This is a genomic window from Streptomyces griseicoloratus (genome assembly GCF_014534645.1).
Lineage (GTDB): Bacteria > Actinomycetota > Actinomycetes > Streptomycetales > Streptomycetaceae > Streptomyces > Streptomyces griseicoloratus.
Window position 1 is genome coordinate 169,147 of the sequence record NZ_JACVQF010000190.1, and the last position, 57,193, is coordinate 226,339.

General features: G+C 72.6%; 48 protein-coding genes, 1 tRNA gene and 1 pseudogene (1 of these 50 cut by a window edge). 12 read left to right on the forward strand and 38 right to left on the reverse strand.

Features of this window, described 5'->3' with window-relative positions:
- The 4 genes from H0H10_RS16840 to clpS form a co-directional block, all read right to left on the reverse strand.
- Positions 1-42 carry the 5' portion of a M67 family metallopeptidase gene (locus H0H10_RS16840; RefSeq protein WP_188181782.1) on the reverse strand. Its footprint begins 381 nt before the window's first position, so only the first 42 of its 423 coding nucleotides appear in the window; it begins with the start codon at positions 40-42; its stop codon lies beyond the left edge, outside the window.
- 146 nt (positions 43-188) lie between these two features.
- Entirely contained in the window at positions 189-1,616 is a 1,428-nt protein-coding gene (locus H0H10_RS16845; RefSeq protein ID WP_188181783.1) for an amino acid permease, read from the reverse strand.
- 358 nt (positions 1,617-1,974) lie between these two features.
- Positions 1,975-2,586 (reverse strand): DUF2017 domain-containing protein, encoded by a 612-nt coding sequence (locus H0H10_RS16850; protein ID WP_188181784.1) that lies wholly within the window; start codon positions 2,584-2,586, stop codon positions 1,975-1,977.
- A gap of 12 nt (positions 2,587-2,598) precedes the next feature.
- Entirely contained in the window at positions 2,599-2,916 is a 318-nt protein-coding gene (gene clpS / locus H0H10_RS16855; protein ID WP_188181785.1) for an ATP-dependent Clp protease adapter ClpS, read from the reverse strand.
- Between the two features lie 180 nt (positions 2,917-3,096).
- On the opposite strand from clpS, the gene H0H10_RS16860 reads away from it, so the two are divergent.
- Together H0H10_RS16860 and H0H10_RS16865 are read left to right on the forward strand one after the other, a co-directional pair.
- Complete coding sequence (locus tag H0H10_RS16860) at positions 3,097-4,443, forward strand: nicotinate phosphoribosyltransferase (protein ID WP_188181786.1); 1,347 nt, start codon at positions 3,097-3,099, stop codon at positions 4,441-4,443.
- Positions 4,444-4,591: 148 nt separating this feature from the next.
- Positions 4,592-5,179, forward strand: a complete 588-nt coding sequence (locus tag H0H10_RS16865) for an isochorismatase family protein (RefSeq protein ID WP_188181787.1) — start codon at positions 4,592-4,594, stop codon at positions 5,177-5,179.
- Between the two features lie 20 nt (positions 5,180-5,199).
- On the opposite strand, the gene H0H10_RS16870 is transcribed toward H0H10_RS16865, so the two are convergent.
- Both H0H10_RS16870 and H0H10_RS16875 read right to left on the reverse strand, forming a co-directional pair.
- Positions 5,200-5,541: a hypothetical protein gene (locus tag H0H10_RS16870; RefSeq protein WP_188181788.1), complete on the reverse strand. Its 342-nt coding sequence runs from the start codon at positions 5,539-5,541 to the stop codon at positions 5,200-5,202.
- 121 nt (positions 5,542-5,662) lie between these two features.
- Positions 5,663-8,014 carry an immune inhibitor A domain-containing protein gene (locus H0H10_RS16875; protein ID WP_188181789.1) on the reverse strand — a complete coding sequence of 784 codons (2,352 nt, stop codon included), beginning with the start codon at positions 8,012-8,014 and terminating at the stop codon, positions 5,663-5,665.
- A gap of 406 nt (positions 8,015-8,420) precedes the next feature.
- Between H0H10_RS16875 and H0H10_RS16880 the strand changes: the two genes are divergently transcribed.
- On the forward strand, positions 8,421-8,699 hold the full coding sequence (locus H0H10_RS16880) for a hypothetical protein (protein WP_188181790.1): 279 nt from the start codon (positions 8,421-8,423) through the stop codon (positions 8,697-8,699).
- A gap of 13 nt (positions 8,700-8,712) precedes the next feature.
- Here the strand turns inward: H0H10_RS16880 and H0H10_RS16885 are convergent, their stop codons facing one another.
- The 3 genes and pseudogenes from H0H10_RS16885 to H0H10_RS41500 all read right to left on the reverse strand — a co-directional run.
- A complete protein-coding gene (locus H0H10_RS16885) occupies positions 8,713-9,378 on the reverse strand; it encodes an RDD family protein (protein ID WP_188181791.1) in 666 nt (221 codons plus the stop codon).
- An 86-nt stretch (positions 9,379-9,464) separates the two neighbouring features.
- Positions 9,465-11,183, reverse strand: coding sequence for an RDD family protein (locus tag H0H10_RS16890; RefSeq protein WP_444875693.1), 1,719 nt, complete (start codon positions 11,181-11,183; stop codon positions 9,465-9,467).
- A 12-nt stretch (positions 11,184-11,195) separates the two neighbouring features.
- Positions 11,196-11,540: pseudogene (locus tag H0H10_RS41500) on the reverse strand (hypothetical protein); the annotation flags it as partial.
- Here H0H10_RS41500 and H0H10_RS16895 point away from each other — a divergent pair.
- On the forward strand, positions 11,539-11,952 hold the full coding sequence (locus H0H10_RS16895; protein WP_188181793.1) for an SsgA family sporulation/cell division regulator: 414 nt from the start codon (positions 11,539-11,541) through the stop codon (positions 11,950-11,952). The pseudogene H0H10_RS41500 and the gene H0H10_RS16895 overlap by 2 nt on opposite strands.
- A gap of 13 nt (positions 11,953-11,965) precedes the next feature.
- Here the strand turns inward: H0H10_RS16895 and H0H10_RS16900 are convergent, their stop codons facing one another.
- Entirely contained in the window at positions 11,966-13,381 is a 1,416-nt protein-coding gene (locus H0H10_RS16900) for an FAD-binding oxidoreductase (protein WP_188181794.1), read from the reverse strand.
- A 92-nt stretch (positions 13,382-13,473) separates the two neighbouring features.
- On the opposite strand from H0H10_RS16900, the gene H0H10_RS16905 reads away from it, so the two are divergent.
- On the forward strand, positions 13,474-14,919 hold the full coding sequence (locus H0H10_RS16905; RefSeq protein ID WP_188181795.1) for a tetratricopeptide repeat protein: 1,446 nt from the start codon (positions 13,474-13,476) through the stop codon (positions 14,917-14,919).
- Between the two features lie 18 nt (positions 14,920-14,937).
- Here the strand turns inward: H0H10_RS16905 and hppD are convergent, their stop codons facing one another.
- Positions 14,938-16,083: a 4-hydroxyphenylpyruvate dioxygenase gene (gene hppD, locus H0H10_RS16910; RefSeq protein WP_188181796.1), complete on the reverse strand. Its 1,146-nt coding sequence runs from the start codon at positions 16,081-16,083 to the stop codon at positions 14,938-14,940.
- Positions 16,084-16,206: 123 nt separating this feature from the next.
- Here hppD and H0H10_RS16915 point away from each other — a divergent pair, with 123 nt between their 5' ends.
- Genes H0H10_RS16915 through H0H10_RS16935 form a run of 5 tightly spaced genes read left to right on the forward strand, consistent with a single transcriptional unit; the run spans position 16,207 to position 20,434 of the window.
- Positions 16,207-16,689: an Lrp/AsnC family transcriptional regulator gene (locus H0H10_RS16915; protein ID WP_188181797.1), complete on the forward strand. Its 483-nt coding sequence runs from the start codon at positions 16,207-16,209 to the stop codon at positions 16,687-16,689.
- Positions 16,690-16,718: 29 nt separating this feature from the next.
- Positions 16,719-17,366 carry an ABC transporter permease gene (locus H0H10_RS16920; protein WP_188181798.1) on the forward strand — a complete coding sequence of 216 codons (648 nt, stop codon included), beginning with the start codon at positions 16,719-16,721 and terminating at the stop codon, positions 17,364-17,366.
- A complete protein-coding gene (locus tag H0H10_RS16925; protein WP_188181799.1) occupies positions 17,359-18,621 on the forward strand; it encodes a betaine/proline/choline family ABC transporter ATP-binding protein in 1,263 nt (420 codons plus the stop codon). The genes H0H10_RS16920 and H0H10_RS16925 overlap by 8 nt, the downstream gene beginning before the upstream one ends.
- Entirely contained in the window at positions 18,618-19,472 is an 855-nt protein-coding gene (locus H0H10_RS16930) for an ABC transporter permease (protein WP_188181800.1), read from the forward strand. Before H0H10_RS16925 ends, H0H10_RS16930 begins: the two co-directional genes overlap by 4 nt.
- Complete coding sequence (locus tag H0H10_RS16935; RefSeq protein WP_188181801.1) at positions 19,469-20,434, forward strand: glycine betaine ABC transporter substrate-binding protein; 966 nt, start codon at positions 19,469-19,471, stop codon at positions 20,432-20,434. Before H0H10_RS16930 ends, H0H10_RS16935 begins: the two co-directional genes overlap by 4 nt.
- A 53-nt stretch (positions 20,435-20,487) precedes the next feature.
- Here H0H10_RS16935 and H0H10_RS16940 read toward each other — a convergent pair whose 3' ends face one another.
- The 4 genes from H0H10_RS16940 to H0H10_RS16955 form a co-directional block, all read right to left on the reverse strand.
- Positions 20,488-21,279 carry a S16 family serine protease gene (locus H0H10_RS16940; protein WP_188181802.1) on the reverse strand — a complete coding sequence of 264 codons (792 nt, stop codon included), beginning with the start codon at positions 21,277-21,279 and terminating at the stop codon, positions 20,488-20,490.
- Between the two features lie 125 nt (positions 21,280-21,404).
- Positions 21,405-22,046 carry an IclR family transcriptional regulator gene (locus H0H10_RS16945; RefSeq protein WP_188181803.1) on the reverse strand — a complete coding sequence of 214 codons (642 nt, stop codon included), beginning with the start codon at positions 22,044-22,046 and terminating at the stop codon, positions 21,405-21,407.
- Between the two features lie 300 nt (positions 22,047-22,346).
- Positions 22,347-24,143, reverse strand: coding sequence for a DEAD/DEAH box helicase (locus H0H10_RS16950; RefSeq protein WP_188181804.1), 1,797 nt, complete (start codon positions 24,141-24,143; stop codon positions 22,347-22,349).
- A 244-nt stretch (positions 24,144-24,387) separates the two neighbouring features.
- Positions 24,388-25,890: an MFS transporter gene (locus H0H10_RS16955; protein WP_188181805.1), complete on the reverse strand. Its 1,503-nt coding sequence runs from the start codon at positions 25,888-25,890 to the stop codon at positions 24,388-24,390.
- Positions 25,891-26,086: 196 nt separating this feature from the next.
- Between H0H10_RS16955 and H0H10_RS16960 the strand changes: the two genes are divergently transcribed.
- A tRNA-Cys gene (locus H0H10_RS16960) sits at positions 26,087-26,161 on the forward strand.
- A 172-nt stretch (positions 26,162-26,333) separates the two neighbouring features.
- On the opposite strand, the gene H0H10_RS16965 is transcribed toward H0H10_RS16960, so the two are convergent.
- The 11 genes from H0H10_RS16965 to H0H10_RS17015 all read right to left on the reverse strand — a co-directional run bounded on the left by H0H10_RS16965 (position 26,334) and on the right by H0H10_RS17015 (position 39,366).
- Positions 26,334-27,518 carry an SUKH-4 family immunity protein gene (locus tag H0H10_RS16965; protein ID WP_188181806.1) on the reverse strand — a complete coding sequence of 395 codons (1,185 nt, stop codon included), beginning with the start codon at positions 27,516-27,518 and terminating at the stop codon, positions 26,334-26,336.
- 125 nt (positions 27,519-27,643) lie between these two features.
- Positions 27,644-28,174, reverse strand: a complete 531-nt coding sequence (locus H0H10_RS16970; RefSeq protein WP_188181807.1) for an AAA family ATPase — start codon at positions 28,172-28,174, stop codon at positions 27,644-27,646.
- A 7-nt stretch (positions 28,175-28,181) separates the two neighbouring features.
- Positions 28,182-30,497, reverse strand: a complete 2,316-nt coding sequence (locus H0H10_RS16975; protein WP_188181808.1) for a xanthine dehydrogenase family protein molybdopterin-binding subunit — start codon at positions 30,495-30,497, stop codon at positions 28,182-28,184.
- On the reverse strand, positions 30,494-32,389 hold the full coding sequence (locus H0H10_RS16980; protein WP_188181809.1) for a 2Fe-2S iron-sulfur cluster-binding protein: 1,896 nt from the start codon (positions 32,387-32,389) through the stop codon (positions 30,494-30,496). The genes H0H10_RS16975 and H0H10_RS16980 overlap by 4 nt, the downstream gene beginning before the upstream one ends.
- Positions 32,386-33,279: an FAD binding domain-containing protein gene (locus H0H10_RS16985; RefSeq protein ID WP_188181810.1), complete on the reverse strand. Its 894-nt coding sequence runs from the start codon at positions 33,277-33,279 to the stop codon at positions 32,386-32,388. Before H0H10_RS16985 ends, H0H10_RS16980 begins: the two co-directional genes overlap by 4 nt.
- A gap of 233 nt (positions 33,280-33,512) precedes the next feature.
- The gene (locus H0H10_RS16990; RefSeq protein ID WP_188181811.1) at positions 33,513-35,123 is read right to left on the reverse strand and encodes a beta-N-acetylhexosaminidase; all 1,611 of its coding nucleotides are present in this window, start codon (positions 35,121-35,123) and stop codon (positions 33,513-33,515) included.
- A 4-nt stretch (positions 35,124-35,127) separates the two neighbouring features.
- Entirely contained in the window at positions 35,128-35,973 is an 846-nt protein-coding gene (locus tag H0H10_RS16995) for a carbohydrate ABC transporter permease (protein ID WP_188181812.1), read from the reverse strand.
- Positions 35,970-36,929 carry a carbohydrate ABC transporter permease gene (locus H0H10_RS17000; protein ID WP_188181813.1) on the reverse strand — a complete coding sequence of 320 codons (960 nt, stop codon included), beginning with the start codon at positions 36,927-36,929 and terminating at the stop codon, positions 35,970-35,972. The genes H0H10_RS16995 and H0H10_RS17000 overlap by 4 nt, the downstream gene beginning before the upstream one ends.
- 4 nt (positions 36,930-36,933) lie before the next feature.
- Positions 36,934-38,226, reverse strand: coding sequence for an extracellular solute-binding protein (locus H0H10_RS17005; RefSeq protein ID WP_188181814.1), 1,293 nt, complete (start codon positions 38,224-38,226; stop codon positions 36,934-36,936).
- Positions 38,227-38,464: 238 nt separating this feature from the next.
- Positions 38,465-38,749 (reverse strand): DUF3039 domain-containing protein, encoded by a 285-nt coding sequence (locus tag H0H10_RS17010; RefSeq protein WP_188181815.1) that lies wholly within the window; start codon positions 38,747-38,749, stop codon positions 38,465-38,467.
- Positions 38,750-38,793: 44 nt separating this feature from the next.
- Positions 38,794-39,366 carry a YqgE/AlgH family protein gene (locus H0H10_RS17015; RefSeq protein ID WP_188181816.1) on the reverse strand — a complete coding sequence of 191 codons (573 nt, stop codon included), beginning with the start codon at positions 39,364-39,366 and terminating at the stop codon, positions 38,794-38,796.
- Positions 39,367-39,602: 236 nt separating this feature from the next.
- Between H0H10_RS17015 and murA the strand changes: the two genes are divergently transcribed.
- Positions 39,603-40,949 carry a UDP-N-acetylglucosamine 1-carboxyvinyltransferase gene (murA, locus tag H0H10_RS17020; RefSeq protein ID WP_188181817.1) on the forward strand — a complete coding sequence of 449 codons (1,347 nt, stop codon included), beginning with the start codon at positions 39,603-39,605 and terminating at the stop codon, positions 40,947-40,949.
- 185 nt (positions 40,950-41,134) lie between these two features.
- Here the strand turns inward: murA and H0H10_RS17025 are convergent, their stop codons facing one another.
- The 12 genes from H0H10_RS17025 to H0H10_RS17080 form a co-directional block, all read right to left on the reverse strand.
- Positions 41,135-41,416: an HU family DNA-binding protein gene (locus H0H10_RS17025; RefSeq protein ID WP_043372451.1), complete on the reverse strand. Its 282-nt coding sequence runs from the start codon at positions 41,414-41,416 to the stop codon at positions 41,135-41,137.
- A gap of 353 nt (positions 41,417-41,769) precedes the next feature.
- A complete protein-coding gene (locus H0H10_RS17030; RefSeq protein WP_188181818.1) occupies positions 41,770-43,185 on the reverse strand; it encodes an NAD-dependent malic enzyme in 1,416 nt (471 codons plus the stop codon).
- Between the two features lie 433 nt (positions 43,186-43,618).
- Complete coding sequence (locus tag H0H10_RS17035; RefSeq protein ID WP_188181819.1) at positions 43,619-45,952, reverse strand: HelD family protein; 2,334 nt, start codon at positions 45,950-45,952, stop codon at positions 43,619-43,621.
- A 59-nt stretch (positions 45,953-46,011) separates the two neighbouring features.
- Positions 46,012-46,782: an anti-sigma factor family protein gene (locus tag H0H10_RS17040; RefSeq protein WP_188181820.1), complete on the reverse strand. Its 771-nt coding sequence runs from the start codon at positions 46,780-46,782 to the stop codon at positions 46,012-46,014.
- 68 nt (positions 46,783-46,850) lie between these two features.
- Positions 46,851-47,372: a sigma-70 family RNA polymerase sigma factor gene (locus H0H10_RS17045; protein WP_188181838.1), complete on the reverse strand. Its 522-nt coding sequence runs from the start codon at positions 47,370-47,372 to the stop codon at positions 46,851-46,853.
- Between the two features lie 177 nt (positions 47,373-47,549).
- A complete protein-coding gene (locus H0H10_RS17050) occupies positions 47,550-48,146 on the reverse strand; it encodes a CGNR zinc finger domain-containing protein (protein ID WP_188181821.1) in 597 nt (198 codons plus the stop codon).
- A gap of 582 nt (positions 48,147-48,728) precedes the next feature.
- Positions 48,729-49,880 (reverse strand): uroporphyrinogen-III synthase, encoded by a 1,152-nt coding sequence (locus tag H0H10_RS17055; RefSeq protein ID WP_188181822.1) that lies wholly within the window; start codon positions 49,878-49,880, stop codon positions 48,729-48,731.
- A 95-nt stretch (positions 49,881-49,975) separates the two neighbouring features.
- Positions 49,976-51,334 (reverse strand): nitrate/nitrite transporter, encoded by a 1,359-nt coding sequence (locus H0H10_RS17060; protein WP_188181823.1) that lies wholly within the window; start codon positions 51,332-51,334, stop codon positions 49,976-49,978.
- A 126-nt stretch (positions 51,335-51,460) separates the two neighbouring features.
- Positions 51,461-52,300: a hypothetical protein gene (locus tag H0H10_RS17065; RefSeq protein ID WP_188181839.1), complete on the reverse strand. Its 840-nt coding sequence runs from the start codon at positions 52,298-52,300 to the stop codon at positions 51,461-51,463.
- A 76-nt stretch (positions 52,301-52,376) separates the two neighbouring features.
- Complete coding sequence (locus H0H10_RS17070) at positions 52,377-53,762, reverse strand: acyltransferase family protein (RefSeq protein ID WP_188181824.1); 1,386 nt, start codon at positions 53,760-53,762, stop codon at positions 52,377-52,379.
- Positions 53,759-55,957 (reverse strand): bifunctional polysaccharide deacetylase/glycosyltransferase family 2 protein, encoded by a 2,199-nt coding sequence (locus tag H0H10_RS17075; RefSeq protein WP_188181825.1) that lies wholly within the window; start codon positions 55,955-55,957, stop codon positions 53,759-53,761. Before H0H10_RS17075 ends, H0H10_RS17070 begins: the two co-directional genes overlap by 4 nt.
- A complete protein-coding gene (locus H0H10_RS17080; RefSeq protein WP_188181826.1) occupies positions 55,957-57,063 on the reverse strand; it encodes a hypothetical protein in 1,107 nt (368 codons plus the stop codon). Before H0H10_RS17080 ends, H0H10_RS17075 begins: the two co-directional genes overlap by 1 nt.
- Between the last annotated feature and the right edge of the window lie 130 nt (positions 57,064-57,193).

The following is a 57,193-nucleotide window of genomic DNA, read 5'->3' on the forward strand; positions in this document are numbered from 1 at the left end:
GGCGACGATCTGGTCGTACAGGGCCTGGGTGATGGTCAGCATGCCGGCAAGCATAAGCAGAAGGGCCGTTCCGTACCGATGAGTGGTACGGAACGGCCCACATGCCGGACGTCCTGAGCGGCTGCCGCATCGGGGCGCCACGAGTGCCCCCTGCGGCCGGACGTCCGTCGTGCGCGCGGACGCGCAGGTCAGCCGACCTTCTCGAACTCCGGCTCGCCGTGGCGCTCGGCGATCTGCGGGTTGCGGTTCTTCAGCACGAACCAGCCGATCGCGAGGGCGGCGGCCCAGCCGGCCATGACGTACAGACAGACCCGGGAGTCGGCGTCGTACGCGATCAGGCCGGTGACGAAGAGCAGGAAGGCGATGGCGATGTAGGAGCACACCGCGCCGCCCGGCGCCGGGAAGGAGGAGGCGGGCAGCCGGCCCGCGACGACCTGGCGGCGGTAGAGGACATGGCTGATGAGGATCATCAGCCAGGTCCAGATGCCGGCCGCGGTGGCGACCGAGGTGACGTACCCGAAGGCCTTCTCCGGGACGATGTAGTTCAGGACCACGCCGATGCCCATGAAGACGACGGAGACGCCGATGCCGATCGCCGGCGTCTTGGTCGACGACAGCCGGTTGAAGATCTTGGGGGCCTCGCCGTTGTCCGCGAGGGTGCGCAGCATGCGGCCCGTGGAGTACATGCCGGAGTTGCAGGACGACAGGGCGGCGGTGAGCACGACGAAGTTGACGATGCCGGCGCCGGCCGGGATGCCGATGACCGCGAAGGCCTTCACGAAGGGGCTGACGCCCTCGGCGAACTCGGTCCACTTCACGACGGCCAGGATGACGGTGAGGGCGCCGACGTAGAACAGGGCGATGCGCCAGGGCAGGGTGTTGATCGCCTTGGGGAGGGTCTTCTCCGGGTTCTCCGACTCGCCGGCCGTGACGCCGACCAGCTCGACGGCGAGGTAGGCGAACATGACGCCCTGGAGGGTCATCAGGGAGGAGCCGATGCCCTTGGGGAAGAAGCCGTCGAAGGCCCACAGGTTGGAGACGGCGGCGGTGTCGCCGGCCTGGCTGAAGCCGAGGGTGAGCACGCCGAGGCCGATGACGATCATGCCGATGATGGCGGTGACCTTGACCATCGAGAACCAGAACTCGATCTCGCCGAACAGCTTCACCGAGATCAGGTTGGCCAGGAACAGCACGACCAGGAAGACCAGGGCCGAGACCCACTGCGGGATGTCCGGGAACCAGTAGTGGATGTAGATGGCGGCGGCGGTGAGCTCCGCCATGCCGGTGACCACCCACATCAGCCAGTACGTCCAGCCGGTGAAGTAACCGAAGAAGGGGCCGAGGAACTCGCGCGAGTACTCGGCGAAGGAGCCCGAGACCGGACGGTAGAGCAGGAGCTCGCCGAGCGCCCGCATGATGAAGAAGATGATCACGCCTGCGAGGGCGTACATGAGGATGATGCTGGGACCGGCCTTGGCGATGTTGGCACCGGCGCCCAGGAACAGGCCGACGCCGATGGCACCGCCGATCGCGATCATCTGGACCTGACGGCTGCCGAGCCCTCGCTCGTACCCCTCCTCGGGGGCTTTCTCCGTGTCGACCTGCGCAGAGGTCATGTGTGGTGCGCCTTTCTCCATGCCGACCCGGGCCTTTCGTCGGCCGCGGATCGGGTCTCGATCCCCCCGGATGATGGAGCTGAGCGGGCTCACGTCCCGCTCGTGCCTGGCCGGCGGTCCGCCGACTCGGTGGCGCACCCGGCCGAACATTCGGGTGGTGTTCGCCGGGCGGTCGTGAAGATTTACCACGGCCGCAGCACTGATCACAGGTGCGCACTGTGACACACAGCACAAACAGAACCGGACAAAGGGGATCGAACAGGAGCGAAAAGGGGCAGCACTTTGACGCGATCGTTATCCGGATTTGAGGGTCCGCTGAGCGGACACCCGGTTCCCCCCGGTCAGGGTGTAAGGGGCGTCAGGGCATCAGGGTGGATACCAGCGTCTCCTGGAGACCGCCCAGCCACAGATACGCCATCACCATCGGCTTGCGCGGATCCTCGTCCGGGAGCCGGTAGAGCAGGTCGGTGTCCTCCTCGTCGGTGATCTCCAGCCGGGAGCCGATCGCCAGACGGAGGTCGTTGAGGGCGCCGAGCCACTGCCGGGACTCCTCCGTCGACAGCTTCAGCACCGCCCCGCCCTCGCCGCTCGCCGCGGAGGCCAGGGCGTCCAGGGCGCGGATCACCGCGAGCGCGTTCTCACGCTTGCCGGCCCGCAGGTCGTTCTCGGTGTAGCGGCGGAACTCGGCGGAGTGCGTCCGCTGCTCCTCCGCGTCCTGCGGCGAGCCGGGCGGCTGCGCGGGATCGCCGTAGGCGTCCGGGAACAGGCGGCGCAGCACCGGGTCGGAGGGCGGCTCGCTCGGGCCCTCGGCGAAGAGCTCGGCGAGCGGGTCGGCCTGCGCGTCCTCGGCGGGGCCGGGGCCGATCAGCTCCAGGAGCTGCACGGCCAGCGACCGGATGATGGAGATCTCGACGTCGTCGAGGGCGACGGCCGCACCGCCGCCGGGGAGCGGTTCGAAGTGTCCTGGCATGGAGGCGATTCGCTACTTCCGGTCCTGCTGGAGGGTGGCCCACAGACCGTAGCCGTGCATGGCCTGCACGTCGCGTTCCATCTCCTCGCGACTGCCGCTGGAGACGACCGCCCGGCCCTTGTGGTGGACATCGAGCATGAGCTTGGTGGCCTTGTCCTTGGAGTAGCCGAAGTACGTCTGGAAGACATACGTCACGTAGCTCATGAGGTTGACCGGGTCGTTGTGGACGATCGTGACCCAGGGGACGTCGGGCTCGGGCACGGCGAAGGTCTCCTCCGCCGACTCGGTGCGTTCGATCTCTAGGGGCGCGGGTGACGTCACACCCCCCATGCTGCCACCGGAGGGGGGTCGTCGCACAAACCGGCCCGCCCTCCACGGGAAACGACCCACAAATCGTCACACTGACGAAATCGGGGGTACCATCCCCGTCATGCTGCACACACCGGGGGACAACCCCCGGACCCCCGGCCGACACGGGGGCACCCGGAGAGTCACAGCAAGGAGAATTTGGTGGGCGTAGCGGACCTTGGGCTGCCGGTGGACGTCCCCTCGACGGCGCTCTTCACGGACCAGTACGAGCTGACCATGCTCCGAGCCGCGCTGAAGGCGGGCACGGCCGGGCGGCGGAGCGTGTTCGAGGTCTTCACCAGGCGGCTTCCCGACGGGCGCCGCTACGGCGTCGTGGCGGGCACGGGGCGGGTGCTCGACGCGGTGGAGAACTTCCGCTTCGACGCGGGCGTCCTGCGCTTCCTGCGCGAGCGGAACATCGTCGACGAGGACACCCTGGACTGGCTCGCCGGCTACCGCTTCAGCGGTGACATCTGGGGCTACCCGGAGGGCGAGGTGTACTTCCCGGGCTCGCCGGTCATGCGGGTCGAGGGGTCCTTCGGCGAGTGCGTGCTGCTGGAGACCGTGATCCTGTCCATCCTCAACCACGACTCGGCGATCGCCGCGGCGGCCTCCCGGATGGCCTCCGCCGCCGGTGAGCGGCCGCTGATCGAGATGGGCGCCCGCCGCACCCACGAACTGGCCGCGGTGGCCGCCGCCCGGGCCGCGTACGTCGGCGGCTTCGCGACCACCTCCGACCTGGCCGCCGGCTTCCGCTACAACATCCCCACCGTCGGCACCTCCGCCCACGCCTTCACCCTGCTGCACGACAGCGAGCGGGACGCCTTCCGCGCCCAGGTGGACTCCCTCGGCCGGGGCACCACGCTGCTCGTGGACACCTACGACGTCGCCGAGGCCGTCCGTACGGCCGTGGAGATCGCCGGGCCCGAACTCGGCGCCGTGCGCATCGACTCCGGCGACCTGCTGCTGGTCGCGCACCGGGTGCGGCAGCAGCTCGACGAGCTGGGCGCCACCGGCACGAAGATCGTCGTGACCTCTGACCTGGACGAGTACGCCATCGCCTCGCTCGCGGCGGCCCCCGTGGACGCCTACGGCGTCGGGACCCAGCTGGTGACCGGCTCCGGCCACCCGACGGCCTCGATGGTCTACAAGCTGGTCGCCCGCGCCGAGAGCGGCGACGCCGAGGCACCGCTGGTGCCGGTCGCCAAGAAGTCCACCGGCGGCAAGACATCGATCGGCGGACGCAAGTGGGCCGCCCGGCGGCTGGACGCGGACGGCTACGCCGAGGCCGAGGTGGTCGGCACCGGTCCCGTGCCCGGCGACCTCGCGGACCGGCAGCTCCTGGTCGAGCTGGTCAAGGGCGGGGAGGTGGTCGCCCGCGAGCCGCTCGACGTCGCCCGGGACCGGCACGCCGCCGCCCGCGCGAACCTTCCGCTGTCCGCCACGCAGCTCTCCCGAGGGGAACCTGTCATTCCGACGGAGTACGTGCACGGGGGGTCGGGTAGCTAAAGCTGGTGCGACGCGATACGGCCCGCGGTGGACCCTCCCGTACCGCCCCGGCAGTCAATAGGCTCGGGGGTTCACCGTCCGGGCCCCCAGCCCTTGCCCCCCGTCCTCTCCCCCGCCCCGTAGCCGACCCAGCCGAAGGACACCGACCATGCGCCGCGCCTTGATCGTCGTAGACGTGCAGAACGACTTCTGCGAGGGGGGCAGCCTCGCGGTGGCCGGCGGTGCCGACGTGGCCGCCGCCATCACCGAGCTGATCGGGCAGGCGCCCGCCGGCTACCGCCACGTCGTGGCCACCCGCGACCACCACATCGCGCCCGGCGGCCACTTCGCCGACAACCCCGACTACGTCCACTCCTGGCCCGCGCACTGCGTCGCCGGCACGGAGGGCGTGGGCTTCCACCCGAACTTCGCCCCCGCCGTCGCCTCCGGCGCCGTCGACGCCGTCTTCGACAAGGGGGCGTACGCGGCGGCCTACAGCGGCTTCGAGGGCGCCGACGAGAACGGCACGAAGCTCGCCGACTGGCTGCGGGCCCGGGAGATCGACGAGGTCGACGTCGTGGGCATCGCCACGGACCACTGCGTGCGGGCCACCGCCCTGGACGCCGCCAAGGAGGGGTTCCGCACCCAGGTCCTGCTCGACCTGACCGCCGGGGTGGCCCCGGAGACCACCGAGCGGGCGCTGGAGGAGCTGCGCCGGGCGGGCGTGGAGCTGTCCGGCAAGCCGGTCGTCCTGTAGGACTGGCTCCCCCGCGCCACTCAGGCCTGGGCCGTGGGACGCCGCAGCAGCGCCCGGATCGGGTGCCACAGCTCCTGCACGAGGTCCGGGCCCGTGCCGCCGCCGGCCGGGGCCGTGCGCCATATCAGGCCGTCGGGGTGGTGCAGGACGGCCGTGATCTCGTCCGGGGTCGGCGGGGCGGCGTTGCCCCGCAGATAGACCGCGCGCAACCCCAGGTTGCGCAGCCTGGTCAGGGCACGCGCCCGGTTCTGCGCGTGGACGAGTACGCGCACGCTGCCCGGAGCGTGGGTGGCGGGGCTGGGCAGGTTCAGCGCCACCACCACCGTGCCGTTCGGCAGCTTGCAGAAACCTCCTGCGGCCATGCGGTCACATCCCCGTGTCAGCCGGTGTCAATAACGAAGCCATAGAACGCACCTAAACACGGATCGGCGGCGACCCGCCAGGGGTCACCGCCGATCACGCTCTGACCAGGTGAAACGCTGTTCACCTCACCGCGGGTCCGACCTCCAGCTCGATCGTCGAGCCGTCGCGGGCCTCCTTGGTGATCTCGATCCGGGTGTTGGTGTCAGTGACCTCGACGCCGCCGGTCGGGTTCGACTCGTCGTAGTAGTCGCTGGTGTGGTCGTTGAAGACCGGCACGCCCCGCGAGGACGGGATACGGGTCGCGACGTCCGCCTTGTGCAGCGTGATGCCGTCCGTGCGGTAGAGGCTGAACGGCGAGTCGTACGCCTGCATGCGGTTGCGCATCAGGGTGCCGTCGGACCACTTCAGCGCGGTGGGGTGCGAGTCGACGGGCAGGACCAGGCCGGTGCCAGGGTGCTGGCTGGTGTTGTTGTCCGCCTGGGAGGTGTCCCACTTCCAGATCAGCAGGCCGTTCTGGTACGGGTAGTGCTCCACCCAGTCCGGACGGGACGCGAAGCCGAAGTTGTACGGGCCGGTCTTCAGCGTCTTGTCGTACGACACGTACTGCCGGTTCTCGGCGATGTAGTACTGCGCGTAGTCCTTGGTGAAGGACGCGCCGACGCGGGAGAAGCCGGTCGCCGTCCAGGCGGCGTCCGCGGACTCGGCGTCGTCGGAGAAGAGCGCCGCGCCGTCGGCCGTCACCGTGATCGCGTCGGCCGCGAAGCCCTTCTGGGCCACGCCGCCGTCCGTCTGGTAGCGGAAGCGCAGGTCGATCTTCTGGCCGGCGTAGGCGTCGAGCGGGTACGCGAGCTTGCCGTAGGACTCCACCGTGCCGGTCAGGGCCGGCTTGTCGCTGCCGTCGCGCGGGATCGGCTGACCGTCGAAGGTGCCGTCCAGGGCGGTCCAGTTGGCGCCGCCGTCGGTGGACACCTCGGCGTAGAGGTAGTCGTAGTTGGCCTCGATGTCGTACCAGCCGTCCAGCGTGAGGGCGGCCGACTTCTTGCCGGTGAGGTCGACGGACCGGGTCAGCGTGTTCTTGAGGTTGTCACCGCTGCCGCTCCACCACTGGGTCTGCCCCTGCGCGGGGGTGACGATCTCGGTGGTGACCGCCTTCTTCGGGAGCTGGACGACCAGGGCCTGCTTGTGCTTGGTGTTGTACTCGGCGAGACCGAGCTTGTGCCAGGAGTCGACCCCGGCCTTGGCCGTGTCGTAGTTCAGCCAGCCGAGCTGGAGCTTGTCCCAGGCGTTCATGTCGCCGGGCAGGTCGCCGATCTCGTTGCGTCCGGTGCCGAGCCACGAGCCGGAGGACATCAGCGTCCAGAAGCCGGTGGAGTTGTCGCCGCCGGCGGTGTCGTAGTGGTCCGGCAGGCCGAGGTCGTGGCCGTACTCGTGGGCGAAGACGCCGAGTCCGCCGTTCTCCGGCTGGATGGTGTAGTCGCCGACCCAGATGCCGGTGGAGCCGATCTGCGCGCCGCCCAGCCTGTTCTGCTCGGGGCCGGTGGCTCCGGCGTCGGTGCCGAAGGCGTACCAGCGGTGGGCCCAGATCGCGTCGGTGCCCTCGGCGCCGCCGCCCGCGGACTCGTCCTCGCCGGCGTGCACGATCTGGAAGTGGTCGATGTAGCCGTCGGGTTCGTTGAAGTCGCCGTCGCCGTCGAAGTCGTAGCGGTCCCACTCGTCGAACTTCGCGACGTCCGCCTGGATCTCGGCGTCCGTGCGGCCGGCCGCCTTCTGGTCGGCGACCCAGGCGTTCAGGCCGTCGCTGACGACGTTCCACACGCTCGGGCAGTTGGTGGAGCCGCAGGCGTTGTTGCCGTAACGGGCCTCGTTGTAGGGGACCTTGACCCAGTCGGAGACCTCGCCGTCGACCGAGTAGCGGCCCGAGGACTGCTTCTCGTAGTACTTCTTGACCGACTCGGTGTCCTTGCCGGTGCCGAAGTAGAGGTCCTCGTAGTGCTTCCGGTCGTAGTCCGCCTGCCAGGCGGTGGAGTTGTCCTTGGTGCGGTCCGGCTCGGCGATCCGGTTGTGCAGCGGACCCGGCTTGCCGCCGTAGCGGCTGTCGATCTGGTCGCCGAACTCGACCAGGATGGTGAAGATCTTGTCGGTCTTCTCCCGGCCCAGTTCGACGTACTTGCTGTCGCCCTTCTTGCTCTTGAGCTGGACGACCTTGGAGCCCTCGCGGTCCTTGACCGTGGCCCGGCCGGATATGACCTGGTTCAGCGCCTCCTGGCGCTGTGCCTCCTGGGTCCTGCTGAGCGGGCCCTCCAGGTCGTGCGAGTCCATGCCCTTGGCCGGGTGCGGGTCGTGCCCCTCGGCCGCGGCCGGGCGGGCGGGCGAGTCCGCCTGGGCGGCGGTGGCGGTGGAGAGCGTGGCGGTGGCGGCGGCCAGGGCGACCGCTGTCGCGGCCGTTCTGAACGTCCGGGATCTACGGGTCACTTGAGTTCCTCCCCCGCGTCCACGCGCGCGGAAGGGAGGGTCAGGGTAGTGACGGGTCCGCGCACACGTGATCAACGCGTGTAGTCAAGTGACGACATTTGACTAGAGGTTTGAGAGAAAAGACAGATCTTGACTTGAGCAGGTCAAGTGCACTATGCGGAGCGGCTGTTCGCTTTGCGGACGCCCGACCCGGCGTCAGACGGGCGCGTGAACCCTCCGGTTCCCGAGGGGGCATGACTCCGTGCGCCCCCCGTGCACCGGCACTGTTGGTTAGCTCACGCTTACTATTTGTTCCACTAGGGCACAGAGCCGATTAGAGTCGACTGGCAGAACGCCCGGAAGCCGGCGGAAAGCCAGGCCGACAGCCCGCCTCACCCCCAGATTGTCTTCCGAGGACACGATTGCCATGCCTCGTCCGACTGCCGCCCAGTTCGCCTACGGTACGTGCACCGTGATCTTGTCGACACTCGCCATGCTGCTGTTGTCACGGACGAGTTCGGGTCCGGGCATCGGTGTCATCGTGGTCGCGGCGCTCGCCCTCGGTCTGCTGGTCGCCATGACGGCCCCGCAGCCCCGGGCCCGCACGGTCACGACGCACCGGCCCGCCGCCACCGCCGAGGAGCCCGCGGCGCCGACCCCGGTCTCCGCGGGAGCGGGCGAGCCGGCGCGCGGACGAGCGGCCTGACCGCTCCGTCCCGTCAACGAGTGCTGACCACCACCGTCTTGGCCGCCTTGTCGTGCAGGCCCTGCTTGTAGGGCTTGTCGAAGAAACTCCAGCCGCCCGCGATGATCGTCCACACGCAGGCGCAGCAGAACGCGAACGGGATCCACAGCACCGCCGCGCGCAGGAGCGAGGTCTGCACGGAGGGCGTCGCGCCGTTGTCCAGGTTGGCCACCCGCATGCCGAGCCACTTCTTGCCGAGGGTCTGCCCGGTCCTGGCCGTCATGAAGGTGTCGTACGCGATGTAGAGCACGGCGGCGATCACGGACTGGCCGAAGGACCGGGCGACCTCCACCTGGTCGCCGTCCACGTCGTACTCCTGGACGTTGAAGGCCCAGCTGAGCAACCAGACCACGATGCCCACGAGGATCATGTCGATGATCCGCGCCAGGGTGCGCCGGCCGCTGTCCGCCAGCGGGGGCATGCCGGCCAGCGGGTCGGTGGGGTAGGGGCCGCCGCCGTAGGGACCGCCGCCGTAAGGGCCGCCGGGCGGGGGCTGGCCGCCGCCGTACGGGGGCGGTGTGTCGTACGGCGAGCCGCCGCCCCCCGCGCCCGGGCCGGCTCCGGGCGGCGGGGGCTGCTTCCTGAACGGGTCCTCTTCGGGCGGCTGCTGACCGGAGCCGGGGGGCGGTTCGCTGCTCATGGCCCGAGTCGACCGCGAACCCTCCGGCAGCGCATCCGGCGAGCGGCCGTCCGGAGTACCACCGGCCCGCCCGTACGGCGGAAGGGTCAGCCCGCGACGAACGTCCGTGCGGCCTTGTCGTGCCAGCACTGGTGCCACGGCTTGTCGAACAGGCACCACAGGACGCCTACGACGCCCACGACCAGGAGGCCGGGGACGCTGTAGACGAGCCAGCGGCGCAGGGCCGCGCCGAAGCCCGGGGGCTCGTGGGCCTCGATGTCCCGCACCTCCAGGCGGAGCAGCCGCTTGCCGAGGGTGCGGCCCCACTTGGCGGTGGGCAGCGCCTCGTAGGCGGCGCCGAAGAGCAGCAGGACGGCCAGGACGATGCCGAGGTACGTGGCCGTCGTGCCGTCGAGCAGCCAGACGGTGACGGTCTCGCCGGACAGCTTGGCCGCGTCGATCTTGTCCTGGACGTGGTCGACGGCCTTGGTGCCGAGGGGCACGGCGGCGACGGCGGTGACGGCCGCGAGGACGACGGTGTCGACCAGACGGGCCGCCAGCCGCTTGCCGAGCGCCGCGGGGCGGGCGGCCGCCTGACGCCGGGCGGCGGCCTGGAACGGGTCCTCGACCGGCGGCTTCCACGGCGCGACGGGCTGGTCGTCCCCGCCGGCGCCGGCCAGCCGGTGCACCTGCTGGGCCCAGGAGGACTGGCCTCCGCCGGGTCCGCTGGTGAGCGGGGCGGAGGGGGCGGGCTGCGGAGCGGCCGACTGGTGGGGGACGGCCGGGCCGGAGGGGGACCCGGGTGCCTGCTGTCCGCCGGGCCCCGCCTGTGCCGCGGCGGCGCGGGCGGCGGCGGCCTTGCCGGCGCCGAAGCCGGGTCCGCCCGCGGCGGGCGGGGTGGGGTCGGTGCTGCCGGGGCGGGACGCGCGCGGGGGGACCGCGCGGAAGGTCATGGTGCCGTCGTCGGAGGCCGGCGCCTCGCGGGACGGGCCGGTCGGACGGCGGAAGACGAAGGTGCCGCCGGGGTCGTCCCCCGCCTCGGCGGAAGCCCCGGCGCGGCCTGCGCCGGCCCCGGCACCGGCCGAACGGCCCCCGGCGGGCGCTGCGTCGGCCGACCCACCGGCCTCGGGCCAGGCCCCGGCCGAGCGGCCGCCGGCATCGGCAGCCCCACCGGCGGCAGACCCCGCGGCTGCGACCCCACCCGCGGCGGACCCTGCGGCGGAAGAACCGCCACCGACGGCACCGGCGTCCGCCGACCCACCGACCTCGGGCCACGCCCCGGCCGAGCGGCCGCCGGCATCGGCGGGCACACCGGCTGCGGCCCCTGCAGCGGAAGAACCGCCGCCGACGGCACCGGCCTCGGCCGACCCACCGGCCTCGGGCCAGGCCCCGGCCGCACGGCCGCCGGCATCGGCAGCCCCACGTGCGGCGGACCCTGCGGCTGCGGAACCGCCACCGGCGGAACCGGTGTGGGCGGAACCGCCGGCGGCGGGACCGGCGTCGGCGGAGTCGTCGGTGGTGGTCGTGGCGTCGGCGGCGCGGGCGTGCGGGACCCTCGGGTCCGCGCCCTGCGCGGCCGGCCAGGAGACGCGCTGGTTCCCGTCGTCGGCGAAGCCCGACTGGCGGGAGGGGTCGGCGCCCCAGGCCGAGGCGGGTTCCGGCCGGCTGCCGTGCTGGGGCGGGACGGCGGGGTCGGGTTCGTCGACCGGGTCCTCGTCGAAGAAGTGCGGGCCGGTCTCCTCGACGGAGGGCGGCGCGGCACGCACGCCCGGGGGCGGAGCGAGCGGCTCTCCGTCCTTGGGCGCCGGACGGCTGGTGCCCGGCACCCAGGAGGCACCGTTCCAGTACCGGACATATCCAGGAATGGACGGGTCCGGGTAATACCCTTCGCGGGGCCTGTCGTCACCGGGGGCCGGAGTTGGGGCGCTCATGTCCGTCGTCCCGTATCTGCTCGGGGGTCGTATGGGGGCCTCCACATCTATCAGACGGGCGCAACCGGTACCGCCGGTCCCGCCGTACCCGCCCCTTTCCGGGCAACGCCGTGCGCGGACCTTCACACCCCGGGAGGCGGAGAAAAAAGTTCCGCGAACCCGCGTAATGCCTCCGGCTCCAGCCGCTCTCACCACGTGCGGGCCCGCTGCGGGCGGCCCGTGCGGATCCGTACGAGAGAGGACACACGCCATGCGTCACACCGTCGTCGAGCGCGAGCTGGAGCTGGAGTTCATCCTGTCGCCCGGGCACAGCGTTCCCGTCCCGGCCCGTCTCGGCTACTTCACCGACGACCCCTACGCCGTCCACATCACCTTCCACATCGACTCCCTGCACCCCGTGCACTGGACGTTCGGCCGAGACCTGCTGGTGGAGGGGGTGTTCCGGCCGTGCGGGCACGGCGACGTGCGGGTGTGGCCGTCGAAGGCGGACGGGCGCAGCGTCGTACTGGTGGCGCTGAGCAGCCCCGACGGGGACGCCCTGCTCCAGGCGCCGGCGGCGCAGGTCTCGGCGTGGCTGGAGCGGACCCTGCGGGCGGTCCCGCCGGGGACGGAGGGCGAGCAGCTGGGCCTTGACGACGGGCTGGCCGAGCTGCTCGCCCGGTGAGGCGCGGGGCGGGTCAGAACAGCTTGCCCGGGTTGAGGATGCCGAGCGGGTCGAAGACCTGTTTGACGGCCCGCTGCATCTCCAGGCCCACGGGCCCGATCTCGCGTGCCAGCCACTCCTTCTTCAGCACGCCCACGCCATGCTCGCCCGTGATCGTGCCGCCCAGTTCCAGGCCGAGGCCCATGATCTCGTCGAAGGACTCGCGGGCGCGCCGGGACTCGTCGGGGTCCGAGGCGTCGAAGCAGACCGTGGGGTGGGTGTTGCCGTCGCCCGCGTGCGCGCAGACCCCGATGGTGAGGCGGTACTTCTCGGCGATGCGCTCGATTCCCTCCAGCATGTCGCCGAGCCGCGAGCGGGGCACGCAGACGTCATCGATCATCGTGGTGCCCTTGACTGCTTCGAGCGCGGTGAGCGACAGGCGCCGGGCCTGGAGGAGCAGTTCGGACTCGGCCGCGTCGTCGGCGGGGACGACCTGGGTGGCGCCGGCGGCCTCGCACAGCGCGCCGACGGCGGCGAGGTCGGCGGCCGGGTCGGTGGTGTCGAAGGCGGCGAGCAGGAGGGCCTCGGTGGTCTCCGGCAGGCCCATGTGGGCGAGGTCGTTGACCGCCTTGACGGTCGTACGGTCCATCAGTTCGAGGAGGGACGGCACGTGTCCGCCCTCCATGATCCGGCACACGGCGTCGCAGGCGGCGGCCGCGGAGGAGAACTCGGCGGCCAGCACCAGCTGCTCGGGCGGCTTGGGGCGCAGGGCCAGGACGGCCCGTACGACGATGCCGAGGGAGCCCTCGGAGCCGACGAACAGGCGGGTGAGGTCGTACCCGGCGACGCCCTTGGCGGTGCGGCGGCCGGTGGTCATCAGGCGGCCGTCGGCCAGGACGACGTCCAGGCCGAGGACGTACTCGGCCGTCACCCCGTACTTCACGCAGCACAGGCCGCCGGAGGCGGTGCCGATGTTGCCGCCGATGGTGCACATCTCCCAGCTGGAGGGGTCGGGAGGGTAGTAGAGGCCGTGCTCGCCCACCGCGCGGGAGAGCGTGGCGTTGACGACGCCCGGTTCGACGACGGCGACGCGGTCGACCGGGTTGATCTCCAGGATGCGGTCCATCTTGGTCAGGGACAGCACGATGCAGCCGTCGGAGGCGTTGGCCGCGCCGGACAGGCCGGTGCGGGCGCCCTGCGGGACGACCGGCACGCGCAGCGCGGTGGCGGTGCGCATGACGTGCTGGACCTCTTCCACGGTGCGCGGCAGGACGACCACCGCGGGGGCGCCGGCCGGGCAGAAGCTCGCCATGTCGTTGGCGTAGGAGGCCGTGACGTCGGGGTCGGTGAGGACGGCCTCGGCGGGCAGGCCGTCGAGCAGCCGGCCGACGAGGTCGCCGGTCGCCGCGGTGTCTTCGTCGCGAGGCGCTTCGATACGGCTCATGATCACAGCGTCGCACCCGGGGCCATCGGTGTGAACCCCGTGGACGGCACCCTTCACCTGCCCGGGTGTGCTCATCATATTGACGCACAGTAAGCGCCATGGAGACTGACACGTCGAGCGCCCCGGAGAGCCCGCGGAAACGGCGCGCCCGCCGCCGTCGCCGGGTCCTGATCGCCTCGGCCGCCGGGTGCGCCGTCCTCGGCGGGGTACTGGTGCTGCTGCCCCGGGAGCGGGCGGAGGCCCCGGCTGCGGCTCCGGCTCCCCCGCGGCCCGCGCCGGGGCCCAAGGCGCACAAGCGGGGCCCGGTCACCGCCGGGGTGCCGGCCGCGCTGCCCGACCTGGTGGCGCTGATCGGCGAACGGGAGGCGCACCTGCGGGGACATCCGCGGGACGCCCCGTCGTGGGCGCTGCTGGGGAGCGCCTACGTGGAGCGTGGCCGGCAGACGGCCGACGCCGCGTACTACCCGAAGGCCGAGAAGGCGCTGCGCACGTCGCTGAAGGTGGGCAGTCCGGGGAACGCCCCGGCGCTGGAGGGGCTGGCGGCGCTGGCGGTCGCGCGGCGGGACTTCGCCGCGGCGAAGCGGTGGGGGGAGAGCGCGCGCGAGGCGGCGCCGAAGCGGTGGACGACGCACGCGGTGCTGGTCGACGCGTACACCGGGCTCGGTGACCGCGAGGCCGTGGGCCGGGCCCTGGACAGGCTGCTGGAGCTGCGTCCGGGCACCCCGGCCGTGCGGGCCCGGGCCGCGGCCGTCTACCGGGACCTGGGCTGGCGGGAGGACGCCGCCGCGCAGATCTCGGACGCGGTGGCGGAGGCCGGGGCGCCGGCGGAGCGGGCCGCGTATCTGGAGCAGGCCGGCCGACTGGCCTTCGAGCGCGGGGACCGGGACGGGGCGCTGCGCAGCTTCCGGGAGGCGCTGCTCGCCGATCCCGGCCAGCGCGCCGCGCAGGCCGGGCTGGGGCGGACACTGGCTGCGCTGGGCCGGACGGATGAGGCGGTGGACGCCTACCGGGCGGCGCTCGCCGGGTCGCCGCGGCCCGAGTACGCACTGGAGCTCGGCGAGCTGTACGAGTCGCTGGACCTCGGCCGGGAGGCGCGGGCGCAGTACGAGCTGCTGCGGGAGCAGGTGCGCAGGGCCGAGGCCGGCGGGGCGGACGAGGAACTGGTGCTGGGCCGGTTCGAGGCGGACCACGGGGACCCGTGGTCCGCGGTGCGGCGGCTGCGGGCCGAGTGGGAGCGCCAGCCGGCGACCGCGGTGGCCGACGCGCTGGGCTGGGCGCTGCACCGGGCCGGGGAGCACGGGGAGGCGCTGGAGTACGCGGAGATCGCGACCGACGCCACGTACGGGGGCGGGGTGCGCAGCGCGCTGTACGCCTTCCACCGGGGCATGATCGAGCGGGCGCTGGGGCATGACGGGCGCGCCTGGCGGCGCCTGACGGAGGCGCTGCAGCTCAACCCGTACTTCTCGCCGCTGCTGGCGCCGGTGGCGCGGCGGGCGCTGGCGGAGCTGGGCGAGCCCTCGGAACAGGGCCCGCCGCTGCCGTAGGGGCGACCGGGGCAGGTGTCAGAGGTTGCCCCGCTTGGCCTGCTCCCGCTCGATCGCCTCGAACAGGGCCTTGAAGTTGCCCTTGCCGAAGCCCATGGAGCCGTGCCGTTCGATGATCTCGAAGAAGACGGTCGGGCGGTCCTGGACCGGCTTGGTGAAGATCTGCAGCAGATAGCCGTCCTCGTCGCGGTCGGCGAGGATCTTCAGCTCGCGCAGGGTCTCGACGGGCACGCGGGTGTCGCCGACCCACTCGCCGAGGGTGTCGTAGTAGGAGTCGGGCGTGTCCAGGAACTGGACGCCGGCCGCCTTCATCGTGCGTACGGTCTGCACGATGTCGTTGGTGTTGAGCGCGATGTGCTGGACGCCGGCGCCGCCGTAGAACTCCAGGTACTCGTCGATCTGGGACTTCTTCTTCGCGACGGCGGGCTCGTTGATGGGGAACTTGACCTTGAGCGTGCCGTCGGCGACGACCTTGGACATCAGCGCGCTGTACTCGGTGGCGATGTCGTCGCCCACGAACTCCTTCATGTTCGTGAAGCCCATGACCTTGTTGTAGAAGCCGACCCACTCGTTCATGCGGCCGAGTTCGACGTTGCCGACGCAGTGGTCGACGGCCTGGAAGGTGCGCTGGGCGGGCGGTTCGACCATCGGGGCGGCGGCCGCGTAACCGGGCAGGTAGGGGCCGTCGTAGCCGGTGCGCTCCACCAGGGTGTGGCGGGTCTCGCCGTAGGTGGCGATCGCGGCGAGGACGACCGTGCCGTGCTCGTCCTTCATCTCGTACGGCTCGGCGACCGGACGGGCGCCGTGCTCGACGGCGTAGGCGTAGGCGGCCCGCGCGTCCGGGACCTCGATGGCGAGGTCGATGACGCCGTCGCCGTGCTCGGCGACGTGCCGGGCGAGGAAGCGGCCCCAGTCGGTGGACGGCTTGATCACCGAGGTGAAGACGAATCGGGCGGAGCCGTTCTCCAGGACGTAGGAAGCGGTCTCCCGGCTGCCGTTCTCCGGTCCGGAGTAGGCGACCAGCTGCATGCCGAACGCGGTGGAGTAGTAGTGCGCCGCCTGCTTGGCGTTGCCCACGGCGAAGACGACCGCGTCCATTCCCTTGACCGGGAAGGGGTCGGCCTGCCGGGCGGTGTCGGGAGTGTGGTGTGTGGTCTGCGTCATAGCCGCAGGGTCTCCCGTGCCCGCAAGGTGCGCAATAGTTTGCGGTTTCACTGGGCAGTTTGCCCAGTGAGACGCCAGCGGGGGCGGGCGATCTGTACAGGATGACCAGCCAGGAGGGCGGCCGTGGCGATCGATCATCTGGACGAGCGGATCATCGTGCTGCTGGCGCGGGAGCCGCGGATCGGGGTGCTGGAGATGTCCCGGCGGCTGGGCGTGGCGCGCGGGACCGTGCAGGCGCGCCTGGACCGGCTTCAGTCGAACGGAGTCATCCGCGGATTCGGCCCGGAGGTCGATCCGGCGGCGCTCGGCTACCCCGTCACGGCCTTCGCGACGCTCCAGATCCGGCAGGGCCAAGGAGCCGACGTACGGGCCCACTTGGCGACGGTCCCGGAGGTGCTGGAGCTGCACACCACCACCGGCACCGGGGACATGCTGTGCCGGCTGGTGGCCCGCTCGAACGCGGATCTCCAGCGGGTGATCGACCGGGTCGTCGGTTTTGATGGCATCGTGCGGGCCGCCACGGCGATCGTCATGGAGAACCCCGTTCCGCTGCGGATCATCCCGCTGGTGGAACAGGCGGCCCGGGACCGCGACGGACGCGAGTGAGACCGGCCCGAGCCCGGAGGTGAGCGGCGGTGAACTTCTGGGAGTTCGTGGGCAGCCGTCACCAGCAGCTGCTCACGGACGCCTACCAGCACGCGAGTGCCGTGTTCCAGTGCATGGTCGTGGCGACCGTCCTCGGGGTGCTGATCGGGGTCGCCACCTACCGCAGCGAGTGGGCCGGGAACCTGGCGACCGTCACCACCTCCACCGTCCTCACCATCCCGTCGCTGGCCATGATCGGTCTGCTCATCCCGGTCGTGGGGCTGGGGGTGCCGCCCACGGTGACCGCGCTGACCCTGTACGGGCTGCTGCCCGTCGTGCGCAACGCGATCGTCGGGCTGCGCGGGGTCGACCCGGCGCTCGTGGACGCGGCCAGGGGCATCGGCATGTCGCGCGCGTCCCGGCTGCTGAGGGTGGAACTGCCGCTCGCCTGGCCGCCGATCCTCACCGGGATCCGGGTCTCGACGCAGATGCTGATGGGCATCGCCGCCATCGCCGCCTACGCCTCCGGACCGGGCCTGGGCAACGAGATCTTCCGCGGGATCGCCTCGCTGGGCAGCCGGAACGCGCTGAACCAGGTGCTCGCGGGCACGCTCGGGATCATCGTCCTGGCGCTGCTGTTCGACGCCGCGTACGTCCTGCTCGGACGGCTGACCATCCCGAGGGGGATCCGTGTCTGAGACCACGGCCTCCTCCGCGGCGACGGGGGCGACGATCGAGCTGGAGAACCTGACCAAGCGCTACCCGGGAAACCCGCAGCCGGCCGTCGACGGCGTCTCCATGGAGATCGGGGCGGGAGAGACGGTCGTCTTCGTCGGTCCCTCGGGCTGCGGCAAGTCCACGACCCTGAAGATGATCAACCGGCTGATCGAGCCGACCGGCGGGCGCATCCGCATCGGCGGCGAGGACGTCACCCGCATCGACCCGGTGAAGCTGCGCCGCAAGGTCGGCTACGCCATCCAGTCCTCCGGCCTGTTCCCGCACATGACCGTCGCCCAGAACATCGCCCTGGTGCCGCAGCTCAACGGCTGGCCGAAGTCCCGGATCCGGTCGCGGGTGGAGGAGATGCTCGACCTGGTGGGCCTGGACCCCGGGGAGTTCCGCGGCCGCTATCCGCGCCAGCTCTCCGGCGGCCAGCAGCAGCGGGTGGGCGTGGCGCGGGCGCTGGCGGCGGATCCGCCGGTGCTGCTGATGGACGAGCCGTTCGGCGCGGTCGACCCGATCACCCGGGACCACCTCCAGGACGAGCTGATCCGGCTGCAGCACGAGCTGCACAAGACGATCGTCTTCGTCACCCACGACTTCGACGAGGCGATCAAGCTCGGCGACCGGATCGCGGTGCTGCGCGAACGCTCGCACATCGCGCAGTTCGACACCCCGGAGGCCATCCTCACCAACCCGGCGGACGACTTCGTCTCCGGTTTCGTCGGCGCCGGGGCGGCGCTGAAGCGGCTGAACCTGACCCGCGTACGGGACGTGGGGATCAGCGACTGGCCGACGGTGACCGTGGACGACCCGCTCCAGCACGTCCTCGACCGGCTGCGGGCGAGCGGCGGCAACGAGATCCTGCTGGTGGACAAGCAGGGGCGGCCCTACAAGTGGCTCAGGCGCGGCGATCTGATGCGGGCCAAGGGATCGCTCGCGCGTGCGGGGACCCCGGTGCACTACACCGTGTCCCGGGACGCCACCCTGCGGGACGCGCTGGAGGCGGTGCTGACGGACAACGCGGGACGGGTCGCGGTCACCGGCCGGCGCGGCCGGTACGAGGGCGTCGTCGACATGGAGACGCTGATGAACTCCGTGCACGAGCTGCTGGAGGCCGACCGGCTCGACGCGCTGGAGCACCAGCACGACACGGAGGAGGCGGGCTCCGCGCGGGCGCACTCCGGGCAGGAGGGCCCGGACGGCTCCGGAGGGGAGGCGGAGAAGGCGTGAGCACCTCCCCCCACCTCAGGCCCGAAGGCGAGCACGAGGTCAGGGGACTCGCCCACCGGGACGACGGAGAAGCCGAGGACGAGCTCCGCCCGCCCTCCGCGGCGGCGCCCGGGCGGCGGGTGACCTGGCAGAAGCTGACCATCATGCCCGCGCTGATCACGGCGCTGCTGCTGGCGACCTGGCTGTGGTTCCGGCAGGCCGACCTGGACGCGCTCAGCGAGAACGCGCTGTCGGGCGGCCAGGTCACCAAGGCCCTGTGGCAGCACGTCCAGCTGACGGTGATCTCCACCTTCTTCGTACTGGTCATCGCCATCCCGCTGGGCGTCCTGCTCACCCGCGGGGCGTTCCGGAAGGCCACGCCGGTGGCGATGGCCCTCGCCAACATCGGCCAGGCGACCCCGGCGATCGGTCTGCTGGCGCTGCTGGTGATCTGGCTGGGCATCGGCCGCAGGGCCGCCCTGATCGGCATCATCGCCTACGCCGTCCTGCCGGTCCTCTCCAACACCATCGCCGGACTGAAGGCGAACGACCCGACGCTGCTGGAGGCGGCCCGCGGCATCGGCATGTCCCCGCTCGGCGTGCTCACCCGCGTGGAACTCCCCCTGGCCGTCCCCCTGATCCTGGCCGGGGTGCGCACGGCCCTCGTCCTGAACGTCGGTACGGCGACCCTGGCGACCTTCGGCGGGGGCGGCGGCCTGGGCGTGCTGATCACCACCGGCATCACCAGCCAGCGGATGCCGGTGCTGCTGCTCGGCTCGATCCTCACGGTCGCCCTCGCCCTGCTGGTGGACTGGCTGGCCTCGCTCGCCGAGGTGCTGCTGCGCCCGCGGGGCCTGGAGGCGGGCGCATGAGGGCGCCCGTCCGCCTGCTGCTGGCGGCGGCGCTGGTCGCGGCCTCGGGCTGCGGCCTGACCAGCGGCTCCCCCATGGCGGACGTCGTGGAGCCCGGCACGGTCGGCCGGGGAAGGCCGCTGGAGGGCGCAGATCTCACGGTCGTCTCCAAGGAGTTCACCGAGCAGCTGATCCTCGGCGCGATCATGGGCATCGCCTTCGAGGCGGCCGGCGCCGAGGTCCTCGACCGCACCGGCATCCAGGGCTCCGTCGGCACCCGCGCGGCCATCGAGAACGGCGACGCCGACGCCACGTACGAGTACACGGGCACCGCCTGGATCACGTACCTGGGCAACAGCAGGCCCATCCCCGACCCGCGGCAGCAGTGGCAGGCGGTGCACGACGCCGACCTGAAGAAAGGGCTGACGTGGCTGCCGCCGTCGACGCTGAACAACACCTACGCCCTGGCCATGAACCGGGCGAACTTCGAGAAGTACCGCACGAAGACCCTGTCCGAGGTCGCCGAGCTGGCCAGGACCGACCCGGGCGCGGTCACGCTCTGCGTCGAGGGCGAGTTCGCCAACCGCGCGGACGGGCTGCCGGGCATGCAGAAGGCGTACGGGATGGACCTGCCGGCGGGGAACATCACGCAGATGGACACCGGGATCATCTACACGCAGACGGCGAAGGGCGCCTGCACCTACGGCGAGGTGTTCACCACCGACGGGCGGATCAAGTCGATGGACCTGGTGGTGATGGAGGACGACGCGAAGTTCTTCCCGAACTACAACGCGGCGCCCATGATCAGGACGGACACCCTGGAGAAGTGGCCGGCGATCGCCTCCGTCCTCGCGCCCGTCACCGAGGCGCTGGACAACACCGTGGCGCGGGACCTGAACGCGCGGGTCGACGTCGACGGGGAGGATCCGCACCAGGTGGCGCTGGACTGGATGGTGGAGAAGGGGTTCGTCAAGGAGAGGTGACGCCGGGGCCGGGTTCCGTCAGGGCCCGGCTGTGGCGGCCGCCGGCCGTGGCTTCAGCAGCTCGGGACCTCGCCCTTGCCGGTCTCCAGGGCCCGGAGTGAGTCGACCGCGCCCTCCAGGGTGGTGACCGGGATGAGCCTGAGGCCCTTCGGCAGTTCCGCCTGCGCGTCGGAGCACTCGGCCTTCGGCACCAGGAAGACCGTCGCCCCGTCCCGCCGGGCGGCCTGCGTCTTCAGCGGCACACCGCCGACCGCGCCGACCTTGCCGCCGGTGGAGATGGTGCCGGTGCCGGCGATGATCCGGCCACCGGTGAGGTCGCCACCGCTGCCGTCGCCCTCCAGCTTGTCGATGATCCCGAGGGCGAACAGCAGCCCGGCGCTCGGCCCGCCGATGTCGGCGAGGCGCAGCTTCACGTCGACGTCCGCCTCGCTGAGACCCAGGTGGTCCAGGGCGGCCGTGGTCGCCGCGTCCTGGGACTCCTCCATCTGCTCCTTGTTGTGCTCCTCGATCTCCTTGACGTCGTCACCGCTCGGGTAGACCGCGTCCCGCGGCATGACCGCCCGTTCGCTGTCGAACCAGTTGCCGAGCACGTCGCCCAGCGAGACGTGCGCGTCCGGGCCGGTCGCCACGATCGTCGTCATCCGCAGTTGGCCCTCGGTCCTGCGGGTCGGCGCTCCCGAGATCGTGATCACCGGGGTGCCCCGGTGCTCCCCGAGCACGTTCGCCGTGCTGCCGGGCTGCGCCACGGAGAACGGCAGCGGCGCGAAGACCGTGGTGGCGAGCAGACCCACGACGGGCAGGGCGCAGACGGCCAGGGCTTGGGGGCGTGTGAGGCGAGAGAGCACGGGATCAATCTAACGCGACCCGGCCGCGGGGCCGCCGTGCCTCCCCTGGCGCCCGTCCTCCCCGGCGACCGTCCTCCACGGCACCGGCGACGGCGGCACCGGCAACGGCAGCGGCGCGAGCGCCGTCACCGCAGCGCCTCCGCCACCTCCCGGGCCGCCTCCATCACCCGCGCCCCCACCCGCTCGGGCACCACATCGGCCAGCATCACCACGCCGACGCTGCCCTCGACGCCGGTCACCCCGAGCAGCGGTGCCGCGGCCCCGCTGGCCCCGGCCTCCAGTTCGCTGTGGGTGAGGGTGTAGCCCGGCTCGGCGGAGGGCTGCATGCGGGCGGAGAGGATGGCCTTGCCCGCGGCCCCCCGGTCCAGCGGATGGCGGAACCCCGCCCGGTAGGCCACGTGGTAGTCGGTCCACGTCGGCTCGACCACGGCCACGGCCAGCGCCTCCGCGCCGTCCACCAGCGTCAGGTGGGCCGTCGCCCCGATGTCCTCGGCCAGCGATCGCAGGGCGGGCATCGCCGCCTCGCGGACCAGCGGGTGCACCTGGCGGCCCAGGCCCAGCACCCCGAGTCCGACGCGGGCGCGGCCGCCCAGGTCACGGCGTACGAGTGCGTGCTGTTCGAGGGTGGCGAGCAACCGGTACACGACGGTCCGGTTCACACCCAGTTTGTGGGATAGCTCGGTGACGGTCAGCCCGTGGTCCGTATCGGCCAGCAGTTTGAGGACGCGCAGTCCCCGGTCGAGCGTCTGAGAGGTCTCCGCGGTCACGACGCCCACTCCTTAGTGGTGAGGTCGGCGGCCTCCTCGCGGCGGGTGCGTCACCGAGTCCCGTCAGTGACGCGTCAGAGGCCGCCGATCGGCTGACGGCCCGGCCTTCTGCCCGGGCCCAGTCGCTTCACGGCTGCGCTCCGCGGCGGCGCTGCCACGGGGCGTGTGCGTAGCGGGACAGTAGCGAGCCGGTTCGCTCAGCGGAAGGCTCCGTCCAGAATCCGGTCAGTGACCGGTATGGACTACCTGTGTTTGTCCCGATACGTACAGCGCTCGCCGCGGCCTCCCGAGCCCCGCCGGTCACTTCATCCGGGTCGCCCACTCCTGCACCTTGGCGATGCGCTGGCGCAGCTGCCCGGCCGTGGCCTCGGCGCTGGGCGGACCGCCGCACACGCGGCGCAGCTCGGTGTGGATCACGCCGTGCGGTTTGCCGCTCTGGTGGACGTAGGCGCCGACCATGGTGTTGAGCTGCCGGCGCAGCTCCATCAGCTCCTTGTGCGAGACGACCGGGCGCCGCTCGGCGGGCAGTTCGAGCAGGTCGGCCTCGGTGTCCGGCTTCTTGCGGCTGTGCGCGATCTGCCGGGCCTGCCGCTTCTGCAGCAGCAGCTGCACCTGGTCGGGCTCCAGCAGCCCCGGGATGCCGAGGTAGTCCTGCTCCTCCTCGCTGCCCGGGTGGGCCTGCATGCCGAACTCGGCGCCGTTGTACATCACCCGGTCGAAGACGGCGTCGGACTCCAGGGCCTCGAAGGGCAGCATGTCCTGCTCGCCGGTGTCCTCGTCCTGCTCCCGGTTCGCCTCCTCCATCTCCTTCTCGGACTCGGCGTAGGGGTCCTCCTCGCCCTCCTTCTTGGGCTTGTCGAGGACGTGGTCGCGCTCACGCTCCATCTCGTTGGCGAAGGTGAGCAGGTCCGGCACGGTCGGCAGGAACACCGACGCGGTCTCGCCGCGCCGCCTGGACCGTACGAAACGGCCGACGGCCTGCGCGAAGAACAGCGGCGTGGAGATGGTCGTGGCGTACACCCCGACCGCGAGGCGGGGGACGTCGACGCCCTCGGACACCATGCGGACGGCGACCATCCACCGGTCGTCGCCCGCGCTGAAGTCGTCGATCCGCTTCGACGCGCCGGTGTCGTCGGAGAGCACGACGGTCGCCTTGCTGCCGGTGATCTCGCGGATCAGCTTGGCGTAGGCGCGGGCGGAGTCCTGGTCGGAGGCGATGACGAGGGCGCCGGCGTCCGGGATGGCCTTCCTGACCTCGGTGAGCCGCTGGTCGGCGGCGCGCAGCACGGCGGGCATCCACTCGCCGCGCGGGTCGAGGGCGGTGCGCCAGGCCTGGCTGACGGCGTCCTTGGTCATGGGCTCGCCGAGCCGCGCCGCGATCTCGTCGCCGGCCTTGGTGCGCCAGCGCATGTTGCCGCTGTAGGAGAGGAAGATGACCGGCCGCACGACGCCGTCGGCGAGCGCGGAACCGTACCCGTACGTGTAGTCGGCGGCCGAGCGGCGGATGCCGTCGTTGCCCTCCTCGTACGTCACGAAGGGGATCGGGTTGGTGTCGGAGCGGAACGGCGTACCGGTCAGCGCCAGCCGCCGCGTCGCCGGCTCGAACGCCTCCAGGCACGCCTCGCCCCAGGACTTGCTGTCGCCGGCGTGGTGGATCTCGTCGAGGATGACGAGGGTCTTGCGCTGCTCGACGCGGTTGCGGTGCAGCATGGGGCGCACGCCGACGCCCGCGTAGGTGACGGCGACGCCGTGGTACTCGCGGCTGAGCGGGCCCGCGCTGTACTCCGGGTCCAGCTTGATGCCTATGCGGGCCGCCGCCTCCGCCCACTGCTTCTTCAGGTGCTCGGTCGGCGCCACCACGGTCACCTGCTGCACGACGTGGTGGTGCAGCAGCCAGGAGGCGAGCGTCAGGGCGAAGGTCGTCTTTCCGGCGCCGGGGGTCGCGACCGCCAGGAAGTCCCGGGGCTGCTCCTGGATGTACTTCTCCATCGCCCCCTGCTGCCAGGCCCGCAGCTTGCTGGCGGTGCCCCACGGGGCGCGGCCGGGGAAGGCCGGGGAAAGGTGGTGCGAGGTGCTGGAGCTGGCGGTGGTAGTCACGGTCTCCGAAGGGGTTGGAACGGCTCGGCCACGTATGACAACCGGGCCACCCTACCGGCGCGGTGACCCGGCCGACGCCGGGACGGGGCCGGGTCACGCCATGGTGGGACCGACGTCACAGCCGCCCCGGCGGCCCCGGCCTGCCCCGGCCGCCTCGCAGCCGCCCGGCCGCCCAGGCACCCCGGCCACTTCGCAACCGGCGACGGCCCCGGCCGCCCCGCGGCCGTCACCGCCGCCTGCCGGCTCAGCGCTCCCGCAGGCGCGTCGTCACCCACGCCCCCGCCAGGGCCACCCCCGCCATCGGCAGGAAGACCGCGGCGAAGGCTGCCGGGTGGGAGCCGGTCGCCTGCGTGGCCGCGTGGCTGACCGTGCCGCCGCCGAGCGCGGCGAAGGCCGCTCCCCCGGCCGCCAGGAGCAGGACGTTGGACAGGCCGTCGGAGATCTGGAGGGCGGCGGAGTTGGTGCCGGCCTCCTCGGGGGCGGAGAGCCGGAGCAGGAGCACGCTGGTGGAGGAGATCACCAGGCCCATCCCGAAGCAGCCGAAGCCCCAGGCGACGGCCACCGTCCAGGCGGGCACGGCGTCGATCAGGACGCTCGGCGCGGTCGCGATGGCCGCCGCGACCAGGATCATCCCGAGGGTCATGAGACGGTCCCGGTACGGTTCCGTGCGCGGCCGGGACTGCACCCACGAGCCCAGCGCCCAGGTCGCGCCGCCCGCCGCCAGGGAGAACCCGGCGAGGGTCGGGCTGAGCCCCCGCTGGGTGACCAGCATCAGCGGCACGAAGGACTCGGCGGCGATGAAGGACCCCGCGGCGACGCCGCGCAGCAGCACGACGGAGGGCAGTCCGCGCGCCGCCCGGTAGGTGCCGCGCGGGAGCAGGCCGAGGACGGCCGGGACGAGCAGCGCCGCGCCCGCCGCGCCGGGCAGCAGCGAGATCCAGCGCAGGTCCTGCGCGGCGTACTGGAGCAGTCCGGCGCCCAGGGAGATGGCCAGGGCCAGACGGATGCGGCGCCGGTCGAAGGAGGCAGGCTCGTCCGGGGCGTCCGGGGCGTCCGCCCCCTGCACCGGGCCGGCGGCGCGGCTGCGTATCTGCGGCAGCGCGAGCGCCAGCGGGAGGGCCACCAGCACCGGGATGCCCAGGAACACCCAGCGCCAGCCGAGGTGCTCGGTCACCGCTCCGGAGGCCAGCGGACCGACGACCGAGGGGACCACCCAGCCGGCCGCGAACGCCGCCATGATCGCCGGGCGCAGCCGCTCCGGGTAGGCCCGGCCGACGACGACGTACAGCGCGACGATCACCAGGCCGCCGCCGAGCCCCTGCACGGCCCGCCCGAGGATGAACAGCCACATCGCACCGGCCGTCCCGGACAGCACCAGTCCGGCCGCGAACGCGGCGATACCGCTGGTCAGCGGCGCCAGCGGACCGCGCCGGTCGGACCACTGCCCGGAGAGCACCATCCCGAACAGGCTCGTCGTGAAGTAGCCCGAGAACGCGAACGCGTACAGCGACACCCCGTCCAGCTCCCGCGCCGCGACCGGCATCGCCGTCCCCACCGCCGTCGCCTCGAAGGCGATCAGCACGACGACGGAGACGATGCCGATGCTCAGGGCCCGGTAGGCGCGGCTCAGGACGGTCTCGGCCGGCGCGGCGGTCCCGTCGGGGCCGGCGAGTCCGGCGTTCGGGCGGGGATCGGCGCTGTCGGCGGTGTCGGCGACGTCGGTGTCGCGCGGTTCAGGGGCGGTCATGGTCGCCAGCGTAAGGGCCGCGGACCCGTTTGGCCCCTGTCGGGAGACGGTGCGGGACCGGGACCTTGGTCGTACGACCGCCGCCGCGGTCCCACCCGTTCATGAACGGCGTGTGGCAGTCGCGTTGCGGCGCCCCCGCATTCCTTGATCCCGTCCCCCCGCCCGCCCTACGGTCGAGTCACGGAGTCCGGAACACGGCCGTGTGCCCGAGTGGTTGAGGGGCTCGCCTGCAAAGCGAGTTACGCGGGTTCGATTCCCGCCACGGCCTCCAGAGAACTGAACACGCACAACTTCGGGGCGGAATCCTCCACATGCGCGGGCAAGCGATGAGGGGGACGATGTGAGTGGGGCCGGCCATCAGCACCGAGGTCGCGAACGGCACCAGTGAGTGGTCCGAACCCAAGTGCGTGACGATGCCGCCGAATCAGCACTCGGTCTGATCTCTAGGCACACAGCCCGCCGCCCGCGTAGTCCTCGAACATGCCCGGCCAGTAGCGCCAGCCGTCGTCCGTCGGGGTCGTGCGGGACGGGTCGCAGGCGACCGGGTCGACGGCGGCCAGGGTGCGGGTCATGGTGTCGGCCAGCTGCTCGTACGCGTCGGACAGCTCGTGCTCCGCGTCGAGGGACCTCTCCCGGTGGATCAGCCAGAGCGTGAACGCCAGCGTGGACAGGTCGGCGTTGAGCGGTCGCAGGACGGCCTCGGCCTCGCTCCAGCACAGCACCGCGCCCGTGTCTCCGTCGACCACCAGGCTGGTGTCCTCCAGCAGGTAACCGAGGCGTATCAGCCGGTCCGCCCCGGCCGGAAGGTGCGCGCCACGGGCGTCGTCCGCCCAGAACTCCTCCAGCGTCGGCAGCGGCACGTCCGTGGCCAGGGAGAACCACACGCCGTCCTCCGGCAGGCCCACCTCGCGCAGGAAGCGACGGGTCGGCTCGTGCGTGAGCGCGGCCGGGAAGTCGACCTCCTCGAACCGCACGATCTCCCCGGCACCGAACTCCTCGTCGAGGAGGCGGGCGGGAAGGTCCAGGGTCAGCCCGGAGCGGTTGCCGGGGCCCGCCACCAGGGCCAGCGGGCGGATCAGGGCCGACATCCGCCACAGGGGCGCCGTCTCACCGCCCGCCGCTCCCTCCTCGAACACCGCGAGCAGCCGGCGCGACGCCTCCGCCGCCGCCCGCGGCCCGCGGCGGCCGGCGTAGGAGGCGAACCGGCCGCGCAGCCCAGCCAGTTCGTCCACCGCGGTCGCGAAGCGCACCAGCGCCTCCAGGGAGGGGGCGAGCGGGTCGCGGTCCATCAGGTCGGGGCGGTCGCGGAAGAAGTACGTCGTGGACACCTCGCCGGTCGCGCCGTCCAGCAGCACCGACTCGGTCACCGCGCCGTCGTGGGCCAGCAGTTCCCCTATGACCAGTTGGCCGCGCAGTTCCCCGGCTAGCCGGCTGCCGGGATCGCCCATCGCGTCCGCCAGGCGGCGCAGGCCGTCCCGGCGCAGCGGCTCGCACGTCAGCGTGCCGGCCGTCGCCGGCAGTCCGGGGCCCGTCAGCCGGCGGCGTGACGCCGTGTGCGTGACGTACGGGTCCAGCTCGTCCTCGGCCAGCGTGATCACCGCGGTGTCCGTGGTGCCGGTCGCGTTCATCGTTCCCCCGTGCATGAAGTTCCGTCCCCCTGGGTACGCCCGCCGTGGCCCCGCTGCCGTCCACAGCCGTCCCACTGCCCACGACCCTACGGCCCGCCACTGACAACGCCCCGCCCCCAAGGACGTCAGCGCACCCGCGCGCGTTGCTCCCCCGCGAGGATCGCGTCCACCGTCTGCCGCACCGTCAGTTCCGAGGTGTCCAGCCACAGGCCCAGGCGCGGTGTCGACTCGCGCAGGGCGCGGTCCAGTGCCCCGACCGTCCAGCCGGCCCCGTAGCCGGTCTTGGCGCGCTGTGCCTCGCGCGCGGCCACGGCCCCGGGGGCCGGTGCCAGGACGACCACGTGCAGCGGGCGGGTGCGGACCAGCCGTACGTAGGCGGCCAGGTGCGGGCCGAGCACCACGTCCTGCACGACGGCCGTGAACCCGGCCTCGGCGTATCCGTCCGCCGTCGCCGCCGACAGCCGGTACCGCAGCCGCAGCTGCGCCTCGCTCTCGCCGCCGGCGCCGGGGACGTACTCCTCGCGCCCGGACACGATCATCCGCCGGAACACGTCCCCGCGGACGTGCGCGGCCCTCGGCAGTCGCTCGGCCAGGGCCTGGGCGACCGTCGACTTCCCGGCCGCCATCACGCCGGTGACCAGGACGACGCCCTCCATCAGCGGCTCACTGGCCGGTGACCACCGCGGCCTGCGGACGGATCGGGAGCCGGTTCACGGCGCGTCCCGTGGCGGCGCGCACGGCGGAGGCGACGGCCGCCGGGGAGGCGACCACCGGCACGGCGCTGACCGCCTTCGCGCCGAACGGGGCGACCACGTCGCGCTCCTCGACCAGCTTGACGATCCGGATGTCCGGCGCGTCCAGGGCCGTCGGGAGGGCGTAGCCGGTCAGGTCCGGGTGGCGGACCAGGCCGCGCGGGGTGCGGAGGTTCTCGGTGAGCGCGATGCCCACGCCCTGGGTGACGCCCGCCTCGATCCGGGCGGCGAGCTGGGCGGGGTTCAGCACCCGGCCCACGTCCTGGGCGACGGCCAGTTCCACGACCCGTACGGAACCGATCTCGATGTCGACGTCCACCACCGCGCGGATCGCGCAGAAGGACATGCCGACGAAGGCGTCGCCCTGGCCGGAGGCGTCGAGCGGCTCGGTCGGGTGCGGGCGGCACTGGGCGGTGGCCCACAGCTCCTTGCCGTCCATCGCCTCGGTGACCGTGGTCGACAGGACCCCGTCGTACGAGGTGATCTTGCCGTCGGTGATCTGGAGCAGTTCGGTCGACATCCCGAACTTGTGGGCCAGGGGCTGCAGGAGCTGGGTGCGGACCATCTTGGCCGCGCGTTCCACCGCGCCGCCCGACACCCAGGTGTGGCGGCCACGGCAGCCCGCGCCGGCCGGGGGCTGGTCGGTGTCGACGGGCGCCACGTGCACCTCGTCGATGCCGAGCGTCTCCTGCACGATCTGCCGGGCGAGCGTGGTGAAGCCCTGGCCGGTCTCGACGGCCGCGCACAGCACCGTCGCCACGCCGTCCTGGACCTTCACGGTGGCCGTGGACACCTCGTCGGCGCCCTCCGCACCCAGCATGTGCACCATGCCCAGGCCGTAGCCAACGCCCCGGCGCACCGCACCCGGTTCGCCCGCGCCCTCGGGGCCGCCGGGCAGCAGCCACTCGTCCTCGGGCGTGTCCTTGGGCAGCGCGGGCAGCGGGAAGTCCCGGACGGCCCGGAGGAGTTCGGCGACCGGAGCCGGGCAGGTGACCGTCTGGCCGGTCGGGAGCACGTCGCCCGTGGCCATGACGTTGCGCATCCGCACCTCGGCCGGGTCCAGGCCGAGCTTCTTGGCGACCTTGTCCATCTGCGCCTCGTAGGCGGCGCAGACCTGCATGGCGCCCTCGCCGCGCACGTGGCCGGAGGGCGGGTTGTTGGTGCGCACGGCCCAGCCCTCGATGAAGGCGTTGGGGACGACGTACGGGCCGCAGGCGAAGGACACGGCGGCGGCGAGCGCGTCGGAGGACGTGTCGGCGTACGCGCCCGCGTCGAGCAGGATCTGCGCCTCGACCTTGACCAGGCGGCCCTCGGCGTCGGCGTGGTGGCGGTAGCGCAGGAGAGTGGGGTGGCGGTGGGCGTGGCCGAGGAAGGACTCCTCGCGCGTGGCGGTGAGCTTCACCGGGCAGCCGGTCTTCAGCGCGAGCAGGCCGAGCGGGAGCTGGAAGCCCTGGTCCTCGCGGTCGGCGGTGGCGCCGGGCACACCGGTGACGACGACCTTCACCCGTTCGGGTGCCAGGCCGTAGCAGGCGGCGGCCGTGTCGCGGTCGGTGTGGGGGTCGGTGGAGGCGAGGTACAGCTCCACGCCCCCGTCGGGGCGCGGCACCGCGAGGCCCGCCTCGGCGCCGATGGGGGCGGGGTCCTGGCGGCCGATGCGGTACAGGCCCTCGACGACGATCTCGCCGGCCGCCTCCGGGTCGCCGTGGCGGAGCGGGATGTGCCGGATCAGGTTGCCGTCGGGGTGCAGCGGCTCGGCCTCGAACGCCTGCTCCGGGTCGAGCACCGGGTCGAGCACCTCGTACTCGACGATGACGGCGGCGGCGGCCATGCGCGCGGTGTCCGGGTGGTCGGCGGCGACGGCGGCGATGGGCTCGCCGTGGTGGCGTACGACCTCGGAGGCGAACACCGGCCGGTCGGCCTTGCCGCGTCCGTGCAGCGGGGCGCCGGGCACGTCCTCGTGGGTGACGACCGCGCGGACGCCGGGCATCTCGCGCGCGTGGGAGGTGTCGATGGAGACGATGCGCGCGTGCGGGTGCGGTGAGCGCAGCACGGCCGCCCACAGCAGGCCCTCGGCCCACAGGTCGGCGGCGTACGGGAAGGTGCCCTCCGTCTTGGCGCGGGCGTCGGCGGGCGGCAGGGACGCGCCGAGGCCGTGCGGGACCGGTTCGGGGGCGGGGGGTGCCTCCGCGGTGCCTGCGGCCTCCGCGGTGGCTGTCTCGTTGCTCACGCGTGGCCTCCGTCCTGGCCGTAGGGCTGGTCGTGCGGTCCCGGGGACTGCGGTCCGGGCGGACCCTGTGCCTCGAACGCCGACGGGTTGACGCCGCCGGCGCCCGGGCCCGCCTGGTGCGGGATACGGGGCTCGTCGGCGTCCGCCTGGGGCGCGTCGGCGGCGGCGTGCGCCTCGCGTTCGGCGACGACCTCCTTGACCGCCTCCAGGACACCCCGGTAGCCGGAGCAGCGGCACAGGTTGCCGCACAGGGCCTGGCGGGTCTCCAGCTCGGTGGGCGCCGGGTTGCCCTCCAGGAGGTTGTGCACGGTCATCGCCATGCCGGGCACGCAGAAGCCGCACTGCACCGCCCCGCACCGGGCGAGCGCCCGCTGCACGTCCGACGGCTGCCCGTCGACGGCCAGGCCCTCGACGGTGCGGACCTCGCTGCCGGCGGCGGTGACGGCCGGGACCAGGCAGGAGGCGACGAGCCGGCCGTCGACCTGCACGTTGCAGGCGCCGCACTCGCCCTGCGAGCAGCCGTCCTTGGCGCCCGCGAGGCCGAGCCGCTCGCGCAGCACGTACAGCAGCGACTCGCCGATCCAGGCGTCGGTGACGGGCCGGTCGGTGCCGTTGACGCGGAGCACGTACGAGGCGAGGGGGTGCTCCTCGTGCGGGCCGGCGGGGGCCGGCTCACCGGGCGCGGCGGGCTCACCGGGCACGACGGGCTCAGCGGGCGCGGCGGGCTCCTGCGGCTCGCCGGACTCAGTGGCTTCGGCGGGCTCGGCGGCCGGTTCCCCGGACGCGGCCGCTTCGGGCTCGTGCGCGGCCGCCGGTGCCGGCTGCGCGGGGCTCCGGTCCGGCGTCGGCTCCGGTCGCGCGTCGGGGGCCGGCTCCGGTCGCGCGTCGGGCGCCGGGCCGGGCTCGGCGCCGGAGGCCGTCACGGGCTCTTCGGCGGCCTCCGGTGCGGATTCCGTCGCCGTGTCGGGGGCAAGGCCCGCGGGGGGCTCAGCGGCGCCCTCAGGGGCCTCTGCGGCCTCTTCCGCCTCGTCTGTCACCGTGCCGTCGGGCGTCGGAGCCGTGGGCGGGGTCTCCGCGACGGATTCCGCGGCTTCCGCGGGCGCCTCGGCGTACGGGACGGCGGAGGGGGCGGGAGCGTGCCCGGCGGGCCGGTCGTCGCCCTGCCCGGCGGGTTCGTGCCCGGCCGGTTCGTGCGCGGGCTCACCCCACGGCCGGCCCGCCGCCTGCGTCGCCCAGGGAGCGGGGGCACCCCCGGGGAGGGTGGCCGGCGGGGTGCCGCCCCACTGCTCGACCAGGGAGGACGTGGTGAACTCGCCCGACTCGTCCGGGATGTCGCCGCCGGCGACGGGGATGGACCACTGTCCGGTCACGTCGTGGCCCGGCGCGGGTGCGGGCGCGGGTGCCGTGTCGTCCGCGGCCGTGGGCTCGGTGAAGTCCCACTGGCCGGCGGGCTGCGGGTGGTACGTGAAGCGGTCGTCCTGCCCGGGGTCCGCGTCGTGCTGCCGGTGCCCGGCGTCCGTCCCGTAGGGCGCGGCCGCGCCGTACGGGTCGTGCTGCGCGTACCCGGCGTGGTGCGGGCCGGCGTGCGGCTCACCGGCGTCCGGTGCGGCCTGCCACTGCGCGCCGTCGACGGGGGCGGACGGCATCACCCAGGTGCCGGTGGCGGCGGGGTCGGTGCCGGCGGTCGTGGCGGGCGTGACCGTTATCGGCGGCGGCACGTAGCCGTGGCCCGGCGCCGCGAGCGGGCTGTCGGCGGAGGCCAGGAGCGCGTCGACGCCGCCCTCGGGCAGTTGCACGAAGGCGGTGGCGCCGTCGTCGTAGTCGCCCTGGGGCAGCGGGTCCCAGCGTCCGCCGCCCTGGGGCATGCCCTGTCCGTGCTGGTCGTCGGTCACGACAGCGCCCTCCCCAGTGCTCGTCGGGCCAGCGCGGCGACGGTGCGCCGCAGGTGCAGTACGGCGGGCGGGAGCTGCGGCACGGAGCCGTCCTCGGCCGGAGCCGCCTCGGGGATGCAGGCCGCGGCGACGTACTCCCCGAAGGCGCTCAGGGCCTCCGGCACGATCGCGCGGTTGTTGTCCCAGTCGATGAGCCGGCCGACCCACTGCTCGGCCTCCAGGGGCCTGAGCGGCATCGGCGCGATGGCGCCGACGGCGCACCGCACCCCGCGCCGGGCGGGGTCGAGGACCAGGGCGACCGATGCCATGGCCCGGCCCGGCCCGGTGCGGCCGGTCGCCTTCAGGAAGACCTGGGGCGCGTGCAGCAGCGGCACGCGCACGTAGCCGATGAGTTCGCCCGCACGGAGCATCTCCATACCGGCCAGCAGGTGCGACACCGGCACCTCGCGGCGGGCCCCGCCCGGGCCCGCGATGATCAGCGTCGCCTCCAGGGCGGCCAGTACGGGCAGCGCGTCCCCGGTGGGGGCGGCCGAGGCGATGTTGCCGCCCAGGGTGCCCGCGTTGCGGATCTGCGGCGGCCCGGCGGCGCGCGCGGCGGCGGCGAGCGCCGGGATCAGGGCGGCGAAGTCGGGGCGGCCCATGCGCGCGTGGGTCAGTCCCGCGCCGAGCAGGGCGTGTCCGTCCTGGTACTGCCAGCCGCGGATCTCGCTGATCCGGCCGAGGCCGACCAGGGCGGCGGGCCTGAGCTGTCCGGAGTTGACGGCGGCCATGAGGTCGGTGCCGCCCGCCACCGGCACCGCGGCGGGCAGGGCGGCCAGTGCCGCCACGGCCTCGTCCAGTGTCGTGGGCAGCGTGACGGCCTGCGCCGCCTGCGGTGCGTGCGTGGTCAAACCGACTGCCCCTTCCCGCTGTCCCACCTGGTCCCACCTGTGTTGCCGTACGGTACGTGCTGACAGGCCGGACGTGGCAACTCTGGCACATCTTCGCAGGGCCCGAACGCGGGGGTCCGCTAGGAGGCATTCGCCCGCCTCGCCAGCGAGATGGTCCGTTTTCGCACGGGATCTCCGGTGATCGCCGGTGCGCGCGAATTGCCACCGTTCATTGACGGTTCAGGGCGTTTTTCTTACTTGTTCGGCGGCGGGCCGTCGATCGGCCTGCCGAGTACGCCGGGCCGCTTCTGCCAGGGCAGCGGGCCGCCGGGCGGACGGTAGGCGACGCCCAGGGCGTCAAGTCGCCGGTAGTGGGCGGCCATCCGGCGCTCGAAGCCCGCGTAGTCCCGTTCCGCCGGGGCGGGCAGGTCGCTCCACGCGACCTCGGCGAAGGCGGCGAGCCGGGGAAAGACCTGGTAGTCAACGCGCGCCGGGCTCTCCATCACCTCCGTCCACACGTTGGCCTGCGTGCCGAGGACGTGCCCGGCCTCCTCCTCCGTCAGCTCCGGCGGAACCGGTTCGAACCGGTACACGTCCTCCAGGGTGCGCACGTACCCGATCGGCACTGGCTCGTCCTCGCCCGCGTCCTGACGGTGGTCCAGGTACACCTGCTGCTCGGGGCACATCACCACGTCGTGTCCCGCGCGCGCGGCGGCGACCCCGCCCGCATACCCGCGCCAGGACGACACGGCGGCGCCCGCGGCCAGACCGCCCTCCAGGATCTCGTCCCAGCCGATGAGCCTGCGCCCGCGCGCGGTCAGCCACCGGTCGAAGTGCTTGATGAACCAGGACTGGAGTTCGTCCTCGTCGGTGAGCCCGAGTTCCTTGATGCGCGCCTGCGCGGCGGGCGACTTCCGCCACTGGTCCTTGGGGCATTCGTCGCCGCCGACGTGGATGAACTCCGAGGGGAAAAGGGCGAGGAGTTCCTCGAAGACGCCCTCGTAGAAGCGCAGGGTGTGGTCGGTGGGGGCGAGTACGTTCGGGGAGACGCCCCAGGTGTCCCAGACGGTGAGCCCGGCGGTGTCGACGACATCGGTGTTGCCGAGTTCCGGATACGCGGCGATGGCCGCCTGGGAGTGCCCGGGCACGTCGATTTCGGGGACGACGGTGATGTGCCGTTCGGCGGCGTAGGCGACGATCTCCCGGATGTCGTCCTGGGTGTAGTAGCCCCCGTGCGGCTTCTCCTCCCACAGCGGCGAGGCGCGGTGACCGAATTTGGTGCGCGACCGCCATGAAGCGGTCTCGGTCAGCTTCGGGTACCGCTCGATCTCGACGCGCCAGCCCTGGTCGTCGGTCAGGTGGAAGTGCAGGACGTTGAGTTTGTGCGCGGCCATCAGGTCCAGGTAACGCAGCACGCCGTCCTTGGGCATGAAGTGCCGGGCGACGTCGAGCATCAGACCGCGCCAGCGGAACCGGGGGGCGTCCTCCACCTCGGTCAGCGGCAGCCGCCACCGCCGGCCGGGCAGCGGCGCGCGCCGGAAGGCGTCCGGGCCGAGCAGCTGCCGGAGCGTCTGGGCGCCCCAGAACAGCCCGGCGGGACCGCCGCCCGCGAGGCGCACGCCGGCCGGTGTGACGGCGAGGCGGTAGCCCTCGGCGGCCAGCTCACGGTCGAGGGACAGGCGGAGGACGCCGCCGTCCCCCGCCCCCGGCGCGAGCGGCAGGCCGGTGGCGGCGCCCAGCGTGGCGCGCAGCCAGCGGTCGGTCGCCTCCGTGCCCTCGTCCGCCAGCACCGTGGTGTCCGGGCCCAGTTCGAAGAAGCCGCCCTCGCCGGTCGTCGTCCGGCCGGGCCGGGGAATCAGGTCCATCACGTCAGTCCTTCACCGCTCCGCCGAGGCCGGAGACGAGTCGTCGTTGTACGAGTACGAAGAAGACCAGCACGGGAATCGTCATCACCGTGGACGCCGCCATCACCCCGCCCCAGTCGGGGTCGTCCGGCTTGTAGAAGACCAGCAGCGCCATCGGCAGGGTGGACTGCGAGGTGTCGCTGATGATGAACGACTTGGCGAACAGGAAGTCGTTCCAGGTCGAGATGAAGGAAAACACGCTGGTGGCCACGAGGCCCGGGAAGACGAGCGGGAAAAGGATCTGCCACAGGAATCGGGCCCGGCTCGCCCCGTCGATGTACGCGGCCTCCTCCAGGGCTTCGGGAACCGCTTTCACGAATCCCCGCAGCATCCAGATCGCAAAGGGCAGCGAGAAGGCGATGTGGGGCAGGATCAGCGACCCCAGCGTGTTCAGCTGGCCGAAGTCCCGCATGAGGAAGAACAGCGGGATCGTGAGGGCCTCCACGGGCACCATCTGGGCCACCAGGAACATGATCATCAGGGTGGTCCGGAAGCGGAACCGGAATCGCGTCACGGCGGTCGCCGCGAGGAACGCGATCAGCGCGGAGGCGATCACCACCGCGCCGGCCACGAGCAGGCTGTTGAGAAAGTAGCGGCCGAATTCCTGCTGTTCGAAGACCCGCCGGAAGGAATCCAGCGACGGCGACAGCGTCCACGGCCGCGGCTCGGACGACTCGATCTCCCCGGCCGGTTTGAAGGCGCTCAGCACCATCCAGTACAGCGGGAAGGCCACGACCACCGCGATCAGCAGGGCCGAGACCTCGGCCGCGGATCGCCACGGACGCCGCACACGCACACGCGGAAGATTCACAGTTCCTCCCCCTGGCGGCGCAGCAGCCGCAGGTACACGAGGGTCACGGCGAGCAGGATCAGCAGCATCACGACGCCGATCGCCGAGCCGAGGCTGTACTGCGAGGACGCGAACGCCTGCTGGTAGGCGTAGACGTTCAGGACGAGGTTCTGGCCGGCGATGCCGCCGCCGTTCGTCATGACGTAGATCTGGGTGAAGACCTTGAAGTCCCAGATGACCGACTGGATGGTGACCACGACCAGGATCGGCCGGAGCATCGGCGCGAGCACCGAGCGCCAGATCCGCCACTGCGAGGCACCGTCCAGGGCGGCGGCCTCCAGCACCTCGGCGGGGACGGCGCGGATGCCGGCGTAGACCGTCACCATCACGAACGGGAAGGAGCACCAGACCACTTCGAGCAGGACGAGCAGGAAGGCGCTGTAGCGCCCGTACGTCCAGGAGTGGTCGCCGAGCCCGAGGACGCGGTTGACGGGGCCGAAGTCCGGGTCGAACAGGAACAGCCAGACCGTCGAGCCGGTGATCGCTGGGGTCGCCCACGCGCCCAGCGCGGCCAGCATCAGCGCCAGGCGCGGCAGGGCGCGCACGCGGGTGAGCAGCACGGCGAGCGCGCAGCCGACGGCCAGCGTGGAGACCACGCAGGCCGCCGCGAAGACCACCGTCGACAGCAGCACCCGCCAGAACTCGTCGTCGCCGAACAGCTCGGCGTAGTTGCCGAACCCCCGGAAGGTGGTGGGTTCGCCACCGCTGACCTGGGCCTGGGTGTACTCCAGGAAGGAGATCAGGCCGAGCTGGTAGACGGGGTAGACGAGGAGCCCGCCGAGGACGACGAGGGCGGGGGCGAGATAGAGCCAGGGCGTCCAGCGGCCGCGGGTGCGGCCGGGGCCGCGGGAGGTGCGGGCCGGGGCCGTGGGAAGCGGGGTGCGCTTGTCCACGACCGCCGTGTCGTGCGCGACCACCGGATCAGCCCACCGAGCCGAACGCGTCGTTCATCTTCGCCGCCGCGTCCCCGGCGGCCCGCGCCACGTCCTTCTTGCCGCTGACGACCTCCTGGAACATGGTCGGCAGCACCAGCGAGGAGTCGATCTGCGCCCAGGCGGGCGAGGCCGGCACGAACTTCGTGCCCGCGGCGAGGGTGTCGACGAAGGGCTTCACGAAGGGTTCCTTCGCCGCGACCTGCTGCCGTACGTCCGTGAAGGTCGGCAGGAAGCCCATCGCGTCGAACAGTTCTCCCTGCGTCCTCTTCGACGCCAGCCGCTTCATGAGGTCGACGGCGAGGGTGCGGTGCGAGGTGCTCTTCAGGACGCCGATGTTGTTGCCGCCCGCGAAGGCCGGCGCGATCGACCCGGGCTTCACGCCCGGCAGCGGCACGACGGCGTACTTGCCCTTGGCCTTGCCGGCCTCCACGGCCTGGTGGCTGAAGTCGCCGCCGATGGCCATGGCCGCCTTGCCCGAGGCGAAGGCGGTGACGGTGTCGTTGCCGCCCATGCCGGCGCACTTGGCGGCGGGGCAGTTGTCGTCGCCGAACAGGGAGGTGTAGGTCTCGATGCCCTTGCGGGCCGCCGCGCTGTCGATCGCGGAGGCGTACGAGCCCGACTTGCCGGTGGCGAGCTCACCGCCGTGGGCCCAGATGAACGGCATCGCCCCGTAGGTGTAGGCGCCGCCGACGGCGATGCCGTACAGGTCGGGCCTCGCGGCCCGGATCGTCCTGGCGGTGGACGCCAACTCCGCGAGGCTGCGGGGGGCTTCGAGGTTCAGCTCGTCGAAGACGTCCGTCCGGTAGTACAGGGCCCGTACGCCGACGAAGTACGGCGCCCCGTAGACCTTGCCGTCCACGGTGACCGACTGCCGGGCGGTGGGGTCGGCGTCCTTGGCCTCGTCCCAGGCGTTGAAGTCCCCGGTGACGTCCTCCAGACCGCCGTCCTTCACGTAGCCGGCGGTGTCGGTGTTGCCGTACTCGATGACGTCCGGGGCGCTGCCGGGATCGTTGAAGGCGGCCTTGATGCGCTGGGCGCGGGTCTCGACGGGGATGTACTCGACGGTGACCTCGGTGTCCTCGTGGGCCTTCTCGAAGTCGGCGAGGACGGCGTCGACGACCCGTTCCTTCGGCTTGTTGTTGACCTCCTGGAAGAGCCAGACCCGCAGGGTGCCGCTCTTCTCGTCCTTGCCGGAGGAGGAGGTGTCGGACGTCTGGGGGGCGCAGGCGGTGGCGGCCATGACGGCGAGCAGCACGGCCAGTCGGGCGGGGAGCTTCATGGAGCGGTCCTCCGATGAGAGGGCGTTGCAACATACGCAATAACGGTTTTGCTCTGCACAACACACCGGAGGCTAGGGACAACATGAACACGCCGACAAGAGGTCTCAACCACTCTGTGACCGTGCGACGCACCCTGTGCAACGCCGGACGCCGCGAAGCCGCCCCGGACAGCACAAAGGCCCCCGAGCACGCCTGAACGTGCCCGGAGGCCTCACACGCCTCGAACGGGAAGGGCCGTTACTTCTTGTCGCCGCCCTTGCCCTGGTCGCCGCCGGCGCCCATGGACTCGTAGATCTCCTTGCACATGGGGCAGACGGGGTACTTCTTCGGGTCGCGGCCCGGTACCCACACCTTGCCGCACAGCGCCACGACGGGGGTGCCGTCGAGGGCGCTCGCCATGATCTTGTCCTTCTGGACGTAGTGGGCGAAGCGCTCGTGGTCGCCGTCGCCGTGGGACACCTGTGGCGTCGGCTCTACGAGGGTCCCCGTACCAGTCCCGCGCTCGGGCTCGAGAGTGCTCATGCATGCCAGGGTACTGAAAGCCCGGGTGCGGAAGCTCGCACGCGTCAGTTGAGCGACGGGTCGTCCGGATACGTCGCCACCATGGCCAGCTCGCTGCGCTGCCGGCGCAGCACTTCGCGCCAGAGTCTCTCGGGGGCCGGGGAGGAGACGTCGCCCGGCTCGGACTCCACCACGTACCAGGCGCCCTCCACGAGTTCGTCCTCCAGCTGGCCGGGCCCCCAGCCGGCGTACCCGGCGAAGATCCGCAGGGAGCCCACGGCGGAGGCCAGCAGCTCCGGCGGGGCCTCCAGGTCCACCAGACCGATCGCGCCGTGCACCCGGCGCCAGCCCAGCGGCGCCGTCTCGCCGGACGCGTCACCGGGGACGACGGCGACACCGAGGGCCGAGTCCAGCGACACCGGACCGCCCTGGAAGACGACACCGGGCTCGCCGGCCAGGTCCGCCCAGCCCTCCAGGATGTCGCCCACGCCGACCGGCGTCGGGCGGTTGAGGACGACACCGAGGGAGCCCTCCTCGTCGTGGTCGAGAAGGAGCACCACCGCACGGTCGAAGTTCGGGTCCGCCAGGGCGGGCGTTGCCACGAGCAGCCGCCCCGTGAGCGAGGACACCTCGGTCATGCCAGACATGATCCCGCATCTTCCCTTTCCGTGGGGAGGCAATCGGGGGCACGGGGGTGAACGCGGGGCCGCACGCACGCCCCCGCCGCCGTGACCCCACGTGCCCGCCGGAGAACCGTTCGTGTTGTGACACACCTATGACATCGCTCGGCCCTCCTCCGGCTTACAGATGGGGGGTGCAGGGCGATTACCCTTTGCCTCCTGGCCCCTGCCCCACCCCACGGAACGCGAGATACATGACCGTCAACGGCGCTGATGACGTACTGCTTGTCCACGGCGGAACCCCGCTGGAGGGCGAGATCCGGGTCCGCGGTGCGAAGAACCTCGTGCCGAAGGCCATGGTCGCCGCCCTGCTGGGCAGTGCGCCGAGCCGGCTGCGCAATGTGCCGGACATCCGCGACGTGCGGGTCGTACGCGGACTGCTGCAACTGCACGGGGTGACGGTCCGTCCGGGCGAGGAGCCGGGTGAGCTGGTGCTCGACCCGACCCACGTGGAGAGCGCGAACGTCGCTGACATCGATGCCCACGCGGGCTCGTCGCGCATCCCGATCCTGTTCTGCGGCCCCCTGCTGCACCGCCTCGGGCACGCCTTCATCCCGGGCCTGGGCGGCTGCGACATCGGCGGCCGGCCCATCGACTTCCACTTCGACGTGCTGCGGCAGTTCGGCGCGCGCATCGAGAAGCGCGCGGACGGCCAGTACCTGGAGGCCCCGCAGCGGCTGCGCGGCACGAAGATCCGGCTGCCGTACCCGTCCGTCGGCGCCACCGAGCAGGTGCTGCTGACGGCCGTGCTGGCCGAGGGCGTCACGGAGCTGTCCAACGCGGCCGTCGAGCCGGAGATCGAGGACCTGATCTGCGTCCTGCAGAAAATGGGCGCGATCATCGCGATGGACACCGACCGGACGATCCGCATCACCGGTGTGGACCAGCTCGGCGGCTACACCCACCGCGCCCTCTCCGACCGCCTGGAGGCCGCCTCCTGGGCGTCGGCGGCGCTGGCGACCGAGGGGAACATCTACGTCCGCGGCGCCCAGCAGCGCTCGATGATGACGTTCCTGAACACCTACCGGAAGGTGGGCGGCGCCTTCGAGATCGACGACGAGGGCATCCGCTTCTGGCACCCCGGGGGGCAGCTGAAGTCGATCGCCCTGGAGACGGACGTCCACCCCGGCTTCCAGACGGACTGGCAGCAGCCCCTGGTGGTGGCCCTGACGCAGGCCACGGGCCTGTCCATCGTCCACGAGACGGTCTACGAGTCCCGCCTCGGCTTCACCTCCGCGCTCAACCAGATGGGCGCCCACATCCAGCTCTACCGCGAGTGCCTGGGCGGCTCCGACTGCCGCTTCGGCCAGCGCAACTTCCTGCACTCGGCCGTGGTGTCGGGCCCGACCCGGCTGGAGGGCGCCGACCTGGTCATCCCCGACCTGCGCGGCGGCTTCTCCTACCTGATCGCCGCGCTCGCCGCCCAGGGCACGTCCCGGGTGCACGGCATCGACCTCATCAACCGGGGCTACGAGAACTTCATGGAGAAGCTCGTGGAACTGGGCGCGAAGGTGGAGCTGCCGGGCAAGGCCCTCGGCTGACCTCACGTACGCCGATGGGGCGGCCACCCGGACTCGGGTGACCGCCCCATCGGCGTTTGGTGAGCGCCCCGGAGGGGGCGCGGGGCTGTGTCGACCTGCGGCTCCGCCGCGCGGGCGCGACCGGCCACAAGCGACCCGCGGGCCGCGGGACGGCCCGCAGTCACCCGGCGCTCTGGGCGGAGCGCTTACTTGCCCTTGGCGGCTTCCTTGAGCTTGGAGCCCGCGGAGACCTTCACGCTGTAGCCGGCCGGGATCTGGATCGGCTCGCCGGTCTGCGGGTTGCGGGCGGTGCGAGCGGCACGGTGGGTGCGCTCGAAGGTCAGGAAGCCGGGGACGGTGACCTTCTCGTCTCCCTTGGAGACGATGTCGCCGACGACGTCGGCGAACGCGGCCAGCACGGCGTCGGCGTCCTTGCGGGTCACCTCGGCGCGGTCGGCCAGCGCGGCCACCAGCTCACTGCGGTTCATTTTGTTACTCCCGTGTTCTTCTTGCCGTTGAGGCGTGCCACGCGGCCAAGCCGCATGTTGGGCACAGCGAAGCCGATGCTGCCAGGGTCCTCGGACAGTCCCCGGACCCGGGTCCGTCGCCAGACCCTCGCGCCCAGGGAGGCATCCTGCCTCCACCTGCGGCGGTAAAGCCAATCCGGCACTCGCAGGAGTCGTGAGAACACCCTTGGGAGTCACACGATGGAGAGGGCGTGGGCCTCGCGCCAGCCTAGAGGGCGGCCCGAGGCCCGCCGTTCCGCGACGCGCCGGTCCGGCGGCCCGCCGTGGCGATCCTCACAGCCACGGCGGCGGGCCGCCACTGGGGGGTGGGACGGCTACGAATCCGCCCCGGCCGCCTTCGCGGCCTCCCGCACTGCGCCGGCGACGGCACCGGCGACCTTGTCGTTGAAGACGCTCGGAATGATGTAGTTCGGGTTCAGCTCGTCCTCGGTCACCACGTCCGCCAGGGCCTGCGCGGCGGCCAGCATCATCTCGGTGTTGACCGTACGGGACTGGGCGTCCAGCAGGCCGCGGAACACACCCGGGAACACCAGCACGTTGTTGATCTGGTTCGGGAAGTCGGAGCGGCCGGTGGCGACGACGGCCGCCGTCTGGCGGGCGACCGCGGGGTCGACCTCGGGGTCGGGATTCGCGAGCGCGAACACGATCGCGCCCTCGGCCATGGCGGCCACGTCCTCGCCGTCCAGGACGTTCGGGGCGGAGACGCCGATGAAGACGTCGGCGCCCTGCACCGCCTCCTTCAGCGTGCCGGTCAGGCCCTCGGGGTTGGTGTTGTCGGCGATCCAGCGCAGGGCGGACTCGGGGGCGGCGTCGACGAGGTCGGCGCGGCCGGAGTGCACCACGCCGTGGATGTCGGCGACGACGGCGTTCTTCACGCCCGCGGCGAGCAGCAGCTTGAGGATGGCCGTGCCGGCCGCGCCGGCGCCGGACATGACGACCCGGACGTTCTCGATGCCCTTGCCGACGACCCGCAGGGCGTTGGTCAGGGAGGCGAGGACGACGATCGCCGTGCCGTGCTGGTCGTCGTGGAAGACGGGGATGTCCAGGGCCTCGCGCAGCCGTGCCTCGATCTCGAAGCAGCGGGGGGCGGAGATGTCCTCCAGGTTGATGCCGGCGAAGCCCGGGGCGATGGCCTTGACGATCTCGACGATCGCGTCGGTGTCCTGGGTGTCGAGGCAGATCGGCCAGGCGTCGATGCCGGCGAACCGCTTGAACAGGGCCGCCTTGCCCTCCATCACCGGCAGCGCGGCCTTCGGGCCGATGTTGCCGAGGCCCAGCACCGCGGAGCCGTCCGTCACGACCGCGACGGAGTTGCGCTTGATCGTCAGGCGGCGGGCGTCCTCGGGGTTCTCGGCGATCGCCATGCAGACGCGGGCCACGCCGGGCGTGTAGACCATGGACAGGTCGTCACGGTTGCGGATGGGGTGCTTCGACGCCATCTCGATCTTGCCGCCGAGGTGCATGAGGAAGGTACGGTCGGAGACCTTGCCCAGCGTGACGCCCTCGATGCCGCGCAGCTGCTGCACGATCTCGTCGGCGTGGGCGGTGGAGCTGGCGGCGATGGTGACGTCGATCCGGAGCTTCTCGTGGCCGGACGCCGTGACGTCGAGGCCGGTCACCGAGCCTCCGGAGGACTCCACGGCGGTGGTGAGCTGCGAGACGGCGGTTCCGCTCGCGGGCACCTCCAACCTGATGGTCATCGAGTAGGAGACGCTGGGCGCCGTTGCCATGGCCGACTTCCTCTGCTTTCACCGTGTCGCTGGTTGTGCCGTCCGATCGTCGCACCTACCGCCGAGTACGCGGTAGCCGCCCCGGGTTGCGAACGTTTTGTTCGCGCTCCGTACCACCAGAAGGCCATCGATTTCGGAAAACGACTTCCACCATACGAGAAGTCGTCGGCCGACGGAAGAGGCGGCCCGCACCGGGAGAGGGAACCCGCGGGACGGGAATTGTCTTGCGGGGATCGTTTGTTACCTTGGATGTGGCACCGGCTCGATCCAAGCCCCCGGGCCCAACCTTCGTCGCTACGAGCGACCACTTGCCGCGAGGCGAGCATGGCGGGTCGGTGCCACTTCTACGTACGCGAGAGGCCCGCGCCGGAGGACGGCGCGGGCCTCTCGTGCGTTCCGGTCCGCCTCCCTCGGGCCGCGGACCGGTCGCGGATCAGTCGCGGAGCAGGTCCGGCACCCCGGCCGCATCCGGCTCGTCCCGCTCGCAGGAGACGACCGTCAGCTGCTGGGTGGCCCGGGTCAGCGCGACGTACAGCACACGCAGCCCGGCGGGCGACTCGTCGGCGATCTCGGCCGGCGAGACGACGACGGTCGCGTCGTACTCCAGTCCCTTCGCCTCCAGGCTGCCCAGCGCCACCACGCGGTCGCCGAGCCCGTCGAGCCAGCGCCGGGCCTCCTCGCGGCGGTTCATGGCGACGACGACGCCGACCGTGCCGTCGACGAGGTCCAGCAGCCGGGCCGCCTCCGCGCGGGCGGCCTGGGCGAGGGAGTCCCGCGCGACCGTGAACCGCGGCTGCACGCCGGTGGAGCGGACCGCCGTCGGCGACGGCGAACCCGGCATGGCGAGGGCGAGCACCCGGGCCGCCAGCTCGGCGATCTCGGCCGGGTTGCGGTAGTTCACGGTGAGCTGGAAACGGCGCCTCGGACGGCTGCCGAGCGCCTCGTCGCGGGCCGCCGCCGCCTCGTCCGGGTCGGACCAGGAGGACTGGGCCGGGTCGCCGACGACCGTCCAGGTCGCGTGCCGGCCGCGGCGGCCGACCATCCGCCACTGCATCGGCGTGAGGTCCTGTGCCTCGTCGACGATGACGTGCGCGTACTCGGTGCGCTCCTGCGCCAGCCGCTCCGCCCGCTCCCGCTGGGTCTCCTCCCGCTGCGGCATCAGCTCCTCCAGCCCGGTGAGCTGGTCCAGCGGGTCGAGCTCGCGCTTCTTCCGGGGGCGGGCCGGGCTGCCGAGGACGGCCTGGAGCTCGTCCAGCAGCGCGATGTCGTGCACGGAGTGGCCCTCGCGCCGCAGCGAACGGGCCACCTTGCGGACCTCACCGGGGTTGAGGACCCGCCGGGCCCAGCGTCCCAGCCGCCGCTCGTCCGCCATGGCCGCGAGCACGGCCGCGGGGGTCAGCTCCGGCCACCAGGCGTCGAGGAAGGCGGTGAAGGAGTCCTCGGAGGTGACGTCCTCGTCGAAGGAGGACCGCAGCTCGGCGGCCAGCTCCGGGTCGGTGTGCCGGGCGGCGGCCCCGGACTTCTCCCACAGGGCGTCCAGGAGCAGCTTGCGGGCGCGCGGACGCAGCAGGTTCACCGGCGCCGTGCCGCCGAGGGCGGCACGCCGGATCTCCGCCAGCTCCTCGGCCTCCAGTTCGAGCCGGCGGCCGAAGGCGACGACCCGGAGCCGCTGCGGCGGATCGTTCAGCTCCAGCGCGCCCCGCGCGGCCTTGCGCAGCACCTTGAGCATGCGGGACGAGCCCTTGGCCCGGGCGGTGGACGGGGAGTCGTACAGCGTCGCCTCGGCGCCGTCGACCAGCGAGCCGATCGCGCGGATGGCGACCTGGCCCTCCTCGCCGAGGGAGGGCAGGACGCCCTCGGTGTACGCCACCAGCAGCGGGGTCGGGGAGACGATCAGGATGCCGCCCGCGTAGCGGCGCCGGTCCTGGTAGAGCAGGTACGCCGCCCGGTGCAGGGCGACGGCGGTCTTGCCGGTGCCGGGGCCGCCCTCGACGTACGTCACGGAGGCGGCGGGGGCGCGGATCACCAGGTCCTGCTCGGCCTGGATGGAGGCCACGATGTCCCGCATGGTGTGGGTACGGGCCTGGCCGAGGGCGGCCATCAGGGCGCCGTCGCCGATGACGGGCAGCTTCTCGCCGTCCAGGTACGCCGTGAGCTCGGGCCGCATCAGGTCGTCCTCGACGCCGAGGACCCGCCGGCCCTTGGAGCGGACGACCCGGCGGCGCACGACCCGGCCCGGCTCGACCGGGGTGGAGCGGTAGAAGGGCGCGGCGGCGGGCGCCCGCCAGTCGATGACCAGCGGGGCGTAGTCCTCGTCCAGGACGCCGATGCGGCCGATGTGCAGGGTCTCGGCGATGTCGGCGGTGTTGTCGGGCCGTACGGCGCCCTCGGCCGGCTCCACGGCGGTGTAGGCGCCGTCCGGGCCCTTCTTGCCGTCCTTGCCGAGGAGCAGGTCGATGCGGCCGAAGAGGAAGTCCTCGAACTCGTTGTTCAGGCGGTTGAGGTGGACGCCCGCCCGGAAGACCTGCGCGTCGCGCTCGGCCAGGGCGCCGGGCGTGCCGACGTGGCCGCGCTGGGCCGCGTCGTGCATGAGGAACTCCGCCTCGTGGATCTTCTCCTCCAGGCGGCGGTACACCCGGTCCAGGTGTGCCTGTTCCACGCTGATCTCTCGGTCCCGTACGGAGTCGTGTACGGCGTCGGATACGGCATCCGTAGCGGCGCTGTGAACCGAGTCGACCGCTGAATCCTGTTGAGCCTGTGCGGCCACCGGGCCCCCTTCTGACGTGCTGGGCAGCCGTCAACCGTACGCCAAGGGGGCCCGGGAGGCTACGCGTCCACCTCCACCAGACGCTTCCCGTCGAAGGTCATGACCTCGAAGTGGTCGATCTGGTTGGGCTCGAAGGCGGCGCCGCCGTGCACGTAGAGGGGTTCCTTCGCTCTGTCGGTGTCGGCGCCCGGGATGCCGTACCCCCAGTCGGGGACCGCCCAGGAGGTGACCGTCTCGCGCTCGCCGTTCTTGCCGACGGCGATCAGCGAGCACTTCTCGGGGCCCTTGACGTTCTTCAGCTCCAGGACCGCGTGGGTGCCCCAGGCCTTCTTCTCCAGGGCGACGGTGGCGCTGACCTTGGTGGCCGGGTCGGTGGCCGTGACCCGGTCGGGCATCGCGGCGAAGGCGGACGCGGCCGGGGCGGCCGGCTCCCGGGCCTCGGTGCTGCGGCCCCCGCCGTCGTCGCCGCCGGTCGTCGCCACCGCGGCGAACGGGCCGCCGATGATCAGGGCCGCCGCCGTGCCCACCAGGTAGAAGTTGCGCCGGCGTTTGCGGGCGCGACGCTCGGCGACCTCGTCGATGAGCTTCTCCGCCAGCCGCGGGCCGGGCTTCGCGGTCAGCGACTCGGCGACCTGCGGCGTGCCGGTGCCCGGCAGGTCCGCGAGCGCGGCCAGCATCGGCTCCATCCCGGCCAGCTCGTCGAGCTGCTGGGCGCACCACTCGCAGCCGGCGAGGTGCGCCTCGAAAGCGGTTGCTTCGGCGTCGTCGAGAATCCCGAGGGCGTAGGCGCCGACGGTCTCGTGCTCGTTCGGCACCGATGATCCCTGCATGGGCCCAGAACTACCCGAATCACCCGCGCCGAATCCCTCGCCGAATCCCTGGAATCCCCCGTACCCGCTCATGCCGTCACCCCCCGCTCCTCCAGTGCCAGCTTCATCGAACGCAGGGCGTAGAACACCCGCGAGCGGACGGTGCCGCTCGGTATGCCCAGGGTCTGGGCGGCCTCATTGACGGTACGCCCTTTGAAGTACGTCTCGACGAGCACCTCCCGGTGGGCCGGGGTCAGGTCGTCGAGCGCGTCCGACAGCGTCATCAGCCACAGCGCCTTGTCGATCTCGTCCTCCGCGGGGATGACCTCCAGCGGCGACGGATCGACCTCCTGCGGCCGGGCCTGCCGGCTGCGGTGGCCGTCGATGACGATGCGCCGGGCGACCGTCACCAGCCAGGGGCGTACCGATCCGGTCGCACGGTTGAGCTGACCGGCGTTCTTCCAGGCACGGATGAGCGTCTCCTGGACGACGTCCTCGGCGCGCTGCCGGTCCCCCGCGACCAGCCTCAGCACGTACGCCAGCAGAGGCCCGGCGTGCTCGCGGTACAGGGCACGCATCAGGTCCTCGTCGGGCTCCGGGGACTGGGACATGCGATGCCGGGCCCTCGCTCCACGTTCACTGGCCACGACGGGATCCTTGCGCACGCCCACCTCCGATGTCCGGGGGTTCCCCCAGTCGGTCGCTCGCCCATCCGGTACGGATGCGGGGCGCGGGGCGTTCAAAGGGAGGGAACAGTTTTCTCGGGGCGCCGGCCGCGCCCCGGCGTCTCAGGCGCGGGCCAGTGCGGCGGCGCGGCGGCGGTGGCGGGCGACGCGCTCGCGGTTTCCGCAGACCTCGCTGGAGCACCAGCGCCTGCGGCGGCCCCGGGACGTGTCCACGTACACGATCGGGCAGTTGTCGCCCTCGCACTGCCGCAGACTCGCCCTGGCCTCGGGGTCGGTGAGCAGGTCCACGGCGTCCCGGGCGACCGCGCCGAGCAGTTCCGCGCACTGCGGCGGCCCGGTCAGCTCCCGCACCAGCGCGCCGTCCTCGCCGCGCACCGCGCGGGGCGCCGGGGGCGCGCCGCGGGCCAGTTCGTTGACGCGGGCGAGCGCGCGGTCGTACGACGGGACGCCGGGCACCGGCCGCCCGCGCACCAACCGGGCGGTCTGGCAGCGCAGTTCGCGGAAGCCGGTCAGCCAGGAGACGTCGGCGTGGGTGAGGGCGGTGCCGGGCGGGACGAGCCCGGAGCCGGTGATCCAGGCGCGCAGCACCTCGACGGATCCGAGCCGTTCCACGGGGTGGGTGGTGGCGAGGAGGTCCAGACAGACCCGTCCGGTGTCGAACCGCAGCTCGTACGGGGCTGTGGCCGTGCCCAGTGCCATGTGCCTGTCACCGCCTAGGGGTTGCCCGGTGGGGCGGGCCGGGAGGAGAGCAGGTGGAGCACCTCCGCGGCACTCACGGAACGCCGCGGAAGAACTCCCTCTACAGTGCCTGCCCGCTTGCGCCCCCGTAACCCCTCGTACCGGGCCCGCACTTGGAAGAAGGCCCGGCGGCGCACCCGGCTGTCCCAGCGGTCCGCCCGGAGGTCCCGGCAGTGCGCCAGGCGGCCCCGGCGATCCGCCCGGCGGTCCCGGCGGCGCGCTCGGAGGTCCCGGCGATCTGCCAAGCGGCCCCGGCGGCGCGCCAGGCTGCCTCAGCGGTGCGCCCGGCGGTCCCGGCGATCCGCCCGGCGGTCCCGGCAGTGCGCCTGGAGGTCCCGGCGGCGCGCCCGGCGGTCCCAGCGGTCCGCCCGGAGGTCCCGGCGGCGCGCTCGGAGGTCCCGGCGATCCGCCAAGCGGCCCCGGCGGCGCGCCAGGCTGCCTCAGCAGTCCGCCCGAAGGTCCCGGCGATCCGCTCGGAGGTCCCGGCGATCCGCCAAGCGGCCCCGGCGACGCGCCCGGCGGTCACGGTGGTGCGGTCGGCGGTCACGCGTCTGCGTACTTGCTGTCCGCCGCCGGGTCCAGGGCCAGGCGGTAGCCGCGCTTGACCACCGTCTGGATCAGCTTCGGCGTGCCCAGGGCGGTGCGCAGCCGGGCCATCGCCGTCTCCACGGCGTGCTCGTCGCGCCCGGCCCCCGGCAGCGCTCGCAGCAGCTCGGCGCGGGGGACGACCCAGCCCGGCCGCCGGGCCAGCGTCCGCAGCAGGGACATCCCGGCGGGCGGCACCGGCTTGAGCTCGCCGTCCACCAGCACCGCGTGCCCGCGGATCTCCACCCGGTGCCCGGCGAGCGGCAGCGACCGCGCGCGGGCCGGAAGCTCCTGACACAGCAGCTGGACGAGCGGCCCGAGCCGGAACCGCTCGGGCTGGACCGTGTCGACGCCGTGCGCCTGGAGCGGCACCGCGGTGACCGGGCCGACGCAGGCCGGCAGCACGTCGTGGCCGAGCGCGTCGAGCAGCGCGGGCAGCAGGCCCCGCTCCTCGGCGCGGTTGAGGAGAGAGGCCGCGGCGGGCGCGCTGGTGAACGTGACGGCGTCCACGCCGCGCGCGACGGTGGCGTCCAGCAGCCGGTCGACGGGGCCGATGTCCTCCGGCGGCAGCCACCGGTACACGGGGACCCCGACGACCTCGGCCCCGCCCGCCCGCAGCGCCTCCACGAAGCCCGGCAGCGGCTCCCCGTGCAGCTGTAGGGCGATCCTGCGGCCCTCGACGCCCTGCTCCAGGAGCCGGTCCAGTACCTCGGCCATGGACTCCGACGACGGCGACCACCGCTCGGTCAGCCCCGCGGCCCGGACCGCGCCCTTGACCTTGGGCCCGCGCGCCAGCAGCTCCACCCCGGCCAGCCGCTCCAGCAGCGCCTCGCCCAGCCCCCACCCCTCGGCGGCCTCGACCCAGCCCCGGAAGCCGATGGCGGTGGTGGCCACGACGACGTCCGGCGCCTGGTCGATCAGCTGCTTGGTCGCCGCCAGCAGTTCGCCGTCGTCGGCGAGCGGCACGATCCGCAGCGCCGGGGCGTGCAGGACGGCGGCGCCGCGCCGCTGGAGCAGCGCGCCGAGCTCGTCGGCGCGGCGTGCGGCGGTCACGCCCACGGTGAATCCGGCGAGGGGCCCGTGTTCCGGTGGCTGTCGTTCGTCGTCCATGGCTCTCGTCCCGCTCGGCTGTGTCCCGTGTCTGCCGAGGAGCCTGTCAACGGTGCGTGACAGGCTCGGTTCGGCTTCATGTCACCAGTGTTACGTCACACCTCGGCGTAGCTGGGCTCGGGCTTCTTCTCCGTGTCGGCCTGCGCGCGGGAGGCCGGTGCGGCCGGGCGGCGAAGGTATACCGCCCAGGTGACCGCGAAGCAGACGGCGTAGAAGGCGAGGAAGGCGACGAAGGCGCCGGTGCCCGAGCCGACGGAGAGGAAGGACTGCCGGAAGGCGAGGTTGATGGCGACGCCGCCCAGCGCGCCGACCGCGCCGATCAGCCCCATGGAGGCGCCGGAGAGCCGCCTCCCGTACGCCACGGCGTCCTCTCCCGTCAGCCCCTGGGCGAGCGCCTTGTTCTGGAAGATGCCGGGGATCATCTTGAACGTCGAACCGTTGCCGAGCCCGCTGAGCACGAACAGCACGACGAACACGGCGACGAACAGCGCGAGCGACTTCGCCATGCTGGCCGCGACGAGCACGGCGGTGGCGGCGGCCATGGCGACGAAGTTCCACAGCGTGATCCGCGCGCCGCCGTACCGGTCGGCGAGCCTGCCGCCCAGCGGGCGGATCAGCGAGCCGAGCAGCGGACCGATGAAGGTGACGTACGCCGCCTGCAGCGGGGTCCGCCCGAACTGGGTCTGCAGCACCTGCCCGAAGGCGAAGCTGTAGCCGATGAACGAGCCGAAGGTGCCGATGTAGAGCAGGGACATGATCCAGGTGTGGGCGTCCCTGGCGGCGTCCTTGGCGGCCCCGGTGTCGTTCTTCACGGAGGCGAGGTTGTCCATGAAGCGGGCGGCGAGGACGGCGGCGACGAGGATGAGCGGGATGTAGATGCCGAGCAGCACCCGCGGCCCGCCGCTCGCCCCGATGATCGCGAGCGCGGCGAGCTGGATGACCGGTACGCCGATGTTGCCGCCGCCCGCGTTGAGTCCGAGCGCCCAGCCCTTCTTCCGCAGCGGGAAGAAGGCGTTGATGTTGGTCATGGAGGAGGCGAAGTTGCCGCCGCCGATGCCGGCCAGCAGGCCGACGAGGAGGAAGGTCGAGAAGGACGTCCCCGGCTCCATCACGACGAACGCGGCGACGGACGGGACGAGCAGCAGCCCGGCGGAGACGATCGTCCAGTTCCGCCCGCCGAAGATCGCGACCGCGAAGGTGTAGGGCACCCGCACGACGGCCCCGACGAGGGTCACCACGGAGGTCAGCAGGAACTTGTCGGCCGGCGTCAGCCCGTACTCCGGGCCCATGAACAGCACCAGCACCGACCACATCGTCCAGACCGAGAACCCGATGTGCTCGGAGAGGACGGAGAAGAACAGGTTGCGCCGGGCGACCCGTTCCCCCGTCTCCTTCCAGAAGGTCTCGTCCTCCGGATCCCAGTGCTGGATCCAGCGGCCGCCAGGGACTGTCATGACGCCTCCACGGTGCTCCGGGGCTCGGATGCACCGAAAGTAGGCAGGCCGCGTTTCGGTTCTGTTGGGCTGTGGGTGACCGCCAGGGAACGTTGCTCTCACCCGGCGGGGAGCCGGGGTGAGAGGTCAGCCCTGCGGGGGCTGAGGCTGCCAGTGGGGGTTCTGCTGGGGCTGCTGCGGCTGCGGGGGGTACGGCGGGTAGGGCTGCTGGGCGTAGGGGCCGGGGGCGTACGGACCGGGGGCTGGGGCGGGGTGGCCGTACCCGGCGGGAGCGCCGGGCGCACCCGGGACCGGCGCCGGAGCCGGATACCCGTACGGCGATCCGGTCACCGGGCCGCCTCCCCCCGCGAACGGATTCCCGTGCCCGGCCGGCTGCGCCCCGGGCGCCAGATACCGCACGCGCCCCGTCTCGTCGGCCACCGGCAGGTACCCGGCGGCCTGCAGCCGCACCGCGAACCTGGCGTTGCGCCTGCGGGTGACGGCGAACCCGATCCCGAAGACCGCCATGAGCACCAGCCAGACGATCGCCGCCATGACGAAATCATCGTCCCGCCCACCCGCGCGGTAGGCGAGGACCACGCACCCCACCGTGACGCCGAGCGCCCCGTACCCCATCCGCTTCTCGGCGTTCTTGCCGGTGAGGTCGAAGTTGATGCGGGCCTTGAGGAGTTCGAAGGCATCCGGCACGAGCGGCGGCAGCGAGACGCCGTCGCCGGCGTTGGGGTACTGCGCCCAGTTCTGCGCGGCGCGGGCGCGTGCCTGCGGGCTGGGGTCGGGCACGATCAGCATCGTGAGCGAGCCGTTGGTCCCGCCGCCCTGCCGGACGTCGGCGTACTCGTACCCGAACTGCTGGGCGACGAAGGCGAGCCGGGCCAGCTTCTTCACGGACGCCATCGGACTGGTCAGCTCGACCGGCTCCCCGCTCGCCATCAGCCGCAGCATCTTCCGCACCTGCCGCTTGCTCATCCCCACCTGCTCCCAGCGGTTGACCTGTTCACGCACGCAACCGGGGCAGTCTCGCACAGGGGTGCGAGTCAGGCGGTCACCGTCGGGACCGGGTGGCCGGTCGGCGGCGTGAGCTGTTCCTGGGCTGTGCGGTGGTGGCGCGCTTCGTGCCGTTCGGCCACAGGCGCGGGCTGCGTTTCGCGGCCAGGTCCTCGACCCAGCCGACCGCGAGGACCATCAGGCCGATGAGGGGCCAGACCAGGGCGAACATCCAGATCGTGTACGCGCCGTCGAGCGCCTGCACCGCACGCTCGCTCTGCATGAACGGGAGCTCGTACGCGAGGTCGATGATCGGGACCGTGGCCATGATCAGCAGGTTGTGCCACAGGTAGATGGTGACCGCCCGGTTGTTGGAGAGGGTCACCAGCCTGTCCCACTTGGCCAGGCGGCCGGGGAGTTCCTGCCAGGACGGGGAGTACAGGAGGAGGATCACGACGAAGCCGAACGACCAGGTGGCCTGGGCCAGCGGGATGTCGTTCAGGTCCCAGCCGTCGGGGCCCAGGTGGTTCGAGGCCCACCACAGGCCGAAGGCCATCACCAGGGACGCGCACGAGACGGCGACGTACCGGGGGATCTTCTTCAGCAGGCCGTCGTTGTGGGCGAAGCCCAGGACCCAGCAGCTCCCGTAGACCGCGAAGTCGGTGACCGCGTTGCCCGTCTCGCCGGGGATGGTCACCAGGCCCGTGCCGACGATCGCCGTCAGACCCAGCGGGGCGAGCAGCGTCGGCCAGGGAGCGCGACGGAACAGCCACAGCAGCAGCGGGGAGGCGACGACGAACCACAGGTAGGCGCGCAGGTACCACAGCACGCCCGCCGCCTGCACCGCCCAGGTGTCCTCCAGCAGGCCCGACTTGGAGCCGATGTGCCAGGGGAAGGGCGGGGCGCCGATCGGGACGATGTAGTTGAACAGCGAGGCCAGGCCCCAGGCGCCGTCGAGGTTCGGGTCCTTCAGCGGGTTCCAGCCGTTCGCGAACATCAGGGCCAGTACGACCGCGCTGAACGCCCACAGGGGCGGCAGCAGCCGGCGCACACGGCCGCGGATCACGCTCAGCGCCGGACGGTTCAGGGAGCGCGCCATCAGCGAGCCCGCCAGCGCGAACATCACGCCCATGGACGGGAACAGCACCGTCAGCCAGGCCCAGCCGAAGAGGTGGTAGACGACCACGCGGACCAGGGCCAGCGAACGCAGCAGGTCCAGGTACCGGTCGCGGCCCGGCTTCTTCGGCGCCGGCGCCGGTGCCGGCGCGGTGGCCGGCTCGGCCGCGGGGCCGGGCTCCGTCGTGCGCTGCTGCGGGACGCCGTAGGGCGGCACCGCCGGGTCGCCGTTCGGCTGCTGCGGGCCGGTTCCGTAGGGGCCGGTTCCGTAGGGGCTGGGGACCGGCTCCGGGGCGGCCCCGGTTCCGGTCGGGTATCCGTGGGTCATGCCACGGGCCTCCGATCATCGCTGCTCTGCGATCGCTGGCGCGGCACGGCGCCGCCGGGCGCCTCGACGACCCCGGTGCGCCGCAGCTTCTGCCAGCGCAGGCGGCCGCCGGTGAGCGCGGTGATCCAGGACTGGAGCAGCACGACGTACATGAGCTGGCGGTAGAGGATCTGCTGCAGGGGCAGCGAGATCAGATGGGTCATGCGTTCGCGGTCGAGGCGGAAGGCGTACGCCGCGCACACCGCCTGGATCGCCAGGACGCCCAGCCACGCCACGATCGTCTTCTCCGTCGGCCCGAACACGATGCCGTAGAGCAGGAACACGTCGATCAGCGGGGCCAGCAGCGGGGCCACGACCATGAACAGGGAGACGAAGGGCAGGCCGACGCGGCCGAAGCGGCCGGAGGGGCCGCGTTCGATGACGGCGCGGCGGTGCTTCCAGATGGCCTGCATGGTGCCGTACGACCAGCGGTAGCGCTGGGACCACAGCTGCTGGACGGACTCCGGGGCCTCGGTCCAGGCGCGGGCGTTCTCGGCGTAGACCACGCGCCAGCCGGCGCGGTGCAGCGCCATGGTGACGTCGGTGTCCTCGGCGAGGGTGTCGTCGCTCATGCCGCCGATGGGTTCGAGGGCGGAGCGGCGGAAGGCGCCCACGGCGCCCGGGATGGTCGGCATGCAGCGCAGGACGTCGTACATGCGGCGGTCCAGGTTGAAGCCCATCACGTACTCGATGTGCTGCCAGGCGCCGATGAGGCTGTCCTTGTTGCCGACCTTCGCGTTGCCCGCCACGGCGCCGACCTTCGGGTCGCCGAAGGGCTGGACGAGTTCGCGGACGGTGGACGGTTCAAAGACGGTGTCGCCGTCCATCATGACCACGATGTCGTAACGGGCGTTCGCCAGGCCGCGGTTGAGCGCCGCCGGCTTGCCCGCGTTGAGCTGGCGGATCACCCGGACGTTCGGCAGGCCCATGGCCTCCACGATCCGGGCCGTGCCGTCGCTGGAGCCGTCGTCGATGACGATGACCTCGACCGGGTGGTCGCTGGCCATCAGCGAACGGACGGTGTTCTCGATGCACTTGGCCTCGTTGTACGCCGGGACCAGCACCGTCACCGGTTCGGTGACCGGCGGGCCCCAGCGGAAGCCCCTGCGGCGGACCCGGCGGGCGTGGATGCCGGAGAGCAGCAGCATCAGGACGAAGCGGCCGATGACCAGGGTGCCGATGACCGCGAGGCCCACCACCAGGCCGTCGGTGATCTTCTCGCTGGCCTGGACCAGGAAGATCCACGCCTTGCCCTTCCACAGTTCGGCGCCGGTCACCGGGCTGTGCGCGCTGGGCGCGTCCAGGGCCTCGGTGAGGTTGTCGAACTCGTAGCCCTTGCTCTTCAGATCGGGCAGGAACCGGTCCAGCGCCTGCACGGTCTGGTGGCGGTCGCCGCCGGAGTCGTGCATCAGGACGATGGCGCCCTTGCCGCCCTCGGGCGTGGCCCGGCGGATGATCTCGTCGACGCCGGGCTTCTTCCAGTCCTCGCTGTCGGTGTTGTTGACGACCGTGATGTAGCCGCGGCTGCCGATGTACTCGGTGACGGGCCAGGACTTGTTGTCCATGGCGTCGGCGAAGGAGGAGTACGGGGGGCGGAACAGCGAGGTGCGGATGCCGGCCGCGCCGGTGATCGCCAGCTGGTTCTGCGACAGCTCCCAGTCGATGCGCTTCTTGGACTGGAAGGAGAGGTCGGGGTGGTTGAAGGTGTGCAGGCCGACCTCGTGGCCCTCGTCGACCATGCGCTTGACGAGGTCCGGGTAGCGGGAGGCCATGGTGCCGGTGACGAAGAAGACGGCGTGGGCGTCGTGCTTCTTCAGCACGTCCAGCACGCGCGGGGTCCAGGTGGGGTCCGGGCCGTCGTCGAAGGTGAGGACCAGGCGGTGGTCGGGCACGCTCAGGCTCTCGGTGCGACCGCTGCGGGCGTCGATGACCGGGCCGCCCTCCAGGATCTTCTGCGGCACCTGGTCGGTGGCGGCGGGCGGCTGGACGCGGTGGTCGGCCAGGATCTCGCTGTGCACGTACCCGCGCAGCATGAGCATCGCCATCAGGGCGACGAGGACGAGCACCGGCAGCAGCAGGCGCAGGGGCAGGCGGCGCCGCCGGGAGCCGTCACGGGCTCCGGTCGCGGCCCCGTGACGGCGGGTGCGGGATGCCATCAGAGGGTGTACTCCGGGGACAGGGAAGGGGAAGTGGACGCGGCAGCCGGGGCGCCGACGGGGGACGGGGCGGCGGCGCCGTTGACGGCCGTGCCGCCGGGCTCGCCGGTGTCACCGCCGCCCGGGTCGGTGCTGCCGGTCGGATCGGCCGAGGGCTCGCCGCCGCCGGCGGGGGTGCTCGGGGCGCCGGTGCCGGGGTCCGGCGGCGTGGCCGCCGACTCCGTCGGGTCCGGGTCGGTGGCGCCGCCTCCCGGCAGGGGGGCGGTCCGGGACGCGGACGGCGCGGAACCGGTGCCCGTGCCCGGCTGTCCGGCGGTGTCGGAGGTGCCGGGGGCGGAGGCGTCGGCGCCGGGCGCCGAGGTCGTGCCGTCACCGGCCGAGGGGGAGACCTGCGGGGCGGCGCTGCCGCTGCTGGAGGGCTGGGCCGACTGCGAGGGCAGCGGAGTGGTGTCGACCTGGCCGGCCGGCTTGTCCTTCTGCTGGCCCGGTACGGGGAGCCAGGGGGCGTTGGAGTTGCCCGACAGGAGCGTGGAGACCATGACGACCGCGTAGATCGCGCAGACGATGCCGACGGCGATGCCGAGTCGGCGGAAGCGGCGGCTGCGGCGGCCCGACGCGTCGACGAAGACGGGCCCGTCGGAGTTGTCCGGGCCGTTGCCCGCACCGCCCTTGGCCTGCCGCAGCACCCCGTCGCCGAGCTGGACGGCGTCGAGCTGGACGGTGACCTCGTGCGGGTCGTGGGTGTGCTCGGACCCGTCGGCCGGACCGGCGTCCTGCCAGGGGTCGCGGAGGGCGGCGGTGGCGGGGCCGGGGCCGCCGGCACCAGGGGCGGGCGCCGGGAAGGCGCGGGTCGGGGCCGCCGAGGGGAGCACGTCCGTCCGGTCGACGGCCGGGTCGGACCCGGCACGGCCCGTACCGGCCCTGCCGTTCCGGTCCTGCTCCTGCGCCATGCGCGTCCGGCGTATTCGCGCACCGAGGACGTCGGGCGCACCGGCGTCGGGGCCCGCGCCGGCGGGGAGGACCTGGGTCTCGGCGGCGTCCGGGGAGGACTGGGGGCCGTTCCGCAGGACCTCCGTGCGGGCGGCGTCCGCGCCGGGCCGGGTCACGTCACCGCCCCGGCCGTCCGGAAACGCACCAGAGCCAGGGAACCCACCACGCCCGGGGAAGGCACCCGGCTGCGCGGGCACACCGGGCCGCCCCGGCGCACCGGCCACCGGGCCATCACCGGCACCCGGC

Bases quoted from the DNA above. Each gene is read 5' to 3' on its own strand.
- H0H10_RS16845 (WP_188181783.1), bottom strand. From the start codon at position 1,616: ATGACCTCTGCGCAGGTCGACACGGAGAAAGCCCCCGAGGAGGGGTAC.
- H0H10_RS16850 (WP_188181784.1), bottom strand. From the start codon at position 2,586: ATGCCAGGACACTTCGAACCGCTCCCCGGCGGCGGTGCGGCCGTCGCC.
- clpS (WP_188181785.1), bottom strand. From the start codon at position 2,916: ATGGGGGGTGTGACGTCACCCGCGCCCCTAGAGATCGAACGCACCGAG.
- H0H10_RS16865 (WP_188181787.1), top strand. From the start codon at position 4,592: ATGCGCCGCGCCTTGATCGTCGTAGACGTGCAGAACGACTTCTGCGAG.
- H0H10_RS16870 (WP_188181788.1), bottom strand. From the start codon at position 5,541: ATGGCCGCAGGAGGTTTCTGCAAGCTGCCGAACGGCACGGTGGTGGTG.
- H0H10_RS16880 (WP_188181790.1), top strand. From the start codon at position 8,421: ATGCCTCGTCCGACTGCCGCCCAGTTCGCCTACGGTACGTGCACCGTG.
- H0H10_RS16885 (WP_188181791.1), bottom strand. From the start codon at position 9,378: ATGAGCAGCGAACCGCCCCCCGGCTCCGGTCAGCAGCCGCCCGAAGAG.
- H0H10_RS16895 (WP_188181793.1), top strand. From the start codon at position 11,539: ATGCGTCACACCGTCGTCGAGCGCGAGCTGGAGCTGGAGTTCATCCTG.
- H0H10_RS16905 (WP_188181795.1), top strand. From the start codon at position 13,474: ATGGAGACTGACACGTCGAGCGCCCCGGAGAGCCCGCGGAAACGGCGC.
- hppD (WP_188181796.1), bottom strand. From the start codon at position 16,083: ATGACGCAGACCACACACCACACTCCCGACACCGCCCGGCAGGCCGAC.
- H0H10_RS16935 (WP_188181801.1), top strand. From the start codon at position 19,469: ATGAGGGCGCCCGTCCGCCTGCTGCTGGCGGCGGCGCTGGTCGCGGCC.
- H0H10_RS16955 (WP_188181805.1), bottom strand. From the start codon at position 25,890: ATGACCGCCCCTGAACCGCGCGACACCGACGTCGCCGACACCGCCGAC.
- H0H10_RS16965 (WP_188181806.1), bottom strand. From the start codon at position 27,518: ATGAACGCGACCGGCACCACGGACACCGCGGTGATCACGCTGGCCGAG.
- H0H10_RS16970 (WP_188181807.1), bottom strand. From the start codon at position 28,174: ATGGAGGGCGTCGTCCTGGTCACCGGCGTGATGGCGGCCGGGAAGTCG.
- H0H10_RS16990 (WP_188181811.1), bottom strand. From the start codon at position 35,123: ATGGACCTGATTCCCCGGCCCGGCCGGACGACGACCGGCGAGGGCGGC.
- H0H10_RS17005 (WP_188181814.1), bottom strand. From the start codon at position 38,226: ATGAAGCTCCCCGCCCGACTGGCCGTGCTGCTCGCCGTCATGGCCGCC.
- H0H10_RS17010 (WP_188181815.1), bottom strand. From the start codon at position 38,749: ATGAGCACTCTCGAGCCCGAGCGCGGGACTGGTACGGGGACCCTCGTA.
- H0H10_RS17015 (WP_188181816.1), bottom strand. From the start codon at position 39,366: ATGACCGAGGTGTCCTCGCTCACGGGGCGGCTGCTCGTGGCAACGCCC.
- murA (WP_188181817.1), top strand. From the start codon at position 39,603: ATGACCGTCAACGGCGCTGATGACGTACTGCTTGTCCACGGCGGAACC.
- H0H10_RS17025 (WP_043372451.1), bottom strand. From the start codon at position 41,416: ATGAACCGCAGTGAGCTGGTGGCCGCGCTGGCCGACCGCGCCGAGGTG.
- H0H10_RS17030 (WP_188181818.1), bottom strand. From the start codon at position 43,185: ATGGCAACGGCGCCCAGCGTCTCCTACTCGATGACCATCAGGTTGGAG.
- H0H10_RS17040 (WP_188181820.1), bottom strand. From the start codon at position 46,782: ATGCAGGGATCATCGGTGCCGAACGAGCACGAGACCGTCGGCGCCTAC.
- H0H10_RS17045 (WP_188181838.1), bottom strand. From the start codon at position 47,372: ATGTCCCAGTCCCCGGAGCCCGACGAGGACCTGATGCGTGCCCTGTAC.
- H0H10_RS17050 (WP_188181821.1), bottom strand. From the start codon at position 48,146: ATGGCACTGGGCACGGCCACAGCCCCGTACGAGCTGCGGTTCGACACC.
- H0H10_RS17055 (WP_188181822.1), bottom strand. From the start codon at position 49,880: ATGGACGACGAACGACAGCCACCGGAACACGGGCCCCTCGCCGGATTC.
- H0H10_RS17060 (WP_188181823.1), bottom strand. From the start codon at position 51,334: ATGACAGTCCCTGGCGGCCGCTGGATCCAGCACTGGGATCCGGAGGAC.
- H0H10_RS17065 (WP_188181839.1), bottom strand. From the start codon at position 52,300: ATGAGCAAGCGGCAGGTGCGGAAGATGCTGCGGCTGATGGCGAGCGGG.
- H0H10_RS17070 (WP_188181824.1), bottom strand. From the start codon at position 53,762: ATGACCCACGGATACCCGACCGGAACCGGGGCCGCCCCGGAGCCGGTC.
- H0H10_RS17075 (WP_188181825.1), bottom strand. From the start codon at position 55,957: ATGGCATCCCGCACCCGCCGTCACGGGGCCGCGACCGGAGCCCGTGAC.